This window comes from Clostridium sp. C2-6-12, assembly GCF_009928485.1.
GTDB lineage: Bacteria > Bacillota > Clostridia > Clostridiales > Clostridiaceae > Clostridium.
On record NZ_JAABNP010000036.1, the window covers coordinates 1 to 57,671 of the forward strand.

The 57,671-nt window shown below is 27.4% G+C and carries 62 protein-coding genes and 1 pseudogene (1 of these 63 running past the window's edge); 58 read left to right on the plus strand and 5 right to left on the minus strand.

The window, feature by feature from the left end; all coding sequences use genetic code 11:
• Positions 1-335: 335 nt before the first annotated feature.
• The 7 genes from GXK56_RS22380 to GXK56_RS22410 all read left to right on the plus strand — a co-directional run bounded on the left by GXK56_RS22380 (position 336) and on the right by GXK56_RS22410 (position 10,217).
• On the plus strand, positions 336-1,493 hold the full coding sequence (locus GXK56_RS22380; RefSeq protein WP_160691616.1) for an ATP-binding protein: 1,158 nt from the start codon (positions 336-338) through the stop codon (positions 1,491-1,493).
• Between the two features lie 13 nt (positions 1,494-1,506).
• Positions 1,507-2,682 (plus strand): hypothetical protein, encoded by a 1,176-nt coding sequence (locus GXK56_RS22385; protein ID WP_160691618.1) that lies wholly within the window; start codon positions 1,507-1,509, stop codon positions 2,680-2,682.
• Entirely contained in the window at positions 2,645-2,848 is a 204-nt protein-coding gene (locus tag GXK56_RS22390; protein ID WP_160691620.1) for a hypothetical protein, read from the plus strand. The genes GXK56_RS22385 and GXK56_RS22390 overlap by 38 nt, the downstream gene beginning before the upstream one ends.
• A 279-nt stretch (positions 2,849-3,127) precedes the next feature.
• Positions 3,128-4,015: a diguanylate cyclase gene (locus tag GXK56_RS22395; RefSeq protein WP_160691622.1), complete on the plus strand. Its 888-nt coding sequence runs from the start codon at positions 3,128-3,130 to the stop codon at positions 4,013-4,015.
• Positions 4,016-4,349: 334 nt separating this feature from the next.
• On the plus strand, positions 4,350-8,252 hold the full coding sequence (locus tag GXK56_RS22400; RefSeq protein ID WP_160691624.1) for an Ig-like domain-containing protein: 3,903 nt from the start codon (positions 4,350-4,352) through the stop codon (positions 8,250-8,252).
• Between the two features lie 486 nt (positions 8,253-8,738).
• A complete protein-coding gene (locus GXK56_RS22405; RefSeq protein WP_160691626.1) occupies positions 8,739-9,176 on the plus strand; it encodes a helix-turn-helix transcriptional regulator in 438 nt (145 codons plus the stop codon).
• A gap of 60 nt (positions 9,177-9,236) precedes the next feature.
• Positions 9,237-10,217 (plus strand): DUF4268 domain-containing protein, encoded by a 981-nt coding sequence (locus GXK56_RS22410; RefSeq protein WP_160691628.1) that lies wholly within the window; start codon positions 9,237-9,239, stop codon positions 10,215-10,217.
• Positions 10,218-10,244: 27 nt separating this feature from the next.
• Here the strand turns inward: GXK56_RS22410 and GXK56_RS22415 are convergent, their stop codons facing one another.
• On the minus strand, positions 10,245-10,577 hold the full coding sequence (locus GXK56_RS22415) for a helix-turn-helix transcriptional regulator (RefSeq protein ID WP_160691630.1): 333 nt from the start codon (positions 10,575-10,577) through the stop codon (positions 10,245-10,247).
• Positions 10,578-10,800: 223 nt separating this feature from the next.
• Between GXK56_RS22415 and GXK56_RS28340 the strand changes: the two are divergent.
• The 3 genes and pseudogenes from GXK56_RS28340 to GXK56_RS22430 all read left to right on the plus strand — a co-directional run.
• Positions 10,801-11,031 (plus strand): annotated as a pseudogene (locus GXK56_RS28340) (hypothetical protein); the annotation flags it as partial.
• Between the two features lie 632 nt (positions 11,032-11,663).
• On the plus strand, positions 11,664-11,891 hold the full coding sequence (locus GXK56_RS22425; RefSeq protein ID WP_160691634.1) for a hypothetical protein: 228 nt from the start codon (positions 11,664-11,666) through the stop codon (positions 11,889-11,891).
• A gap of 60 nt (positions 11,892-11,951) precedes the next feature.
• Entirely contained in the window at positions 11,952-12,338 is a 387-nt protein-coding gene (locus tag GXK56_RS22430; RefSeq protein ID WP_160691636.1) for a hypothetical protein, read from the plus strand.
• Positions 12,339-12,827: 489 nt separating this feature from the next.
• On the opposite strand, the gene GXK56_RS22435 is transcribed toward GXK56_RS22430, so the two are convergent.
• Positions 12,828-13,118 carry a hypothetical protein gene (locus GXK56_RS22435; protein ID WP_160691638.1) on the minus strand — a complete coding sequence of 97 codons (291 nt, stop codon included), beginning with the start codon at positions 13,116-13,118 and terminating at the stop codon, positions 12,828-12,830.
• Between the two features lie 274 nt (positions 13,119-13,392).
• On the opposite strand from GXK56_RS22435, the gene GXK56_RS22440 reads away from it, so the two are divergent.
• The 20 genes from GXK56_RS22440 to GXK56_RS22535 all read left to right on the plus strand — a co-directional run bounded on the left by GXK56_RS22440 (position 13,393) and on the right by GXK56_RS22535 (position 31,417).
• Positions 13,393-13,626 (plus strand): hypothetical protein, encoded by a 234-nt coding sequence (locus GXK56_RS22440; RefSeq protein ID WP_160691640.1) that lies wholly within the window; start codon positions 13,393-13,395, stop codon positions 13,624-13,626.
• A 697-nt stretch (positions 13,627-14,323) separates the two neighbouring features.
• Positions 14,324-15,235, plus strand: coding sequence for a DUF3991 and TOPRIM domain-containing protein (locus tag GXK56_RS22445; RefSeq protein WP_160691642.1), 912 nt, complete (start codon positions 14,324-14,326; stop codon positions 15,233-15,235).
• 725 nt (positions 15,236-15,960) lie between these two features.
• Positions 15,961-17,220 carry a hypothetical protein gene (locus GXK56_RS22450; RefSeq protein WP_160691644.1) on the plus strand — a complete coding sequence of 420 codons (1,260 nt, stop codon included), beginning with the start codon at positions 15,961-15,963 and terminating at the stop codon, positions 17,218-17,220.
• 177 nt (positions 17,221-17,397) lie between these two features.
• Positions 17,398-18,066: a hypothetical protein gene (locus GXK56_RS22455; protein WP_160691645.1), complete on the plus strand. Its 669-nt coding sequence runs from the start codon at positions 17,398-17,400 to the stop codon at positions 18,064-18,066.
• A gap of 14 nt (positions 18,067-18,080) precedes the next feature.
• Positions 18,081-20,273, plus strand: a complete 2,193-nt coding sequence (locus GXK56_RS22460) for an AAA family ATPase (RefSeq protein WP_160691647.1) — start codon at positions 18,081-18,083, stop codon at positions 20,271-20,273.
• 46 nt (positions 20,274-20,319) lie between these two features.
• Positions 20,320-21,111 carry a four helix bundle protein gene (locus GXK56_RS22465; protein ID WP_160691649.1) on the plus strand — a complete coding sequence of 264 codons (792 nt, stop codon included), beginning with the start codon at positions 20,320-20,322 and terminating at the stop codon, positions 21,109-21,111.
• Positions 21,112-21,580: 469 nt separating this feature from the next.
• Positions 21,581-22,165 carry a hypothetical protein gene (locus GXK56_RS22470; protein ID WP_160691651.1) on the plus strand — a complete coding sequence of 195 codons (585 nt, stop codon included), beginning with the start codon at positions 21,581-21,583 and terminating at the stop codon, positions 22,163-22,165.
• A 137-nt stretch (positions 22,166-22,302) separates the two neighbouring features.
• The gene (locus GXK56_RS22475) at positions 22,303-22,596 is read left to right on the plus strand and encodes a hypothetical protein (RefSeq protein ID WP_160691653.1); all 294 of its coding nucleotides are present in this window, start codon (positions 22,303-22,305) and stop codon (positions 22,594-22,596) included.
• A 93-nt stretch (positions 22,597-22,689) separates the two neighbouring features.
• Complete coding sequence (locus GXK56_RS22480) at positions 22,690-23,565, plus strand: hypothetical protein (RefSeq protein WP_160691655.1); 876 nt, start codon at positions 22,690-22,692, stop codon at positions 23,563-23,565.
• 15 nt (positions 23,566-23,580) lie between these two features.
• Positions 23,581-23,772 (plus strand): hypothetical protein, encoded by a 192-nt coding sequence (locus GXK56_RS22485; RefSeq protein ID WP_160691657.1) that lies wholly within the window; start codon positions 23,581-23,583, stop codon positions 23,770-23,772.
• A 132-nt stretch (positions 23,773-23,904) separates the two neighbouring features.
• On the plus strand, positions 23,905-24,177 hold the full coding sequence (locus tag GXK56_RS22490) for a hypothetical protein (protein ID WP_160691659.1): 273 nt from the start codon (positions 23,905-23,907) through the stop codon (positions 24,175-24,177).
• Between the two features lie 157 nt (positions 24,178-24,334).
• Positions 24,335-24,619, plus strand: coding sequence for a hypothetical protein (locus tag GXK56_RS22495; RefSeq protein WP_160691661.1), 285 nt, complete (start codon positions 24,335-24,337; stop codon positions 24,617-24,619).
• A 94-nt stretch (positions 24,620-24,713) separates the two neighbouring features.
• Positions 24,714-25,385 (plus strand): hypothetical protein, encoded by a 672-nt coding sequence (locus GXK56_RS22500; RefSeq protein ID WP_160691663.1) that lies wholly within the window; start codon positions 24,714-24,716, stop codon positions 25,383-25,385.
• A gap of 308 nt (positions 25,386-25,693) precedes the next feature.
• Positions 25,694-27,472, plus strand: coding sequence for a CFI-box-CTERM domain-containing protein (locus GXK56_RS22505; RefSeq protein ID WP_160691665.1), 1,779 nt, complete (start codon positions 25,694-25,696; stop codon positions 27,470-27,472).
• A gap of 51 nt (positions 27,473-27,523) precedes the next feature.
• Positions 27,524-28,357 (plus strand): abortive infection family protein, encoded by an 834-nt coding sequence (locus GXK56_RS22510; RefSeq protein ID WP_160691667.1) that lies wholly within the window; start codon positions 27,524-27,526, stop codon positions 28,355-28,357.
• Between the two features lie 61 nt (positions 28,358-28,418).
• Positions 28,419-29,375, plus strand: a complete 957-nt coding sequence (locus tag GXK56_RS22515) for a hypothetical protein (RefSeq protein WP_160691669.1) — start codon at positions 28,419-28,421, stop codon at positions 29,373-29,375.
• Positions 29,376-29,405: 30 nt separating this feature from the next.
• A complete protein-coding gene (locus GXK56_RS22520; RefSeq protein WP_160691671.1) occupies positions 29,406-29,984 on the plus strand; it encodes a hypothetical protein in 579 nt (192 codons plus the stop codon).
• 277 nt (positions 29,985-30,261) lie between these two features.
• A complete protein-coding gene (locus GXK56_RS22525; protein ID WP_160691673.1) occupies positions 30,262-30,771 on the plus strand; it encodes an HTH domain-containing protein in 510 nt (169 codons plus the stop codon).
• An 89-nt stretch (positions 30,772-30,860) separates the two neighbouring features.
• Positions 30,861-31,142: a hypothetical protein gene (locus GXK56_RS22530; protein WP_160691675.1), complete on the plus strand. Its 282-nt coding sequence runs from the start codon at positions 30,861-30,863 to the stop codon at positions 31,140-31,142.
• A 161-nt stretch (positions 31,143-31,303) separates the two neighbouring features.
• Positions 31,304-31,417, plus strand: coding sequence for a DUF45 domain-containing protein (locus tag GXK56_RS22535; protein ID WP_160691677.1), 114 nt, complete (start codon positions 31,304-31,306; stop codon positions 31,415-31,417).
• Positions 31,418-31,440: 23 nt separating this feature from the next.
• On the opposite strand, the gene GXK56_RS22540 is transcribed toward GXK56_RS22535, so the two are convergent.
• Positions 31,441-31,578: a hypothetical protein gene (locus GXK56_RS22540; protein WP_160691679.1), complete on the minus strand. Its 138-nt coding sequence runs from the start codon at positions 31,576-31,578 to the stop codon at positions 31,441-31,443.
• A 238-nt stretch (positions 31,579-31,816) separates the two neighbouring features.
• Here GXK56_RS22540 and GXK56_RS22545 point away from each other — a divergent pair, with 238 nt between their 5' ends.
• From GXK56_RS22545 to GXK56_RS22555, 3 genes are all read left to right on the plus strand, one after another.
• The gene (locus GXK56_RS22545; protein WP_160691681.1) at positions 31,817-32,488 is read left to right on the plus strand and encodes a hypothetical protein; all 672 of its coding nucleotides are present in this window, start codon (positions 31,817-31,819) and stop codon (positions 32,486-32,488) included.
• Positions 32,489-32,587: 99 nt separating this feature from the next.
• Positions 32,588-33,586, plus strand: a complete 999-nt coding sequence (locus tag GXK56_RS22550) for a PD-(D/E)XK nuclease family protein (RefSeq protein ID WP_160691682.1) — start codon at positions 32,588-32,590, stop codon at positions 33,584-33,586.
• Positions 33,587-33,629: 43 nt separating this feature from the next.
• Positions 33,630-33,968, plus strand: coding sequence for a hypothetical protein (locus GXK56_RS22555; RefSeq protein ID WP_160691683.1), 339 nt, complete (start codon positions 33,630-33,632; stop codon positions 33,966-33,968).
• Positions 33,969-34,033: 65 nt separating this feature from the next.
• Here GXK56_RS22555 and GXK56_RS22560 read toward each other — a convergent pair whose 3' ends face one another.
• Positions 34,034-34,324 carry a hypothetical protein gene (locus tag GXK56_RS22560; protein ID WP_160691684.1) on the minus strand — a complete coding sequence of 97 codons (291 nt, stop codon included), beginning with the start codon at positions 34,322-34,324 and terminating at the stop codon, positions 34,034-34,036.
• Positions 34,314-35,294: a ParM/StbA family protein gene (locus tag GXK56_RS22565; RefSeq protein WP_160691685.1), complete on the minus strand. Its 981-nt coding sequence runs from the start codon at positions 35,292-35,294 to the stop codon at positions 34,314-34,316. The genes GXK56_RS22560 and GXK56_RS22565 overlap by 11 nt, the downstream gene beginning before the upstream one ends.
• 331 nt (positions 35,295-35,625) lie before the next feature.
• On the opposite strand from GXK56_RS22565, the gene GXK56_RS22570 reads away from it, so the two are divergent.
• From GXK56_RS22570 to GXK56_RS22680, 25 genes are all read left to right on the plus strand, one after another.
• Positions 35,626-35,970, plus strand: a complete 345-nt coding sequence (locus GXK56_RS22570) for a hypothetical protein (RefSeq protein ID WP_207710283.1) — start codon at positions 35,626-35,628, stop codon at positions 35,968-35,970.
• A complete protein-coding gene (locus GXK56_RS22575; protein ID WP_160691687.1) occupies positions 35,963-36,316 on the plus strand; it encodes a hypothetical protein in 354 nt (117 codons plus the stop codon). Before GXK56_RS22570 ends, GXK56_RS22575 begins: the two co-directional genes overlap by 8 nt.
• Before the next feature lie 474 nt (positions 36,317-36,790).
• Positions 36,791-37,327, plus strand: coding sequence for a hypothetical protein (locus tag GXK56_RS22580; RefSeq protein WP_160691688.1), 537 nt, complete (start codon positions 36,791-36,793; stop codon positions 37,325-37,327).
• A 45-nt stretch (positions 37,328-37,372) separates the two neighbouring features.
• Entirely contained in the window at positions 37,373-37,504 is a 132-nt protein-coding gene (locus GXK56_RS28640; RefSeq protein WP_279283262.1) for a hypothetical protein, read from the plus strand.
• Between the two features lie 96 nt (positions 37,505-37,600).
• Positions 37,601-37,897: a hypothetical protein gene (locus tag GXK56_RS22585; protein ID WP_160691689.1), complete on the plus strand. Its 297-nt coding sequence runs from the start codon at positions 37,601-37,603 to the stop codon at positions 37,895-37,897.
• Positions 37,898-38,158: 261 nt separating this feature from the next.
• Positions 38,159-38,386, plus strand: a complete 228-nt coding sequence (locus GXK56_RS22590; protein ID WP_160691690.1) for a hypothetical protein — start codon at positions 38,159-38,161, stop codon at positions 38,384-38,386.
• 22 nt (positions 38,387-38,408) lie between these two features.
• A complete protein-coding gene (locus GXK56_RS22595) occupies positions 38,409-38,600 on the plus strand; it encodes a hypothetical protein (protein WP_160691692.1) in 192 nt (63 codons plus the stop codon).
• A 149-nt stretch (positions 38,601-38,749) separates the two neighbouring features.
• Complete coding sequence (locus GXK56_RS22600; protein ID WP_207710284.1) at positions 38,750-38,998, plus strand: hypothetical protein; 249 nt, start codon at positions 38,750-38,752, stop codon at positions 38,996-38,998.
• Between the two features lie 118 nt (positions 38,999-39,116).
• Positions 39,117-39,857 (plus strand): hypothetical protein, encoded by a 741-nt coding sequence (locus GXK56_RS22605; protein WP_160691696.1) that lies wholly within the window; start codon positions 39,117-39,119, stop codon positions 39,855-39,857.
• An 86-nt stretch (positions 39,858-39,943) separates the two neighbouring features.
• Positions 39,944-40,534: an AAA family ATPase gene (locus GXK56_RS22610; RefSeq protein WP_160691697.1), complete on the plus strand. Its 591-nt coding sequence runs from the start codon at positions 39,944-39,946 to the stop codon at positions 40,532-40,534.
• A gap of 340 nt (positions 40,535-40,874) precedes the next feature.
• Positions 40,875-41,402, plus strand: coding sequence for a hypothetical protein (locus GXK56_RS22615; protein ID WP_160691698.1), 528 nt, complete (start codon positions 40,875-40,877; stop codon positions 41,400-41,402).
• Positions 41,403-41,642: 240 nt separating this feature from the next.
• Entirely contained in the window at positions 41,643-41,969 is a 327-nt protein-coding gene (locus GXK56_RS22620; RefSeq protein WP_160691699.1) for a hypothetical protein, read from the plus strand.
• 115 nt (positions 41,970-42,084) lie between these two features.
• Positions 42,085-42,258: a hypothetical protein gene (locus GXK56_RS27875; RefSeq protein ID WP_202127930.1), complete on the plus strand. Its 174-nt coding sequence runs from the start codon at positions 42,085-42,087 to the stop codon at positions 42,256-42,258.
• Between the two features lie 49 nt (positions 42,259-42,307).
• Positions 42,308-43,006 carry a CPBP family intramembrane glutamic endopeptidase gene (locus GXK56_RS22625; protein ID WP_160691700.1) on the plus strand — a complete coding sequence of 233 codons (699 nt, stop codon included), beginning with the start codon at positions 42,308-42,310 and terminating at the stop codon, positions 43,004-43,006.
• Between the two features lie 674 nt (positions 43,007-43,680).
• Positions 43,681-44,283 carry a lecithin retinol acyltransferase family protein gene (locus tag GXK56_RS22630; RefSeq protein WP_160691701.1) on the plus strand — a complete coding sequence of 201 codons (603 nt, stop codon included), beginning with the start codon at positions 43,681-43,683 and terminating at the stop codon, positions 44,281-44,283.
• 104 nt (positions 44,284-44,387) lie between these two features.
• Entirely contained in the window at positions 44,388-44,987 is a 600-nt protein-coding gene (locus GXK56_RS22635; protein ID WP_160691702.1) for a hypothetical protein, read from the plus strand.
• Positions 44,988-45,335: 348 nt separating this feature from the next.
• Positions 45,336-45,902 carry a tyrosine-type recombinase/integrase gene (locus GXK56_RS22640; RefSeq protein WP_160691703.1) on the plus strand — a complete coding sequence of 189 codons (567 nt, stop codon included), beginning with the start codon at positions 45,336-45,338 and terminating at the stop codon, positions 45,900-45,902.
• A gap of 18 nt (positions 45,903-45,920) precedes the next feature.
• Entirely contained in the window at positions 45,921-47,291 is a 1,371-nt protein-coding gene (locus GXK56_RS22645; protein ID WP_160691704.1) for a HEPN domain-containing protein, read from the plus strand.
• A gap of 143 nt (positions 47,292-47,434) precedes the next feature.
• Entirely contained in the window at positions 47,435-48,214 is a 780-nt protein-coding gene (locus tag GXK56_RS22650) for a TnsA endonuclease C-terminal domain-containing protein (RefSeq protein WP_160691706.1), read from the plus strand.
• Positions 48,204-50,348, plus strand: a complete 2,145-nt coding sequence (locus GXK56_RS22655) for a Mu transposase C-terminal domain-containing protein (RefSeq protein WP_160691708.1) — start codon at positions 48,204-48,206, stop codon at positions 50,346-50,348. The genes GXK56_RS22650 and GXK56_RS22655 overlap by 11 nt, the downstream gene beginning before the upstream one ends.
• Positions 50,341-51,972, plus strand: a complete 1,632-nt coding sequence (locus GXK56_RS22660; RefSeq protein ID WP_160691710.1) for an ATP-binding protein — start codon at positions 50,341-50,343, stop codon at positions 51,970-51,972. The genes GXK56_RS22655 and GXK56_RS22660 overlap by 8 nt, the downstream gene beginning before the upstream one ends.
• 2 nt (positions 51,973-51,974) lie before the next feature.
• Positions 51,975-53,426, plus strand: a complete 1,452-nt coding sequence (locus tag GXK56_RS22665; protein ID WP_160691712.1) for a TnsD family Tn7-like transposition protein — start codon at positions 51,975-51,977, stop codon at positions 53,424-53,426.
• A 91-nt stretch (positions 53,427-53,517) separates the two neighbouring features.
• A complete protein-coding gene (locus GXK56_RS22670; protein WP_160691714.1) occupies positions 53,518-55,101 on the plus strand; it encodes a hypothetical protein in 1,584 nt (527 codons plus the stop codon).
• On the plus strand, positions 55,067-55,588 hold the full coding sequence (locus tag GXK56_RS22675; RefSeq protein WP_160691716.1) for a hypothetical protein: 522 nt from the start codon (positions 55,067-55,069) through the stop codon (positions 55,586-55,588). The genes GXK56_RS22670 and GXK56_RS22675 overlap by 35 nt, the downstream gene beginning before the upstream one ends.
• A gap of 8 nt (positions 55,589-55,596) precedes the next feature.
• Positions 55,597-57,671, plus strand: partial view of an AAA family ATPase gene (locus GXK56_RS22680; RefSeq protein ID WP_160691718.1) — the 5' portion only. The gene runs 448 nt beyond the window's last position; only the first 2,075 of its 2,523 coding nucleotides appear in the window; its start codon is at positions 55,597-55,599; its stop codon lies off the right edge, out of view.

Below are 57,671 nucleotides of genomic sequence, written 5' to 3' on the forward strand. Positions count from 1 at the left end.
GGAGAGGGTGCGGGAGTGATGGGATGGGTTTGGGGGACAATTTTATCTGCTAACATAGATAGAAAAATTCTAAAGAATTTTAAGGAGTAAGAGTAGAGGTTTAAAAATGTAGAGTATATCGGACATGGAGGTTTTTCAATATTCTTTATGAGTTTATACACTATAGTAGAGATATTTCTAAATAGAGATAATTGGTGATGATAAGTAAAATTAATGTAGCGGAAATATGAGAAATTATAGAAAAAATGATAAAATAAAAATATAGAATTTATTAATTTTGATAAAATGCAAGTGATTTATGAAATTTGTTTGTAATGAGAGGTTCGTGATTAAAGATGAAAGATAAAAGAAAGTTTGAATTAGAAATAAAGAAATTAATAGAACAGAAGTATGAGGGGGATTATTGGGATTTTAAGCAAGAATGGCATAAAGATAATGAAAGGCTTCTACATGATATTATTTGCTTTGCAAATACAGCCCATGATAAAGATTGCTATTTGATAATTGGTGTATCTGATACAGGAGAAATAATTGGAGTGAATGACGAGAATAGAAAGAAGCAAGCTGATATACTTGATTTGCTTTCAAATACGGTTTTTGCAGTAGATAACATTCCAGAAGTTGAGTTAAATACAATTGAAATTGAAGATAGAGAAATAGATGTCATAACTATATTTAATTCTTATAATGTTCCTTATTACTTAAAAAGTAAGAGTAGAAGGTACAATAATATAAAAGAGGGTTACATATATACAAGAGTTGGTGATAAAAATACTCCAATAAGCCAAAATGCAGGTATACAGCAAATAGAAATGCTTTGGAAGAAGAGGCTCGGATTAACACAACCACCACTATTTCAAATAGTAAATAGATTGGAAAATAAATTAGAGTGGGTACAAAATGAAGATACTCGTTACAATATTTATAGACCTGAATTTAAATTAGTAGAAGAGTATGATGAAGAAGATTATGATAGAAGAAAAGGTGAATTCTATGTTTACTCTCAATATAACTCGAATTTCATGTATAAAAATCTAAAAATAATGTACAATGAGACTATTTTAAAGGAATTTCAATTAGTAGTTTTAGATAGTGGAAGATATACAACACCTGTCCCTCAATGGGGATATGTAGGATATGATAAGTTTGGTGTAAATCATAAGTTTACATACAAATATTTTTTGAAAGACAGTATTGATTACAAATTACAGGAGTTTTTCTTAGATATACAGGATAGTGAAGAGGTATATGCTAAGAAAAGATTAGATAAAGTGATATTATATTATGAAAATGAAGAAGAGAGAGCAGGATTTGAATACTTCATAGAGGGCAATCAAGAAAAGATAGATTATTATATAAGTGAAGCGGATAAGGAATACTTTGAAATAGATACTAATAATAAGTTAGAGATTAAAGAATGTAGGCGTAGACTATCAATAGGATTAGCGTTAAATAGAGCATTGTGTGAATTTAGAAATAGACTAATTAAATAATGGGGTGGAATTAATGATAACTATAGATTATGAAGTTTCAGAAAACATACTTAGAAAAATTAACAAAAATATATACTTAATAATTGAACTTTTTAATGAAAGCTGTGAAGGCTTAGACTATGAAACTTTTTTAGTTGAAATATTTCCAGAATTCTTGTGTAGAAAGAATCAAGAGAAGTGTATAGAAATTTTAAAAGAATTGGAGGAATATACAAGAGATAACTATTATCATAATTTAAAGCCTATTCAAGAATATGCTTTATTTAATTTATTAGGATGGTGGTTAGAAGTTACTGATTGTGATTTTGAAGAAACAATTGATGATAAAGATATAAAATCATTAGATGATAGATATATTGCAAATAATATTAATAACATAGATGTATATAAAGGATTTATGTTTGAAGATTGGGATTTTTTAGACGACTCGTTATCTGATTATATTGAGTTATGTAAAAAGAACCCAGAGTTTGTTGAAAAGTTTTTTCATATAGATTTAGAGGAATACCTTGAATTAATGCCAGATGATATAAAAGAAGAATATTTTAATGCTAAAAATAAATTGAAAATTAATTTAAATAAAGAGGATAATATAGAAGAATTAATTGTAAAATTAATCTATAATGCTACAAAATATAAAGAAAATGATCCAAGAAGATTAATGAATACATCTGAGACGCAATTAAGTGATGATGTAACAGCTATCATAAAGGAGAAATTACATGATAATGGAATAATTGTTACGAGAGAAATGCCAAGCGGATTTGCCAAAAAAGGAATAGGGGAATGTGATTTTTACATATATACGTATAACGATAATATATTTAAAGTTGTTGCTATTGGTGAGAATAAGGAATGGGGGAGCTTTGAAAATCAATTTAAACAATTATTAGGCTATATGAATTCAGATACTATGTTTGGTTTTACAATATTATTTAATAAGAACGTTAATTTGGTAACTGCACTTAAAAAACGTAAGCAAATATTAGAAGAGTTATATGTTGAGATAGATGGTGTGAAAAATTTTGAGGTGGTCGGAGAAATAGAAGAAGTTGAAGGCATGTCAAATGTTTTAAGGACATTGCATAAAAATCCTGAAAAAGAGAACTCATATTTTAGAATTTATCATTTTGTTGTTAATGCAAAACTTGATGAAAGACAAGAAAGTGCTTTGCAAGCAAGAAAGTAAACTATTTTTAATAGGAAGAGAATGTGTAGACGGAGCATTGTTTAGATGGAATATGATTATAATAGAGGCAAAAAGACCTGTATATATCATTAAAGATAAAATAAAGATGGTTGTAGCACATAATGTATTCGATTTTTATCAAATAAGAAGTATATTCTATTTTTGAGCATGATTGAAATATAAATTTGGTTTTATATTCCTTCATGCCTTTTTAGGTGTTTTTTTATCTTGTAAAGCGACTTATCATATACAAGATGGAAAAATCATTTTTACTATTTGATCTATCAATGAAAAGTATTGTAATATTTACAGTAATGGTAATAAATGCTATAATATTCTCGATAATTATGGAATTATTTGTCTTTGTAAAAACAATTAGCGCTTACATAGAGTTTTTCAGCAAGGTCTAATAAAGAACAAATTATAAATTTGGAGGAATAATATAATGTGCGACAATAACTTTAAAGTAGAAGAGCCTATACGTATTATATTGAATAAAAACAATAGAATTGAAAATAGTAGTATAGATGAAAAAATTGCATATGGTTATCTAAAAAATTTAAGTATATTTAAGCAAAGTTTTGATGATAAAAGCATTAAATATATTTTAAAGAATTATTTTGTAACTATTGATAAAATTGCTCTGAATAATGAAGACTATAGTGTTATTACAATTAATTCTTTATGTGATTGTAAGAAGTGTCATTTAGCCCTAATAGATAAGGCAACAGGATTATACAATAGGAATTATTTAGAGCAGGTTATTCAAGAATCAAAAGATAATGACAAGTTGAGAGTAATGTCAATTTTGATGATTGATATAGATAATTTAAAATCTATCAATGATAAAAATGGACATTTAGAGGGAGATAGGGCAATTAAATTAGTTAGCCAAGCAATAACAAGAAGTATTAGAAAGCATGATATTGCGATAAGGTATGGTGGCGATGAATTTGTAATTATATTATTTGATGAAGATATTGTAGGTGTAAATAGAATAGAAGACAGAATAAGAAAAGAAATGAAAAATAATAGTCCAAGCGTAAGTGTTAGTATAGGGATTGCCGATACTAAGAATTTTATAGATGTGAAGGAATTAATTAAGATGGCAGATGAAAAGCTATATCAAGAGAAAGATAAAAAGAAATTATTGAAGCAGATAGAGACGCCTAAATTGAATTATATAAAGCAGGAAATTGAAAAATTAAGAGAAGAATTAAATAGTAATATTATTGAAAATTTACATGATATAAATAATAAGGAAACATTAGAATTGAGCCAAAAATTAGATGATTTAATTTCATCATATCTTAATAATATTAGTTATATTTGACGGATGAAGACTAAAGAATAAATACAATCAGCAACACAAACCCTACTATAGGAATTTATAGATTAACTACTTTTAATTTTGACTAACAGAAATGTTAGTCTATTTTTATCTATTTTTTGAAGTATATAGAAGTGTTTTGATATTAAACACAATATGCTTAAAGCATAAAAAATACTTGCAATAAGCATATGTCTAAATTAAAATATATTTATATTAATGTAAAAAACATTAAAAAGTACCATATAATTAGCAATATCGTAAAAGGGGTTAGATTATGGCTAATTGAGGAAAAAGTATTTTTGGGCGTAAATATGAATGCAGGAGAGAATTACGGATGAAGAGAAAATTTTTAGCAACTTTATTAACGACAACGGCAATAATTGCCAATGTACAATCGGTAGCTTATGCTACAACAACTACAGTTTCAACTGAGGCAGATTTAAGAACTGCTCTATTAAATGCAATGAATAACAGAGAAGTAAATTTTGATATTCATTACGTTGGAACAGATACATCAATAATGACCAACCTAAAAGATATTACATCACAAGTAGGTAATAATACAGATGAATATTTACAGTTGTCATACAGTAGTGCTTTTCCAACCATTACTGGTACAGCAACAGATTTTGTTGCAAGTTACAAGGCAGATTATTTATCAACAAAGACTGAGGAAGATTATGTTGATTCTAAGGTACATGACATAGTATCAAGAATTATAAAGCCAGGAATGAGTGATAACCAAAAGATACAAGTTATTCATCAATACATATTAGACAATGTAGTATATGACTATTCTTTAAGTAAGAGAACAGCATATGAAGCATTAGCTAATGGAAAAGCTGTATGTTCAGGTTATGCAGGCTTATTCTATAAAATGGCTACAGAAGCAGGTTTTCCTTGTCACATAGTTTCAGGAACTAAAAAAGGTGATGGTCATAGTTGGAACTTGGTTAAGGTTGAAGGTAATTGGGTTCATGTTGACACAACTACTGATGATATTAGCTCATACAACCAAATTGTGCTTGGAGAAAGTGATGATACACTTAGAAGTTATGGTTATGAATGGGTAAATACTGTTTGGACACGTTTCACAATGCCATTAGCTCCTAATTACATGAATAGAGATAGTATGACAACACTTGCTACTGACGCTGTTGTTACCGCTGAAAATTCAAGAGTTCAAGCTGATGTTGATTATGCAACAACTTTAGTAAATTCTATAGACGTATTGGTTGGTAAAGCTGATGAAGACTTACAAACTGAATTAAAGAACAGGTTAGCTACTCTACAAAGTTCTATGGATACTGGATTAGATAGTGCTGACGCTATTAAAAAGGCTACTGACTCAGTTGCTATAGCAGAAGCTTCTAAACTGCAAGCTGATGTTAATAGTGCAAGAACTTTAGTCAATGCTTTATTAGGTAAAACTGATAGAGATAGCTTAACATTAAGATTAAATGCAGTTCAAAAAGCTATTGATGACAAGTTAACTTTAGCTACAAAAGCTGTACAAGCGGTAGAAGCACTTAATTTAAATTTAGATACAAGTAGTAATAAGGCTTATCGCGATGATGTACAAGCTAAGATAGACATAGCTGACCCTATGGTAAACATTTTAGAAAGTAGTACAGATAAAGATTATTTAATAAAAAGATTAAAAACAGTAAAAGACAAGTTAAATAATCTAAATAACTTATCTAATGCTACTGAGGCTGTGACCAAAGTTGAAACGTCTAAAACACAAGCTGATTTAGATAGTGCTAAATTATTAGTTCAAAAATTCATTAATGAAATTGGTACAACTGATATATTTAATGAATATGGAACATATAAAACTGACCTATCAAACAGATTGACTGCCGTAGAAAATTCAATAGGTGGGGGAGCAACTACTTCTACTGAGGCTACAAAGGCTGTAGAAAAAGCAGAACTTTCACATCTTCAAGGAGATGTAGATAATGCTAAAACATTAGTAAACGCATTAACTGATGGAACTGATAAAACTGCTCTATTAAGTAGATTATCTACCGTACAAGGTATCATTGATACAAACAAAGCATTAGATGACGCTACAAAGTCAGTATTAAAGGCAGAAAATTCAAAAGTTCAAGCTGATGTTGATAGTGCTAAATTATTAGTACAAGCGTTAGCTGATGGAGTTGACAAAACAACATTATTAGGTAGATTAGATACAGTACAAAGCATTATTGATAGTGCTACAAAACCTGTAACTGATATTAAAGTATCAGGTATAACTATTAATGGAGATAGTAGTATTAGTGCTAAAAATGGAACAACTCAATTAAATGCTAATATAGCTCCTGTTAATGCAAGTAACAAGGACATTGAATGGACTTCAAGCAATGATAGTATTGCTACTGTAAGCGTTTCTGGATTGGTTACAGCTAAAGCTGATGGTGATGTAACAATTACTGCAAAAGCTAAAGATGGAAGTAATATCACAGGAATTAAGAGTATTTCTATTAGTGGACAAACTGCTACAACACCTGTAACTGATGTTAAGGTGTCAGGAATAAGTATTACTGGAAGCGGTACTATTATTAACAAAGGTGGAACAGTAAAATTAACTGCAACATCTACTCCAGATAATGCTACTGATAAATCAGTAACATGGACTTCAAGTAATACAGGTATAGCAACAGTAGATAATGCAGGAACAGTAACAGCAATAGCTGATGGAAATGTAACAATTATTGCTACAGCTAAAGATGGAAGTAAGATTACAGGAACTAAAACAATTACTATTTCAGGTCAAACAATTACAACACCTGTAACTGATGTTAAGGTATCAGGTATAAGTATTACTGGAAGTAATGTTATTAGTAGTAAGGGAGGTATAACTCAATTAACCGCAATAGCTACTCCAACTAATGCGAATAATAAAAATGTTACATGGAGTTCAAGTAATTCAAGTGTTGCAACTGTAAGTTCAACTGGTGTAGTTACAGCTAAAACAGATGGCTCTATAACAATAATTGCTACTGCAACAGATGGAAGTGGAATTGTAGGAACTAAGACAATTACTGTTTCAGGACAAACTACAACAACTACTCCTGTAAATAATGATATTAAGGTTACTAACGTTACTGTAATGGGTAATGGAAATATTGACGTTAAAGATGGAACTATAACACTTACAGCGTATATTAGTCCAATTAATGCTACCAATAATTCTGTTACATGGAGTTCAAGTGACCCAAGTATAGCTAATGTTGATAATCGTGGAATAGTCACTGCAAAGTCAAATGGTTCTGTAACAATTACTGCTACAGCAAATGATGGCAGTGGGTTTAAAGGTAGTAAATTACTTGTAATTTCAGGACAAAACAGTTCAAATAACAATAATAACAACACTGGTAATACTGACAACACAAATACAGGTAATAACAATAATAATAATAATAATACAAGTAACTCAACATTGAAATCTGTTAGCATTTCTGGTACAGAAGAAGTTGGAGAAAAATTAAAAGCTAAGATAAAGTATGATGGCAATAAGCCAGATGTCGAATATCAATGGCAAAAATCTAATTCAAAGAATGGTGAATATGTTGATATTTCTGGTGCAACAGAAGATACTTATAGGGTGAAAACTTATGATGATAATAAATATTTAAGAGTAGTAGTTAAGGTTACTAATGATGGTGATAAGCATACTTTTTATGATACTACAGGTAGAATAAAGAAGCATGTTTACATGAACGATGACACATCAAAAAATGATACATCTACATCAGAAAATAATAACAGTGTAAACCCTTCGACAGTTAATACTGCTCCTGTTAATAATTCGTCATATTATAATAATGTCCCTGTTAATAATTCTTCATATTATAATAATTCACCTGTTAATACTTCGTCATACAACAGTGGTCCAGAAAAATCAAAGCCTTCAATGCCAGGAAGTAGCACTGCTTTCACAGGAAATGGTTCATTTGTTAATCCATCTGGAAGACCTGTGAGTGGTTGGATAGGTTCATCTGGGAATTGGTACTATTTAGATAGTGATGGAGTTGCAAAGACGGGTTGGGTAAATGACCAAGGAAATTGGTATTATTTAGACCCTAATGTTGGATATTCACGTGCAACAATGAAAACTGGTTGGATAAAAGACAATGGGAAATGGTACTATTTAAATTCATCAGGAGCTATGTTGGCTAATACAACCGTAGATGGATATGTATTAGGTAATGATGGTTCTTGGATAGGATAAGAATTAGAGGCTAAGGAGCGATAATCCTTAGCTTTTTATTTTGAATTAACATAAGAAGATAAAAATTTTTTGATAATAAGTTAAAAACAGCTACAGATAAATCTATAGCTGTTTTAAATGTAAAATTATGTGAAGTTTTGGTAGGACATTCACAAATATTTATAGAAAAGGCGTTGGTCTTTTTGGCAATTTATTTATGTATTTATTATATCAAGATTGGTTTTGAATTGTAAATAATACAATAGTCAACAATTTCATAACTATAGGGAATGTTAGTGATTAACAGCAAAAGAGACCTCCGAAGAGGTCTCTTTTGCTGTTAATCTAACCTGATAAGATTGGACTAAACTTGAATTTTATAGTTCCATAATACCACCAATTTTAATATTATGTCAATTATAAAATTACTGACAAATGCATATAAGATAGAAACCAATATAAAAAAGGAGCTATTAAGATTAGCGAAGTGAATAAGGAGGAAAGTACATGAATGAGAAGGTTAAAATAGGAGATGTGCTAAAGAAATATAGGGAAGAAAAGGGTGTGAGTTTAGCTGTTGTAGAGGCGGAGACAGGAGTTTCTCGTAGTTATATAAATCGTCTTGAACGGTCTTCAAGAAGCAATCCTACATTGGAAAGTGTTTCCAGGTTAGTTAAGTATTTTGGTATCCCATTTTCTACTTTAGAAGAAATATGTGGGTGTTCAACAGATGAAGAGGATAGTATACAAAATTTGGATTATCTATTGCTCAATGAGAAGTATATGTTTGCTAATATAATTGCAGATATTAATTTAAAAATTGCCTTACGAGATTTTGTTACGGAATTAGAAAATTATTGTACTGTAGCTAATATTACAAGACAGGAAGAAACTAAATTATTAGATTTAGCGGATGTTCTTAGGGGAAATCTGCTTGGAATGTAAAAATTAATGTTAGAAAAAGAATCAGCTTAGGCTGATTCTTTTTTAGAAAGGTGTGGTTTCGTGGCAATAAATGGAAGCAATAAAGAGTTTCTCTTTGCAACATTTCTAAAGCTAAATAAAGAAATAATTGAAGGAGAGCTTGGAGTGAAGATAGATTACCTACATTTAGAAAAGACTTTCAAATCCAGGCGAGTCGATATGAATGGGGCAATTAATGGGAATAAAGAGAGGTTATTGATTGAATTGCAAACAGATACAAATAGCTATCAAGTCCATTTTAGACAGGTTCAAGAATTAATTGCTATTGCGAATGAAGATGAAGAGACTGTGATTGTCTACTGTTCGCTTGGTGCAAAAGAGGATATGATTACAGAGCTTATGCAAACTGTTGTATTTTATTCAGAAAAGAATATAAGGCTTATTTTTCTAAAAATCAACTCAGATGTTATTCCAATATTGCAAGAAATAAATATTATTGATAAAACATTGCAAATACGAGAATTACAGCGGTTAAAAGATATTGATAAAATATTCATAGATAAAAAATCTATAGAAATTAGCAACAATATATCAACAAATCTAATAAAAGAAGAGCAAGAAATTATAAGCTATGAGGAAGAATTACTGCTTAGCATTTTGAAACGACTAAGAATTGATTCTAAGGAGATTTCTGTAAATATACACAGATACAAAAATTTAAGTGGAAAGAACTTTGGAATTGGGGGGAATTATTCAGGAATAACGTACAAGGTGTTAATTAATAAGAAAAATAAAGTAGGGGTAGAGCTTTCTTTTGATAATGAAGGAAAAACGATATACTACAAATTGTTAAGAAATAAAGAAATGATAAATGATGAATTTGATTATAACTTAAAATGGGATAAAAATTTTGAAAAAATAGGTATTTATTATCCTATAGCACTATTTTATACAGAAAGACAAATGATGATAAACAGGATTTGTAGGGATACAAAGAGGCTTATTATCGGATTTAACAAACATTTAAAGAAGGTAGTAGAAGAGTTAAAAATCAATACTTAGGATTTAAACCAGACATAGTTGTCTGGTTTATTTTTTGAGATTAGGTAAAACTGTTTTAAAAATCTCATCAATCACCTTTAATTGTCGTTTAGAAGCATTATTTATATCATCAATTAAATTGTCTTTATTTACATCTATACTGTCATCTCCAAAAACTATATAATCAAGACTGATATTCATTTTCTTAGCTATCTTTACTAAGGTTTCCAAAGATGGGAGCCTCTCGCTTCTTTCGATTTGCGTGTAAAACGATGTAGATATATTTATGGCTTCTGCGAATTCATCACGAGTTAAACCCAAAAATTCCCTGTTCTTTCTAATTCTGTCTCCTAAATATTTCCTGTCAATTGTATAATCCATTAAAACCACCTCGCATATATTAACTTTACAGTTAATACATAGGTGATAGAATACGCTTAAAGCGTAAAAAAAGATTGCTTAAAGAACATGTGTAAGCTAAAATATAGATATAATAATATAAAAAGGGAAAATAAGGTGAAATATGAAGAAGAAATTATTAACATTATTATTAGGTCTTGTTTTATCAACTAACTTTATTATTCAAGCTAATGCTTCATCAGCTAAAGGGTGGGTGCAATCTTCAACAGGAGCGTGGAGCTATACCAAAACAGATGGTACTAAAGCTACTGGTTGGTTGAAGGATGGAATAGACTGGTATTATTTCTGGTCTAATGGTGAAATGGCTACTGGTTGGGTTCAAGGTAACGGAACTTGGTATTACTTAGCTTCCAATGGAGCTATGGCTACTAATACTGTAGTTGATGGATGTTATTTAGACGCTAATGGTGCATGGACTTCAAGACCAAGTGGAAACATATATACTGGTGCTGAAATTAAGGATAAAGTACGTACTTTAGGATTTCTTGACGAAAATGGAGGAATGACACTTAATCCAAATGGCGTAAGTGGTTCTGACCAAACTGATTATATGTGTTTTAACGTATTATCTGGAAAGAATGACATGAGTATAGGAATTTTATGTACTAATTCAGAAGTAGAGCAAAAAGTTCCAGTTATACTAAATTGGATATTGCCAACACAAGGAAACTATTTAAATTCTGTATTGTCAGATAGTAACTTGAAATCTCAAACTCTTGAATTAGATGGAAGAACAGTAACAATAAATTCACAACAAAGGTTCTTAAGTGTTGCTTTCGGACCAATAAAATAGGAGAGTAGGATTAAGGTTCAAGCTGTAGAGCTTGGAGAATAGGTTCAAGGATAAGGAGCTAAGGCTCTTGATTTTGAACCTTAAATTCTATTTGTAAGGAGAGTTTAAATGGACTTAAGAAAGTGCTAAAAAGACTTAATTATTATATTGCTAACTAAATTGCAATTAGGAATAAAATGTTGTAAATGATAATTGTCCAGTGAGCCCCAAAGGCATTTAAAAAGGCTATTTCTTGATAAGGAGGTGAAGTTTAAATGGGTTATAAAGAATCCGTAAAGATATGGAATGATGGAGAAAAACAGGAATTGCTTAACGATTTCTATGCTGAATTTACATACAATTCCAATAAGATTGAGAATCCAGATACCATGAGGAGTGATGTTCAACATATTTTTAAGCCAGAAACTGTCACAAGATTTAGAGTTAATGACATTATAATTAAGCTTTGGAAGACTTTAATGAAACGCAGGAAGACTTTTTGAGAAGACAATTATATAAAATATGAAATAAATGGTATATTTTAAGAAAGGGGGGGAGAATAAATGGATATAAAACTTGAACAGCAAGATATATGTGAATTTATGAGAAATTTCTATGACTGGCTAATAAAGATTGCAAGAAAAGACTACGACGAACTTAAGTTTAAGAAATATGAAGATTTTTATGAATATTATGAGCAGGTAGAAAGAGTATTTATAGAAAAGAAGCAAGATGTAAGCGATAATGTTAATCTAACTCTTTTAAATAGGGATTCAACCGAAAGATTAAAGGTTATTATATATATAACGAAGCAAGAATATAAGGTCATATCAGATTTAGACCCAGAAGAAAAAGATTTTAGATACTTTAACGCTTTGCTTGGATGGTATTCAGCTATAGTGGCAGAAATAGATATGTGTATTGATAGCTTATTAAACAAACAGACATAGATTAAGAAAAAATAAAAGATAGGGATGATATTTTTGGATAATAATATAATTTGTGAAATTGAATATGGCAAAAAAACAGTGATTTGAATGTTATCAGATTGCTGTTTTTTTTCGTCTACTATTGGCAACAAGTCCATTAATAATGAGAGGAGGTGGGAAGTTATGTCAGAGATAGTTGCAACAGTAACAATAGCATTAGCGACATTGATTTCAATGACAATTATTGGAGTGTACGCTATTAAAACCATGACAAAGATAGCAAACAAAGATAATGATAAGTAGCAGATATTATTATATTTAAATTTTAGGGAGGTGAATAGAACATATAATTCATCAAATATAGTAAAAAAAATTATAGAGATAAAACAATTAATATAGAGTAATTGTTGCGGCCGCAATAAAAAATATTACATGATAAAAAAGTTAAATTGAAATTTGCAGGTTTATAATGCCTTAGTACATAATTATAGGCATTATAAATACCCATAATTAAGCAAGAAATGATACTTCCGTACTGTAAAAAGTATTATTTTTTATTTCTATGTATATGCAAAAGCAGTTGCCAATAGAAGTTGTTGAGGTTAGTAATATATATTTTTCATTAAAATTAGTAGTTGTACTATGGATTTTAAGACCAAGCGTAGGCATAATTGCATTAGCTTCAAATATGATTTCTTCTGTAAGTAAATTACACCTCTGTTTATCTAAGTTTTCTATAGTTAAATTTTGTAGTTTTTTATTAAGTTTATCCTGTATTAAGTATAAAGTGTCGCTTATCATTTGTTTCTCCTTTGATGCTATGTTATGTTTGTTTATACTTAAATTATATTTAAAAATCAATAATTTGATAATGCTTTAAGTGTTCTATAAAGCTTTAGTATAACAATATAGTAAATATAAAATATTTTGTTGCAGATAGTCAATTTTATAGAAACAAACGTTTGGATGTTATAGAATATTAGTATTAGTTAGATAAGGGTAATAGATGAAATTTATTTAATAGTGTATTAACTATAGAAAAATTTATATATTTAAATAGGGAGGAGAAGTAATTATGGAGATGGAGAAATTAATATATGATGAATTGAGGAATATTAAAATTGACGCTTATATTCAAAACGAAATATTAAAAAGGGAACTGGAAGAGAAAGCAAAAGAGGAAGCAGTTTTTGCGATTATGTCAGAGCAAGTGAGAATTGCATGTAGGCTTATAGGTTTGTTGGAAGATAATGTTATTAGTGAAGTGACGGGAATTTCAGTATCACACTTGCAGTGTATGAAAAGTTGAATATAGAGTTGAGTGAGACTAAAATACAGGCTATGGTTTAGTAATTAATAGAGATATATTAATTAACAAACCATGGCTTTTTATATTAGAAAAATAATAAATATTTATATGTATAAATATTAAAACGCAGAGTATAAAAATAAATTGTCAGAATATTCACAACTACTCTCGAAACATAATCCTATATATACTAAGAAAGTTTGATAGTCGTGGCCATAATAAAAAAGATTGTTCTTACGAACAAACATATACCAGTAAAGTATTTGCAGTTGGTCTGGTATATATGCGTTATATTGGGAAACTATAGATATTTTTTGAATAGTAATCATAAAGTACATAAATATAAAGATGAATGAATTTTAATAATTATACAGAGTATATGAGAAAGGAATAAGTTGATTAATATTATTGTGGCTATTAATATGGAGTAGTCACAATTTATTACAAGAGATTTACAAACACAGATGAATTTATAGCATAGGTTGTCAATGTAGAAACATAAAATAGCAATAATTGTGCATAGGAGTAACTATAGTATGATGATATAACCATTGGTGTATTAAATACAGACAAGGGTTGTAACATAAGTCAAAAGCTTATTTGATTATACTCGAACCTGATAGAACCTCGAAACCATTTAAACCTTTATTGGTAATTGGTAATATATAAAAAATACAAATGATAAAGGAGAAACGATATGAGTTTACGAGAAAAAGCTAAAAGGGTTGATTTGAAAACATTCATAGAAAGGCAGGGGTATACATTTATTATGGAAAGTAAAAACCATTACCGATGTATACAAGATAATACTTTGACGGTAACTTATAAATATAAAGATCCTATATATTTTTGGTTTAGTAGAGACCAAGAGGGAGACATTATTACATGGGTTAGAGAAAATATAACCAATAATGACTACAAAGAAGCGATTAAGTATTTAGCAGATGAATGTGAGGATATAGCTTACTATATTCCACAGCTTAAAGAGAAAAGTGAAAATGTTCATATAGATATTAAATATTCAGATAATACTAAAAGGGTTTACGCATATTTGGTTAAGACAAGAGGCATTGACTCAAAAATTGTAAATGAACTTATAGGAAATGGAAGCATAAGTGAAGATGATAAACATAATGTTGTTTTTCACCACAAGGACAGTAGTGGCAAAATAAAAGGTGCTGATCTAACAGGAACAAATACATATAAGCGATTCAAAGGAACAGTAAGGAATTCTAACGAAAATTATGGATTTACAATCAAAGTTGGAACTGAACCACAAGGTATACTGATCTTTGAGGCCGCAATTGATTTGTTGTCATATTTTCAGTTGAATAAAGGCAATTTAGAAAACTGCTTGCTATTATCTATCGGTGGTTGCGAAAAAATTAAAATGATTAAAAACTATTTAGATACTTACACGGGGATTGATACCATTATTGTATCATCAGACAATGATGTAGCAGGTAGTCATTGTGTAAGCAATATTAAATCCATGTACTCAGCGTATCAGGTTATAGATAATAGAGAAGAGCTTATAAAATTAGATGTTAAAGACTTCAATGAACTTTTGCTAAAGAAGAAGCAAATAGCAAATGGAAAAAATAAATAATAGAATAATTAACAAACGCCCATGCTTATTAAAAGAAAGTAATGGGTTTTTATTCTTATAGCGTAATAGGTATTTGCATTAAATAAATTGGAATATGTTTTGCTTGAATATAAACTTATTCTGGTATTTAAAGACTATAAGAATTTATTATAAGTGGACAAAAATACATTAATAAGTGTAAGCAGGTATATATTAAAGTGAACTTAAGTAAAAAGCTAAAGCGCATAAATTATTTATAAGGTATAAAAGTGCTTTTGCTTAAATGAATTTCTTTTTTATTCCCATTTGCATTTTTGCATTTAATTTAGAAGTCCTAATCTTAATAAAACTCCAATTAGAGATGTGAAGAATTATTAATATTTCAACCTTATATTTGGAGTATGAAATAATTTTAAATTATAAATAAATCGTAGGAGATTAATAATAAAAAGCCAATTAACATTGGAACTACTTATGTAGTTCTTAATCAACTTATACTTTAGTTATTACTTAATTTAAGTATTACTCGAACAGTATAGAACCTCTAAAGTATAGATACATTTCTCTCATAATTTTATAATCAAATTAATTCAACTCATAAATCAATATTAGTGTGAAGAATATGCTTACGCATATGGTAGTTTCAATTTAAAGATATTGAGATTTAGTTGTTAAAAGATTTGAAAACTATTTATGTTATTAGTTCGACCCCTGCAAATGAGAAATTGTAAAATGGAGGAAATCCTATGATTACTAAGGATAAGATGATAAGTTTAAGTGGAGAAAAAGATTATGCAGTAGATATAAATGATACTGAATTATTAGAGGAAGCTAACAGTAAACTTTATAATATTAAAAAGCAATATATTGATAGGGTAAAGACAGTTGTTGCAAACACAAACCAATACAAGATGTATTTAATTAAGAATTTAGAATATATAAAATCACAATTGGTACTTAATATTAATGTGAAAACTACAGAGGAAGCAGTTAAAGTTTTAAAGGAAAAAGTTGATATGAGGTTACTGTTTGGAATTGATAACCAATATACAGAAGTCTTTGAATCAGAACTGTTCTTTAAGGAAGCATATTATGAAGGTATAGAAGATACACAAGAAGAAGCAGAAATTTCTATGTCAAATATTATCAATAAGAAGGATGGATTTATAAAGATTAATTATTCCATAGAAGAAAATAAAGGATTAGGAATGTGGATGTACCGATTATCTATTTATTCAGCAAAATTGTTAGGATATATTGCAAAAGATAGTGATACTGGAAGGCAAAGCTATTTTCTAAAGAGCAATTCTGATTTAGATGATCACAGCTATGACATGTACTTTGACATTATTGAGATATATGAAATTTGTAATAAATGTGAAAATCAATATTCGGCAATTAAGCAGTTATGTGAACTATTAAACATTCAAATTGAATATGAAATAGAGCAATCACATAAATATGAGAGTAACTTAAAGATATTACAGGAAACCTGCCTATTAGAACAGAGTTATCCAGTATTACATGATTGCCTGAAATATCACTCAGAGTTATTAGAAATAGTAAATATAGAAGGCAAAAAGTATATTAACTATTCGTCTAATAGTTATAAGGGAGAGAATATTTTCACATTTTCTAATGAATTTATTGGCAATAAAGCTGTAAGTATAGGACAAAAAGATAATAAGATTAAATATGGCAAAGGTACAGTGAATCCAAAGCTAACGCTTTTCTGCTTATTTGGATTATTATATAAAATTCCATTTCAAGAACTACCTAAGAATCACAGGCATAAGACTTTTGGATATAACAGAAAAGAGAATTATTATATAGTTCCTCAATATACAGAATCGGTTTTGCTTGAAGCCCAAAACAGGGTCAGAAAACTTAAAGAAGCTAAAGTAAAGCCTACTAAGTTTACTGGGGAGAAATGTAAAGTTATATTTGGTGAGGAAATATATAAAAGTGTCTTTGGGAATTATTACAAGGTAGAGGAAATAGGATAAAGATATGAGATTAAAGGATAAATTTAGAGGGACTTCATAAGAAGTCCTATTTCTTTTGGGTTGAATTGACCTAAAGGGGCTTAATTACTACGATTAGATAGTACAACCTTATTCGACCGTTTAACTATATAAAAGATATTACATTTTCTGTATTATATCTACAAGGAGTTGATGCCAATGATGAAAACAATTGAAGAGTTAGTTGAAAATATGAACGATAGAATATACAGAATACATATTGATGTGTTAATGAAAAATCTAAATAAATATAAAGCACAGAAGGATTTGCTTACGCATATATTTATGGAAGCCTATGGGATAGAGTTCAAGGATGAAGATAATTATTTAGCATTAAGGCAGTACATAGGAAGTATGGAAAAAGAGTTAGATGGAATAGCAGATATAATCAAGAGACTTAAACATAGGATAACTATTGATGGATTAGGTAAGAGTTTTGAGTCAACTGGCAGAGAAATATTTAAGATTACTCAAAAATATGTAACTGCTGTAAAAAAGTATGAAGCCTATATGAATTTATATAAACAATTAGAATTGCGGGAGAGCTTGGAAAATGAAATAACTATGGTGAAAAGGGTAATATTCGCAGTATCTAATTCAGATAAAAAAGCTATATGTATTGAAAATCCAACATTCAATGCTTTTAGTATTGAAGAGATAAAAGAACTTTTTGGGTTCTGGAATTATGTGAAATATGATGATGTTGATAGTGTGATCAGATTTGTAAACAAGAATGAAGCAGTATTTCAGAGAGGATATTCTTCAAACTACTTTGTTAAAGGAAATGTAGTCTACTACACAATTTATCCATCAGAGCTAAATGCATAGAGGAGATTGAAGAAATGATTAAACAAAAGATAAGATTTACAGTAATAGGAATTAAATATGAAAATGAAGCAAGAGATATTTGCAGAGCTGTTGTTAGAATTAAAGAAGAGAACAATAGAAGCATTGATATTGTTTATAACTACGTCAATCTGGTTATAAACCAAGAATATGAAGCTTTGGTTATTTTAGAAGTTAAAGCGAAAGAGTTTAGAGTTAAGGAAATCAAGGAAGTAGATAATATAGGCACTTTTGTAAAAGAGGATCTTGTTAATGACAAGAAAATCACTAAAGAGGACTATGAAAATATTGCTAAAGCATTTGAAGAGCAGTCTTTAGAAATGTTAGGCAATAAGGGAATATTGGTTGATTCAATTGGATTTGATGAAGAGAAAGCAGAATATATTTCTAAGAAAGTTAAAGCGTACATGGAGATATTAGGGATAAAGGAATATTTAAGTGCTAATAATATTAAAGCTTCATTAGCAGAGAAGATATATGAAAGTTTAGGTGAAAATTCTATTGAAACAATAAATAGAACTCCTTACATATTGCTTGATTTTCAAGTTAATCTAAAGACAGTAGATAAGTTAGCCAAAAGTTTAGGGGTTAATTATAACAGCGAAGCAAGAGCGAAATGTGGAATCTTAGAGTATCTGAAATATAATGCTGATCACAATGGTCATGTGTTTACGTCTAAAGAGGAACTGATAGAAAATCTAAGTGAGTATATGAACAAATTTGGAGGATATTCTGGCAAACGTAATATAGAAAAAGAGTTAATTGCTAAGGCTATTAATGATTTGGAATATGATAAGGAAATTAAAACATATTGCAATGCAGATAACATTGAATGTACATATCTTAGTGAATTATATGATTGTGAAACAGGAATAGCAGAAATTATTTCAAGAAAGATAATTAATAAAACAGCGGTAAGTAAAGAAATATTGAGAAAAACTGAGGAGTTTATAAAAATTTACTCGCAATCGAATCATGAGCCGACTAAAGACCAAATTAAAGCTATAAAAAATGCTGTTGTAGACAATATATCAATATTAAGCGGATTTCCAGGTACGGGTAAGACGAGTACATTAACAGCAATTGTAAGTTGTATAAAGCATATATATGAGGAAGAAAAGATTGAGGTAGTAGCATTTACTGGTAGAGCTGTTAGCAGGATTAATGAAATACTTCCAGAAGGTTTAGAAGCTAAAACTATTCATAGGCTACTTGGAATAGGCAAAAGTGGACAAATTCCAGAAAAAGTTTTAGATATTGATTATCTAATAATGGATGAAAGTACATTAATAAGTATGCCGTTAATGTATGCTGTTTTTAGTAGATTAAAGGAAGATACAAAAATTCTACTTGTAGGAGACCAAAATCAAATTGCTTCTGGAATAGGACAAGTATTTTCAGATATATCGAATAGTTCTGAAATTAAAGGTGAACATTTAACAAAGATATTAAGGCAGGATGGAAATTCGGTTACATTAAATAATATTAAAAAGATGTCTGAATATACTGGATTCTCAGATAAGAGTGGCTTAAAGTGCAAGAAAGGTGAATTTGAATTTGTGGAAATAGATAGAGATAGTGACATTCAGAATAAAATTGAAGATGAAGTAAGTAAGTTGATTAAGGAAGGTTATACCTTAAATGATATACAGATACTTAGCTCTATCAAGAGTGGAAAAGGTGGCACTTATATATTAAATAAAACCATTCAAGAGAAATTTAATCCAAACCCTAAAAGAGCAATATATAATTTGGTCGCAGGAGATAGGGTAATGCAAAATGTTAATCAGTATAACCGCACTATTTTTAATGGGGAGACAGGTATCATTATTAGGAATGAAGATGATGGAAATGCAAAACGAGTTATAGCCAGATTCAATTCTAATAAGGTTGTTGAATATATAGACGGAGATATATCTGAATTAGAAGCATGTTACGCTATGACGATCCACAAAAGCCAAGGAAGCCAGTTTCCTATCGTTATAATTCCTATATTAAAAGAATATAAAAGTATTCTAAACGCTAATCTATTATATACTGGTTGTTCAAGGGCAGAGAAACGTGTAATTCTAATTGGAAACAAGGAAACCTTTGATACAGCAATAAAGAATCCACAGTCAATTAAGAATTCAAATTTGAATGAGATGATAGAAGTTAGGATTAAGGAGAACCTTGATAAAATTGCATAGATAGGAATTAAAAAGAAAGTACATAGAACAAAAGAGGAGAAAATAAATGAATAAATATGACAAAATCTATTTTGAGGATTTTAGGAAAAAGTTTGCCTATGAAAAGGCTCTGGATTTAATTAAGAACGTGAATACAGTGATTGGAGTATGTGATACCAAAGAGAAGGCACATTTACTAAAAAGCACAACCAAAGTGGCTACAGAAATTGCATTAGCAATTAGTAGTATTCTTTCAGACCAAAGAAGAGACTTTCATTACAAAGTTTCTATAGGACAGGCATATAGTCTGTTAAAGTTATTGGAAGAATTGCAATCAGAAGATTTTAATGACTGTACTGGAATAATTGAGGAAATTATAAAGTTATTGAGAACATACAGAAAACAATTAAGAACAAAGGAGAATACACAAATGAAGAAAGTTGAAGTTGGAGATAAGTTAGATATAAGCAAAATACAGGAAATGGTTGATGGATTAAATGATAGTAGAACATTAAAAGCTTATCAGAAAATGCTTGAATTTTACACAAGATTATATTCTGTATTGAAAAAACTCCCCTTTTATGAGCAGTATTCGGTTTTTTCTCAAACGCAGAGAGCGGCCGAGAGTATTATTGCTAATTTGTCAGAAGGTAATGCCAGAGGACAGTTGGGATATAAACTTGTTGAAGCGAACTTTTACTCTGTATCTTTTGGGTCAGCAGTTGAGGTTCAAACATGGTTGGATATAATGAAAATTAAGAAATATATTTCAGAAGAGGAACATAGACTTTTGGATTTAATGCTTGAAGAAATTAAAAAATTAATTATAGTGTATATTAAGAAAGTTGCTGTGGCATAGAGTAAGTAGGGATTTTACCTACTTTTTTTACTGCAGGGAGTACATCATTATCAGCATTTCTATATTGAAGTTTAAAAGATAACGACAAGAAATTAAGATAAATCAAGGCTTGGAAAGTGATTTTTTGATTTTTTGCGGTATAAATATTACAAGTACACAACAGTAATAAATTTTGATATGAAGTTATCTATTAAACAACAATAAATCTTATGTTTTTTGATGAATTGTTAAAAAATAAAGCGTATAATAAAATGATGTTAAAAAATATGTAAAATAATAATAAATTAATAAAATTGTTAATGGTATTTAAATTTAAAATATGCTTGAAATTGATAAGGCAACAGCATAAAAGTGTTTTAGAGAATATGTTTAAAACGACATGATTTCCTGTGGTTTATGAAAAGTGTATCGTATTGACAAAATGTAATGAAAATGTTATTATTTTATTGTAAAGGAAGTGAAGTAAATAGTGAAAAATGATAAAATAGAAGATATAGATAATAGTATTAACTTATCCTTCGGTAAGATAATACAAAGGGAACGCATAAAGTTGGGCAAGTCTTTAAAGGATGTAGAGAAAGACCTAAGTAAAAAAGAAATAGTGATAAAAGACGGAAAAGAAGTAGAGGAAGAAAAAGCACAGATTACAGCGTCTTACTTAAACAGAATAGAAAATGAAGGAAGAAATAACCTATCTCTATATATGATATATTTACTTATGAAAGAGTTCAGCCTCGATGTCTATGAAGTATTTAAAAGTTTTGGGTATGAAGATGTTTTGCCTCAAAACAATAAGTTTGAGAGTATTGAGAGAATGATCAGGATTAATGATTTTGAAGCGCCCGTTAGGTTAGGAAATAAGGAATACAATAAACCATTAACATCTCTGGAAACTGACATATTAATCAATATTGTAAAAAATGTTTTTGAATTTGGAACAACAGATGAAGAAAATACAATGTATGTGCTGAAAAAAATATTGAGTGAGTTAGATGAATATAGAAAAAGTAGGAGAAAGTTAGCGGATAGTTTAATTGATGATACAACTAAATAGGTTGTGTCATTTTTTATAGATACTGTGTTGACTATATGCAATGGGAAGGAATTTCTTTAAATTATAGTTGACAAAAATATGAACGACCACTATAATTAAGATACACCAGTCAACGAAAAGCATAAGACGTTGACTAAATGATAATTAATAAAGGAGATAATATGAAAAATAATAATGTAAAAATGAATGAAATTATAAATAAAATAGGGATTGAAAAATTGAAAAAACTTTCTGTGATGTTGAGTAAGGTAGGAATACACAATTTACCTGCAACAAATGAAGTAACTAAAGAATATGTAATATTATTGAAATGTAGTGATTGTGGAGAAGTTTATTGCTTAGAATCATACGACTACAACGAAATAATGTCATTAAATCTTAAAGAAGAAGTATACAATTTAATCACTAAGGAAGAGATACAGGTGCATTAGGAATTAAGGCAATAAATTAATAACTAAAACTATGAAATTGTGGTGGATGGGTTGGTAAAGAATAATACGAAAGAGAAAATGGAGGAACTAATAATGGATAAAATAAAAAAAGTAATAATAAAATATCTTTTGAGTGAAGAAGGAAGAAAAAACAGCATACTTTTAGGTGGAAATGGACGAGAAGTTCAAGAAATTGAAGTTGAAGTTTCTGAGAGAATTTTAAAGATTGCTAATGTTGATACTGATGGAAATGTAGAATTAAATATTGGATTCAAAAAATCATCATCTGGTAAATCGTTAGAAGACATAATTGTAGATTATGAAGCAATAAGCGATGAATACGGAAAATATTTGATGGAAAAAACAGAAAAAAAACACTTTGACAAAATATCAGAACTTAATGAACTTTTAAATTGGGAAGAAAATAGAAGAGAGAAGTTAAAGATTTTAGAAGTAGAATATAAATTATATAGAAATGAAAGAAAGAAGAAAATGCAGGAAGTAAACATAAGAAGAGAAGAAGAATGCAGGATTCGGGAACAAGAACAACGTGAGTATAATGAAAAAAGAAAATTGAAAGAGCAAAAAATAAAGGAAGAGCAAGAAGAAAAGCTTAAAGCTTATGTAGATGAAAGAAGTAATTGGATAAATGAATATGGAAGCCAATATCTAAAGAATATTGTCAAATTAGGATATGATGTAGATTCTAAATATGCAATTGAGAGAGCTAATAAAGAAATGCCTAATTTTGAAGTAGATATAGATGATAATTCAGCATGGGGAGAGCAAGATAATCCAAGTGAAAAAGCTGTTGAAGAGGTAATTGAGCTAATAGAGAATGGATATAAGGCAGAAGTAGTATGGCTTACAAGTCCAGTTAATCCAGATGATGAAGATGACTTTGAAGAATGTGAAGCTATAGGCATAAGAGAATATTTAGGTAATTATTACTTAGTTAAACCTATATAGATAGGAAATGGTTAATTGGTAAGTATGTTCTGCGGAAATGAGAGTTTTAAAGAGCCAGATGATTTAAATATAACATCAAAGGAAGAATTAACAGAATGGTTGGAATTTTGGCAAAATCATGCACTGGTATGTGATGAAGAAATAATTGATGTTAATACTATTAAAAACTATTGCCCATATAAGAACTTATACATTGCTATAGCCTAAACCAAGTTAATATATGGACAAACATTGAGGAGCATTTGCAGTGTTCCTCAGTAAAAAAAATAAAATCAATGTAATTATAGTTTAAAAGAAATAAAAATTCAATAACTAATGTTAGTCAAGGAGAGAGTTACTATGACAGTTATAGATAAAAAAGTATATGAAAGTAAAAATAAAAATGGAAGAAGAATATTACTTGAAGTTAATGGATATAAGTTAGTAGATTCAAATGAAATTATAGAAATAGAGGCTTTAAAGCAACATTTCTTGATTGACCACAATAATGATAAGGTATATAGCATGTGCTTAGAAGAAGCATATGAATTGTTAGCAGTATATGTTTGTAATGATACAACAAATAAGGGATTAATGGAACTAATTAAAGAGAATATAGAATTTGGATTTTAATATAAATAAAATTAAATTCAAGATAGTGAAGGGACTATGCTAAAGTGCTTTGAAAGTATAGCAAACATTATTGTTTTTCTTGAACAAGGAACTATTAAAGAGTGCATAATGAGAAAAATGGATTAATACTTAATGAATATAAGAAGGAGATGTATATATGAAGAGGATTACTGAATTAAATGAAAGAATAAAATTAAAGGAAGATTTGGCTTGTGAGAAGCTTAAACATATTTCAAGTCTATTAAAATACCAATATTCAATAAACAATACATATGAAATTAATAAGAATGAATATTCTATCATAATTGAGGAGGAAGAAGTTTTTGTTAATCATACTTACGATATTGATAAGTTGTTAAAAATTGATGTTGATATGGAGACACGAATAATAAGAGGAGCATTTTGTATGTGCATTGCAAGAATAATAAGTGGAATTGTTTAAATAAACAATATTTGCAAATAATACATGATTGTGTTACTTTGCTGACACATAAGTATCAGCAAAGTAATTATATAGAATTAAGGAGAAGTAGGTTATGAAGAAATATAATGATATAAGACAAATAATAAAAATAGACAAAAAAAATGGTTTTTTAGAAGTTATGAATAGTTCTTTTGGAATTGGTAAAGTTCAAATAAATTTCAGGGAATATGATGAAAATAAGGAAAAAGGAAATAGACTTACTAAAGAAATTGACTTATTTATGGATATTGGGAAATTCTTTGTATTTACTAATGATGTGCTAAACGGGAGAGTTGCAAAATTAGCAGATATTGAGAGAAACAGAGCAAAACAAGAAAGTGATAAATTAGGGAAAACTGTATATCCAAAAGAGCTTGATATATATACAGATATGGGGGGATTAAATGCTGAAAATTTAAAGAAATCGGACGCAAAAAGAAAAGCCAAGGGTCTAAAATCTCTCACAGAAATGTATGCTATTCCAGAGGGGAAAGCTTTATCAAGACAGTTAAAAATTGTTCCAGGTATTAAAGCACCATTTGTATTAAAGGCAGAAGTAGGGAGTGGAGAGGAAAGCGATACAGGTTTGATAATACCTAAGTATGGAAATAAGCCAGAACAAGTAATTATAATACCTATGCAGGTAGATGATTTGAAACGGTTTGTACTTATTGTTAATGCACACATTAATGCTTTTCTAACATCCACTTATATACAATCTGTAGACAACTACAAAATAATATAGAATATATGATGTATAGTAGTGTTTTATGGTGAAGAGAAATAATTGCTAAGAAGAAAAGCTTTATAAATAAAATTTTATTTATAGAGCTTTTGTTTTTCTAAGTTTAAATATTGCTATGTTTATCCATGATATACAAAATTGTGGTAAAATATATAAATAAGTAAAAAATGTTCTACATAAAACATATATCTTGATAGAATTAAAGATTATAGAGAAGTCGTTATTAGGTAATTATAATCAAAATAGAACTATATTATTAGTAATAAAAGAAATAAATATATTATGATTTGAAAATAATGGAGGAGACTATGGATTACATAAATATTTCATATAAAAAAGTTGATAGCCAAGGTAAAAGTAAAGTTAAATATAGCGTTGAAGATAGAGAGCTTTTTGCAGAAGAAACAGCTATACATTATTACAATGAAGCAGGATATAAGGGAATATGGAGCGAAAATGGTTATTGGTGGTTTTTATTAGGTTTGCTTTTCTGGGATGTAATTTTTGCTAAAGTAAATGGAGCTGTAATAATTAATGCAGATAAGTTTGGAGAAAGAATATATGTGGGGTCACCACAATATGATGAAATGTTTAAAATTTTTATTGAAACTAATGGTATGCCAGCAGATTATTTTACACCAGATTTTTATAGAAATCGAGAAGCTTTAATAAATAATAGAATAAAGGAATTAAAATGTTCTGATATTCAAAAAGAATTAGAGAAATCGTATAAGAAAAATTATGGCAAATATTTTAGAATGATTGAGAATTGGAATAAGTTTTCATTAAATGAACTTAAAATCGTTTTCAATATGCTAACAACGGAAAAAGTATTAAATATATTGGAAAGGATTATTAAGAATATTACTGAAAATAGAGCAGGATTGCCAGATCTTATTGTATATAATGATAAGGAATTTTTTTTGTCAGAAGTAAAAAGTGAAAAAGATAAATTATCTGAGCAACAAAAAGAATGGATTAGTTTTCTTAATTCATTGGATATAAAGGTTCAACTTTGTTTAATTAATCATACAGATAAACAAATTGCTAATATGAAAAAGAAAGAGAATGGCAATAAAAAATTCATAACTATATCATTTGGAAATTCAACAAGTAAGAAGAGAAATGACGCAATAGAGTTTATACAAAAGCAACCAACATTTTCTACTAAAGGTGATGGTAAAGAACAGATATATGAAGCGATATTTGATGTTAATGATATTGAGAATTTATATAAGATGTTAGATTTTACAAGTGGTTGGAAAAGTCAAAGAATAGAGATAGATGGCAAGGTAGTTAAATCAACAGAATTAAGAAATGCTTTATGGTGTTTTAGAGAAAAGAATAATATAAATGCTCCAAGTGATTATTGTAAAATGGGACTATATGATAATGAAAAAAACACTTATGGATGTAAAAATGTAACTATTAATACCGAGAGATGGGTTGAGCATGGTTATATTAGTACCGATTCAGGTGATTGGATTTTTGATAAATCAGATTTAAACAATATAAAGACTGAGACTATTGAAAAATTAAGTTATTGCCCTTTGTTTGACAAAACAAAATTAGAAAAAGCATTTGAAAAACTTCCAGATATAATAAATCCAGTTAAAGATAAGGAATGGGGCTATGTATCAAGTGATTATAATACTTGGATGTATTATGATGGAGAATGGATTGGAAGCTGGGGAAATACAAATTTTCCTGGAATATCATCTATGATAGGTATTCAAAAAATAAATAAAAAAGAATTAAATGAGGCAATAAAATATTCTAAAAATACACTACAGGATAATAAGATTTCGCTTGAATTTAAACCTACTATTCAACAAAATAGAAAATCAGGTTGTTTTATTGCGACTGTTGTATATAAAAGTTATGAATCGCCAGAAGTACAGTTGTTAAGAAAATATCGAGATAAAGAATTAAATAGGTGTTTTTCAGGTAGAATTTTTATAAGTATCTATTATAAAATTAGCCCTTTAATAGCGAGTATCTTAAAGAAAAATAATAAGTTAAGTAACTTGGCAAAGTATTTTCTTGATATATTTGTGAAAAGAATATCTGATAAATATGAGAATTAAATATTTTATAAATTAATTTACTAATTAATAAGAATTAAAGAGGGATGTTATATGGCTGATTTAACAAGTGTTGATAAGATAAAACTTGAAAGACTCTTAGAAATGGGAGGCGGGTATGTTTTAGATTTTAGCAATAATTCATTTCAAGATTTTGTGAATTCAAATGTAAATAGAGACATATATAATGATTGTTATAGTGATATGGGAAACTCAAAAGCTAATAGGCTTAAGTCATTTTGGAAAAATGAAACCAATTATTTGGTAAGTAAGTTAATCAGAGCATTATTGGATTATTGGAAAGAAATTAAGGAAATGAATGATGAAGGATTAAATGATAAAGAAAAGAGATTATTTCAAGAAGGATATGAAATTGCAGATAAATTAATTAAAAATGACGTAAAAGAGCATATAGACGTGATTTTAAGTAATGACTTTATAGACGAAGATTTTGAATTACTATCTAAAAACATTAGAGATACTATAGAAAATAATGAACCAGAATTAGCATTGGATAGACTTCATACTTATTCTGTGAAATATATAAGAAATATTTGTGACAAACACGGTATTACATATAATAAGAATGAGCCACTAAATAGCTGTTATGGAAAGTATATAAAATTTCTAAAAGATAAAGAATTGATAGAGACAGAAATGACAGAAACAATCTTAAAATTTTCAATTTCATTGCTTGATAAGTTTAATTATGTAAGAAACAATAAAAGTTTTGCACATGATAATTCAATATTAAACTATGATGAAAGTATGTTAGTTTTTAGAAATATAACAAGTATAATAGGTTTTATTAAAGCGATTGAAGAAAAAATGTTTAAAAGAGAAGACAACATTGATATTGATGATAATTGTAGAGATATGCCATTTTAAATATCAGATAGTATAATATATAATTAAATAAGATAATAAATGTAAGAATAGAGGATATTATATGGGAAATGATGTTTTGAGTTTAAGTGAAAAACAAGTTCAGGAGTTAATTGCAGATTATCCTTGGCTTTTAAATATAGATTATGAAATAGTCTCAGGATTAAAAAATAAAGGTATGGAGTATATACTTTCGGATAATAAAAGAGCAGATCTTATATTAAGAGATAGAATGACTGGTAGACCTATAATTATTGAATTTAAAGCAGTACCCTTTTATAGAGAAAATATAGGACAAATATTAGAGTATAAAGCAAGAATTATTAGTGAATCTACAAATGAAAATTCAGTATTAAAAGATATTTTTGCTGATAAAATTTATTCACCGATAATGATACTTGTAGTGCCAAATTGCTCTGCCGAAGCAAGACTTGCTTGTAATTTATCTGGAATAGAAATTTACGAATATAACAAAATTGTTAAAGAAATTTTGATACCTGAAAAGAAGAGAAATTTAGAAGATTTTAAAAAGGATTTTGATATTAAAGATATACCATTCAATATAGATAGGGATGAATTGGTAAAGAGAGTTTACAATGATATAAAAGAGGTTTTATGCAAAGAAAATTTACTTGACGGATGGATTGAATATAAGAAACCATCTGGTGAGTATTTTCCAACATTAAACCATTTATTTGTTAATAAATGGTTATTCTCGAATAATGCTGTATCTATAGGAATTTGTGAATCTATTTTTGATGAAGAACATACAAATTTTGTGGCTATAGAGTATTATTCGGCTAATGAAAAATTATTGATAAAGTTTATTGAAAAGTATAGAGAATTGAATTTAATGCCTCAAAATAATGATGATAATATCAAAAGCGAAAGCTATGAAGAATTTTATTGGACATTTTTAGTAGATAAAAAAGAATTCTTTAATAACACAAAAGAAATGATTAAAACTTATATCAAAAATTATGAAAATATAATGAAAAACCATTTGAAATTATATGAATAAATAAGTGGCTGAATTAAGGAGAAATTTTATATGAAGAAAAAGGTAATAATAAATTTTGCTCAAAAAATTTTGTCAGTACATTTAAAATATATATTTATTAATGAAAATAAATTCATAATAGAAAAGGCGCATAAATACAGTATAAATAATCAACATGGAAATTTGGCTGAGACTAACTTTTTCGGTAAGGAATTAGAGTTTACAATAAAAAGAGACAGATTAAGCATACCAATTTCTATTCAATTGTATAAAAATGGTGCAGGGTATTACAGAGTATTTGTTTATAATAATATTGGTATGCTGACATCAGTTAATTTAAGTACAGGATATTCAGATGAAGAGATAGACTTAGAGATACAACTTAAACTTTCCAGTAGAGACATGACTAAAGATGACAGACAAAGATATAGAGATATGTTAGTAGCTGATGTTGAAAGAGAAGGTGTTGAAATAAGAAAGCTAAACACAGTATACTTCGGCAAATATAATGTTGAAAATAATTATTTTATTGATACAACCCCAGAAAAATTCTTGGAGCAGTTGATTAAAGTTGCAATTATTAAAGGCCATTATATGAAAAATAAGGGATATGAGCTAAAAATGCTTTAAGTATAAAATTTAATTACAAAGAGTTTATTATGAAAGTAAAGTTTTTGTGAAAAGAGGATTATTGATGGATGTAGCAGACTCAACAAGAACTACAATAAATAAAGAACCATCTTATAACTTGAAAAGGAGAATATTGTTATGTGAAAACTCTCCTATTAGACTATTATTTATAAAATGTAAATTGCACGAATTAAAGTCATGGGTATCCGTCCTTTAGAGATGTAATAGTATTTAAGTACGAAAAATAAACTATAAGTATTATAAAAGGAGATTATAGATGGAGATTAATTCAATTAAGACTATCGTTTCTACAAACTTCAATCAAACTGAAGATGTTATAAGAAAAGATATAGAAAATTTGCTCGAAAATTATAAAATTGAACTCAAATCTTTGAGTAAGATGATAGGAGTCGATTATGTTTGGTTGAAAGATTATATGGATGGAAAAAATAAATTATATGATTTCTTTAATAATATAGTAAATTCTGGTGAGAATAATGAAGAGAGTTTGAAAAGTTCTAATATTCCAAACCCTCCGCATTTATGCAACATGATTTTCATGTTATCTGAAGGGATAAAAAGGGTAAATGAAGATGAGCGAGTTAAAGCAGTAATAAATTTGCTAATATGTGAGTTTGATATTAGCTATGAAACCTTGGCTATATATTCAGGAATTGAACTAACTGATTTGCTAAGTTTTATGAATGATACTAATTCTGTTTCCTGTGAGAAAAAATATAAGTTAGCAGTGGCAAGTCTATTTTTGCATTATTTATTTAAACATTAGCCAAATTAATTCACTGTTACCATAAGAGACGTAATAGTTAATTATGGCGAAGAGACATAATATACATAAATAAAAGGAGGGGGATTTTGATGTTAAAGCACTGTAAAAAGTATATTATATTTATGGCTTGTATTAGTTGTGTTGCTTTACTATCTATTGAGTTGGCTAACAGAGATTTTAGTAATATTAAAGATAAGTCCAGTAGAATAATAATTAAATCCACTGAAATGGGAGATATTCCAGATATTAAAGAGCTTACAAATGATGAAAGAACAAGGGTGACAATACCAGCAACTAATGATAACGCCCCAGTACAATCACTGCCTGTACCTAATACTAATGTACCTATAGTAATTAGCCCTTTATCATAAGAGAAACTTATTAATATAATTATATAATTAATGACAATTTTCCCAAAAGGTATCACAATAATCTCTTTAGTGTTATTATAATCTAATAATTAAATAAAAGCATGAATGTTACTTGATTAGCGATGTATTATGGATAAATCAAATGGTCTTGATTATAGTATATGTATCAAAAAGACCACTCAAAAGAGTTCTGGGAATTTGTAGCTTATGTACTTACAGATTATGAAATGAGAAAAGAATGGCTAAAAAATTATGGAGTTAGAATGGATTTATAGCAGGGGCATTAAACCCCTGCTCTTTACAAATTATCTTCATTTTTAGATTCTATTTCTTTAATATTATATTTATTATTTATATAATTCAGTATTATTGGAACGGCCTCTACTGCTACTGTTTTTGATAAATCAAGACCTAATTCTTTAAATTTTTTATTCATTTTTATTACTTCTTTTCTTTAATTAACTTATAAGTAAATTATACAAAGTATTTTATTTTGGTATGAGTGGCAAAATGCCTACTATGATTTTTATGGAGAAAGATACATGGAAAGAAATATTTTTAAAATATTAAACAATAAAACTAAGGTATGCAATTATTTATGTCAGATTAAAGAATATTTTGGTCTCACATATATCCAAATAATTAATCAAAAAAATGAAAAGTGAGAGTGTAGTATGGAATATTTAATCAAATTTGGAGCGAAGGAAAATGTAGAAAAGTTACAATCAGGTGATATATTTATGCAACCAATGAAATATTATAGGGAATTAGAAGAGAAGTATAAGAAAAAGGGACAAGGAGATAAATATGAAGGAAAATTACATATGACTTGTCCAGGAGGAATTATAAGTTTAGAAGAAACACATCAATCTAAAGTATTAAGCTGTTCTATAAGTTATTCTGAGTATGAAAGAAATTTGGTAGGATGTTTTTATAATGTAGATGAAGAAAGATTAAAAGCTAAAAATTCAAATGACATAACACCTGATATAATTGATTTCAATGATAAGGAAAAACAAGAATTTGCAAATTGGGGAGATACTGCATTAGTAATTTATAAACCACAATTTATTAAACGCCTTGAAATGAAGCTTAAAGAATATAACATTAAATGTGTGACCAATAAAGTTAAATATTATAATCCTAAAAATCCAGATCAGAATTGCATAAATGATTACCAAAATTATTATGATTCAATGTTATTTTGGAAAGATGATTATTTTATTAATCAAAATGAATTTAGAATAATATTATCTAAAAAATCAATTGAAGGAGAAACAGTAATAAATATAGGAGATATTAGTGATATTAGTAGGTGTTATAATAAGGAAATTATTCTTAATTAAGAGGCTATTAATATTATGAAGATTACATTAGTATTTAAGAACTGTTATATAGACATTGAAATTTTAACTTTAACATAATATCAGTAGTAGGAGACGAATATGAATATTTTTAATGTACTTAGTCAAGGAAAAGGTAGTATAAATGAGGAGAATATGAGTGCAATGTTAGCTTTTTTGCTTTCAGATAGTCAAACTCATGGTTTAGGTAATGTTTTTCTAAAAAGATTTTTAATGCTTATATCAGAAAAATCAAGTAATATTGTAGATTTTAATAATTTAATAAATGATAAAAATATAAAAATAGATGTATTATTAGAGTCACCATATCAAATTGGTAATGGGAGAAAAAGAATAATAGATATTGAGCTTAGGGTATACATAAAACAATTTACCCAGAATATTAATGAAAATGAATTTAAGGAAGTTAAGAGGATTTGTATTGAAAATAAAGTTAAACATCAATCTGTTGATGTTACACAATTCAAGGAAGAGTTTGAAGGGATTAAGAATGATGTCCAAGATGATGAAAATATAGAAATACTAATGATATTTTTGACACCAGGATTTGCCACTGAAAAATATGAAAAAGAATATAATGAATTAAATCAAGAATTACTTGGACCGAACAAGAAAGTCTGGATAAATTGGTATAATGAAAATGATAATTGTATAAGTAAAATTATTACTGATTTATTAAAGGATGAAGCTAATGCAGAAATTGATCCTATTAATGAATATATAAGACATACACTAAAAGCATTTGTAAGACACATAATAGAAACTACAACTGTAACTATGACGAAGAAATTGGGTAGTAAGGATGAGAGTGAAGATAACATAAGAGAATCAATTGAAATTAATATTGATAATGCTAATTATGTTATTGAAATGTATGAGAGTGGTACTATAAGGGTATTTAATCTTGAAAACCAAGAATATGAGGTTGCTAAGCCTTTGCTAAGAAAAATAATTGAAGTGAAAAATTTAAATGTTAATTTGGATTTAGGAACAGGAAATAATAAAAATACAAGACAACTTGGAAAGGATGTTATATCAGAATTAAAAAAACTTGAAATATATTATAATGTAATGAGTTAACGTTGTTGCGGCCGCGCTGTTAATAACATGGAGGCGTATTAATTTGAAGATAACTGAATTTATTGAAAGCGAAATTTATAAGGACTTAGATTATAAGGTTCAAGAATTACTAAAAGATTTAATTGAAAAATTAGGAGATATAGATTATGAGATAATAAAAAGAAATGAACCTGTTTTAGTTTTTAAAGTTAGAGAGATGTATCAAGCAAATCCAAAATCTAAGGATAACATTGCAACAATAAGATTGAAGCAAGGATATATTACTGTAGGGCCATATAAAAATAATGATGAAAACATAGTATGTTGCAAACATAAAGAAGACATAAATGATAAGTTAATACAGGAAATTAAAAATATCTATAGTGAGAAGATGGGCAATTAAGATATTTCTATAAATTTAAAAGATGGACAAGGCGTGGATTAAGCATGTCCATCTTTTAATATTGCTTAAAATATATTCTTTATAAGAGATTTATCATTGTTACTTAATGAGTTTAGGATATTCTGACTTGTAGTGGTTTGTGAATTACTGTCAAATGAATAATTATTTTCTTTAAGCACTTTCTTTATAATCTCTTCAATTTTAGCCTCTAATTCTGCATTTGAAGTATTTTTATTATTCTTTTCAGCTTTCACCAGTTGACATATGTAAAGACTTATATTAGGTTTAGTTTTTAGAAATTCATAAACATCATTATAATGTTCACAAAAGCTGATGGACAGCTTTTTAGTCTTCATGTTTAGCCTCTAAAATATTCAAGTAGGATAAGCAATTTGCGAACTGGTCTTCGATTATCGCAAGTGGATATTGAGAAAGAATATAATCTTTCAAAAGGACTGAACCGCCACCACAGAAGACGATGTTACTATTGTTGAATGTCAAACCTCTGCTTCTACCGTAGTTAAAGATTTCATTTACATGCTTACTAATGATATTCTCTATTATTGTCTTACTATCAGCCTTTTTTATTCCTGAAACATAGAGAAAACCATCGTTTGAAAATATTTCTTCTACATCATCATCATTTACAATAGTCCCATAGACTTCTGTTAATTTCTCAGCTATTTTAGCCCTTAAAATATTAATGCCTAAGTTTGAAATATTCATGCTGTAAAGCTCTGGTACTAATCTATTAAATGTGCAGTAATTTACGTTTAAAGACCCTACATCTATAACTGTTACCTTCTTGTCTCTAAAATCATTTATTCTATTACCACAATATATCGGTCCCATAGCTTCTGGTAGAACAACTAAAGAAGCTATTCTAAAAGCATATGCTGTACCATTAACGTTCAATGATATGATTTCGCTATTGTTCTGGATAAATGACTGGTATGAAGTTTTTGAATTACCGTTTTTATATAAATTTAACGGAGTATTTACAGCTAAATGGATTTTAGGCAATCCCATTTTCATTGCGTCAGTAGCTTGTATTATTTTGCATATTGCTAAGTAAATGCTTAACTGATGATCTATGGTATGTTTGGAAATCTGGAAGTTGCAGGAATTCTCTGATACCATATCACCAATTAGATAAGATTTTCCTTGGAATTCGATCAAGTGGGTATTACTTGATAAAGTTATATCTAAATTTGAAACTTCCTGTACTTTTGTTCTAAAGAGAACTTTTTCTATTTTTTCTCCATTTTTTGTAAGCACTTTAGTGTAGCTTTTACCTGTGTCAACGCTTATCATTATTTCTTTCATCTTTTGTTACTCCTCTGTTTGTTTTAAGTATTTTTGTATCATATACAGTAGCAATGCAAATTATTACGAATTGTTACGAAATTTTCTTACTAAATAGGTTTGACTAATAGGAAGAATTGCGAATAGGTAGCATGTATATATGTTGCATATAGTAAATAACAGATATAGAACGTTGCATATCTTGGACACCGCTGTTTCACTATATTTGTTATAATTTAGTTAGGGAGAAAAGTTGATAATTAAGTAAATTCTTATAAAGTTATAAAGTAAACATTATACATAATAGGTATAAGTTTGAAAGTATAAGGTTTAAGATATTTGATGGAATGAGATGAATAAAATGAGTAGAGCTGATACAATGAACCAGAAAATAAGGAAGAATATTAATGAGTTATTCAAAAAATCTGAAATATTAGCGAAAACTTATCCAGGCAATATGGTATTTGATTATATTGAAAGTAAATGCCATCGAATTGTTCTACACCACGATCCAATTTATACAATAGATTTTGATAATGAAATAGAGATGTTAAAAGAAGTTATAAAATCAAATCCAAATAATGAAGCTATTAAATCTTATTACTATTGTGTGGTCAAAACAAATGAGATGATTAAGACAAAATATAAGAATAACATATCTAAACAAAAGCATGGAGGAAAAGGAGGAGTTGATTAATTATGGAGTTTGTAACGTTGGAGATGTAATAAAACAAATAGGGCTTTATAAAAAAGAAATTTTAAAATCTTGTAAAAACATAGATACTAATAATGAAGTTGATGAAATATTTAAAAGGTATTTTGAAAAAACTATGAAATCTTTGGTGGATTTATGGCTAAACGAATTAAGTGATAGAATTGAAACTAAAACCAATCTGTATGTAGATGTTAAACCATTTTTTAAGAAATTAAATCTTAATGAGAATGAATTTGAAAACATGATAAAATCACATAATGCTGAACTTATAAAAATAATAAATGTAAAGGATATTCTTAGTAATCAAAACATGTTAGAGAATACCTAATATTAGAATTAAGTAGCAGGAGGAAAGATACATAAATTGATTTAAATATAGATATGTAAAGGATTATGAGGTTTTAAGAGAGCGTTTTGAGAAAACCACAAGTTTAGAGGAAATGATAAGCAGGATTAAGAGTGAATAGGATTAATGAAAATAATATTTAGAAAGGTGTTGTATTTAAATGAAGAAATTGAGTGATTTAGTGCCATAAGAAGTATGTAAGGAAATTAATTTAGGTATTTGGGACGAACATACTCCATATGAAAATAAGTTAGAACTGTGGAATGGTATTCCTTTAGGGGAAGATGGGATACAAAGAGATAAATTAGCTATTTGTCTTATATATAGTATGGGACTTAAACATTTATTAGAGATATTACCAGGTGAATCAAAAAGTGAATTATTTAAACTTCTTAAAGAAGAGTAAATTTAAATATTTTAAGAACTATAGAATGATAATAGAAAGGAAGATGATAAATGGGACAATACATACAAGCGGGAATATGTCATAGAATTAAGGTAAGCAAGATAGAAATGGAACAGAACCGAGTTAACTTTGAGGAACTTAAAGAAGGTTTTGCAAAAGAAGTATTATTGGAGTTATATGATGTTGAAGAATTTGAAAGTGCATATATATTTTCATTAAGAAATGATGTATTAGAAAATGGAGATTTGGTTAAGTTTTTAGTTGAACAATATGAACTTTTAAATATATCTAAAGATAGAACTGATAAAATTATTGATAGCCTTAAAGGATTAAATAAAGCTGATGATATAATTGAACTTGCAGAGAAGAAGAGGTTTGAAAACTTCCAGTGCATTAGTGTTTATGATAATATATATTGTACCATGCGGGAACGTAGGGTAATGGTTGAATATGAAATGATGATTTTTATGTTGGAAGGTAAGATTATGATGGAGAGTTATAGGCGTTTTCTTAGATATTTAGAAAATTTGATTGTAAAAAGTAGCTCATATGGATTAGCAGGAGCTGTTAAGGTGGTTATAGGGTGATGTTAGGAATAATGAAGAAGAAAAAAGGGTTAAGGTATTATCAATATGGCTATTAAAAAGGATATTAATAAGAAGATAATTAATGCAGTCCCTAAAAAAGTTACTAAAATAGATTTGAAATCCAAGATACATAAAGAATTAGAGAGCTTGGTTAAAATAATTGAAAAATCTAAATAGTTGTATAAAAATAATATTTTTAAGTTTTGATATTATTATATGGAGAAGTAAGGTTTATTTTATATTCCTTAATACTAATTCAGGAGTGATGAAGTAATGGATGAATTTACAAAGCAGATTGTTGATTTAATTAATAATGAAGTGGAGAAAAGGGCTGAGAAAATAGTTAGTGAAAGGCTTAATGGCATAGTAAAGAGTTTGGCAAATAAGCTTAGTATAGAGGATATATCATGGGCTACAGAATTATCAATATCAGAAGTTAGAGCAATTTTGCAGGAAACGGTGGAGAAACAAAATAATATTTTAAAGCTTTGCGGAAAAAGTGATGAATTGGAAACGATAGAAAGCTACTTTAGATTAGGTAAAGAGAAGTCAGATAATAAAATAGATTGATATAAATAAGATAAGCTCTGGAAATAATCCAGAGTTTATTATTTTAGACAGAAATAGTTAATGGTAAATATAGAGTTTATTTTAAATAAATGGTATTATAATAAGTGTTATAAATTAAATTTTTTTGTATGGAATACATCGGAAAATGATATTTTACTAATAAAATAAATTAATTTCGTATTAACAAATCCATTAATATATAAAATATTAATTTTTATACATAACTCGATATAAAAGAAAATTATTTTGAGGTGATAAAAAATGAAAAGGAATAAAATATTTCATACAATATATCTTCTAACTTTATTTTTGTCATTTGTTTTAACTTTTTATATAGGATTTGAAATTATAAAGCTAAAACATACTATATTTAATTATATTATTTTAGTAATTGCAAGTGGATGTTTAGAATCATTAGGTATTAATATTTATAAGAGCAAAAGAAAAATGATTAAAGATGGCAAAGATTTTCGATGGATAAAACTATAAGGATAATTGTAGGAGGATATGTATGATTCATATTAAAGTTAAGGTTTGCAGAATAATACTGGTGATTTGTATTATAATTCCAATTTTGATTTTATTATTTGAAATAATATGTAGAAATAATTATAAAGCTATTTCATATTCTATAACACCTATCATTATAAGTGGTAGTGGACTAATTTTAAGTTATTCTTCATCAAAGAATAAAAATAAATAGATATATTTTTACAATATATATTTTATTTTAATAGTAATTAATTGCTAATCAAATTGAATTAGAGTAAAAATAAGGAGAAGAAATTTTTTGAGAAAATCAATAATGTTTATGATAAGTTTAAATTAAAGACCAAGAAAATAAAAATTTTTGTGGGAACTTTTTTAGTAGTTATTACAGGGGTGATAAGTATTAGAATTTATTCATATTCTAACCAATACGAAATTTTATTTTCTAATCTTAATGACTCAAATTTACAAACTGTAGTTGATACTTTAAAAGCTGAAAAGGTAGATATGAAAATAGATGAAAGTACAAATACAGTTACAGTTCCCAAAAATCAAGTAAATAACTTAAGATTAAACTTAGCTCCTAATTTAATTCAAGAAGTAAATGATTAATCAAGTAGCAGATTGACATATCATACTATTTATAGTAAATTGGTGATATTTTTGTTATGTAATGTTCTTAAGAGGCTTAATATTAAATTATGGTGAAGTTATAGGAGAGTTAAAGTTAATGAGAAAAATAAGAGATGTATTTTATTTAAATGCAGATTTTAATGAAAAATATTTTCTGTATTATGGAATGGAATTTAAAGAATTTATTAAACATAATCCAATGATTATAGAAAATATTTTGGTGACCGAAGGAAATTATATTACTAATAATTTTAATAGAAGTTGGTTCTTGGAGACTGCCAATGGGAAAAATGATATTTTTGAGTTATCAAAAGAAGATATTTATGGGTTAGGTAACTTCCATTGGATAGACTATAATGATGAAATGAACTTAAATAACTGCACTCCTGAAGAGAAGGCAGAAGTATTATATTTATCACATTTTTGTAAGCCCTTGAATTCGCCATTTTTTAGCAGAATAAATAATAGTTTTGTTTATCTGGCTCATGATGATGGATGGTTTTGTAAATTGTATTGCAAAGATATGTCAGTGTTTAAAGATATAATTGCAAATAAAATTATAGATAGTTTTTCTACCAATAAAAGAAGAAAAATATATTCTATGCCTGATGACATAAAAAATGAAATACTTGAATTAACTAAGAAAGGACTTTTAATAGACTTTTCTAATATATGCAAAGATAATAAATGTATTAGTTTAAATTATTATGCTATTGGTCATTATGAAAATATGGATGAAATGTATAATAATCTTGAGCGAAACATGAGCCGAGCAGATATTAAGGGAACAATTGAACATAAAAACAAATCATGGGAAATATATACTTGGTATAAATAACCTAAAAGTTTAATTGGTATTATTTTTAAGAGTCGTAATAGTAAATTACGTAGTACCAATTAGTTACATTGACGGAGGTGCAAATTGTGGAAAAGGGTAAAATTATTTTTCTAAATGGAGTTTCAAGTGTAGGAAAGACAACGTTGTCAAAAATGTTACAATTACGATTAACTGAACCTTATCATTGGCTTAATGTTGATACATTTATTAAATTTACGGATATGAATCATAACCCTGCGACCTATTTTCAAGAAGGTAAAGATCCAGTATCATTATATCCTCATATTATTAAACTTTATTCAGACTTAGGTGTTAACGTGATTGCTGATGCCTCTTTTATGAAATGGAAGGGGCATCCTACTTTATTTTTAGCAATGGAGACAATGGAAAAATGTATTGAAATGTTGCACGAATACCCGATATTGTATGTTCATGTAACTTGCCCTTTAGAAGAACTGAGTCGCAGACATAAAGAAAGAGGTGACAGGGGACGTGAACTTAATATCGAACAGAGTGAATATCTGCTTGTGGGAGAAAGTCATGGTATATATGATATAACTGTTGATACATTCCAAAACACTAAAGAAGAATGTGCTGATAAAATTATTGAATTATTGGAAGAACCGCAGAAACATACAGCATTTAAAACTCTCTGGTCGCAACGCCAAGACGGTTAGAAAATAAGCATAATCGTAAGTTGTTTTACTTAACAATATTCTTAAGGTGTGACAATCAGAAAATTTAATTTTTGCATTGTAAATAATCATATAAAACAGTTAAAGGTGGATTATTATGTTTAATGGTAAAATACAAATTGTTTAGATAATATAAACGAGAATTTCTGTAGTATTGCTATAAATAAATAAATATATTTAATGTAAAATTGATTACTGGCAATAAAAATTTAAATGCACAAGGATTCTATGAGCATTTAGGATTATAAAACGTAATAGTATTTTATGATGAACTAAAATAAGTTAAATAGAAATATATTTTGAAGAATTTTAAGGGGAAAATATGAAGATAAATGATGAACAAATAATAAGCCATAATATAACCTATAATGTGTATTTATGTTTTAATCATGCTGATGAAAAATTTAATTGTGCTTCTAATATAATTGTATGGAAATCTCTTATCCAATTAATAGTTCATAAAGCAAAATTTGTTGAATTTTCTTGTATAGAAGATGAAAAAGATTTAATTGAAGAAATATATTCAAATATAAAAGAAGCAAAAGAGATTTATAATTGGAGAAAATCTGCTGAAGAATTAAATATTAGTCATGATATTGCACATCAGATTGCCATAAGAGGAGAAATGGTACCTAATACGGCTAAATTAATATTAAATGATTGCTTAGTAGACGAAAATAGAATTAAGTGGTTTTATATTAATTTGCTAAAAGAGGATGATGATTGTTCCGTTATTTTCGCTGTAAACCATAATTGTAGTGAGTATTATCTTAATTATGTTACAGAAGAAGAACTTATTTATATTAATAAAATAGCAGAAGATAATAATTTATTTATTCGTATAGATTAATTATTTAAAATTGAAATTTATTAATATTGTGATTAGACGTATTTTTCAGAACATATGTAGTAATAAAGATTTTGTATTTGCTACATTATTGTAAATAAATGTGTAATAAGTTTTGCTTATATAATAGGAGGTTAGGGCAAATGAAATCGGTATTTGAAAATATAAGTAATTATGACGAAAACTATAATTAATTAATTAATTAATTAATTAATTAATTAATTAATTAAGGAGGAGATTCAAGTGATAAAACAAATTTTTTCTTATTTACCTATATTGATTGGAATATCATTAATATTATTAGGTTTTACAGGTTGGAATAAGCAAAAAATATTGTTACTTGTTAAAATAAATATCAGGGAAGAAGAGTTAAAAGCATGTTCAGAATCTATTGGGAAAACTTATATTATGTTTGGAATTTCTTTTCTTATATTAATGACAATAGGATTAGCAGATAATGATGTTTATAATTTCACTGCATTTATAATATCAATTTTAGTAATGATTATAGGTACAATAAAAAATATTAAAACTCACAAGAAATATAAGATGGGAAGATGGAGTAAATAAACTTATATAAATTTATTATAATGTTTATGCACAACATTAACAGTGCATGTATTAGAAAAAATAAATAAGAGACTAAAATATCAAAGTATTCAATGAAAGTTGGAGGAATATTTATATGCAAATAAATTGGATTGGATTAATTTTTACTATAATTAATATTGTTTTATATTTGGCAATATTAATTGGAATATTCAAAGGAATAAAAGAAATAAAGAATTTTATAAGTAGAAATAAGGAACTGAATAAAAAGATAGATATTATTATTAATAAATTAGAGAATAAAGAATAAAATTTAGAGCGACAATATTCTTTATAAAATATAGCTTTAGGGGACTAATATGAATATAGTTAAGAAGACGATATTTCCAGATGATATATTTGAGGATTTAGAGAAGAAAGATTTAATAATAGCAGTATTATTTTTTCTCATTCTTTTCACAACCACTTTTGTACTTTTATATATAGTTAAGGTTTCACCATTATTTTCATTAATGAAAGAAGAAACAAACAAAAGATGCCACTTATTATATGGTTTAATTATGGATTTACCTGGATTATTAGGAGTATTATTGATTTTAAAATATAGAAAACAACACATATCTACAATAGGTATTAGAAAGAAAGGCATAAAATCTTCTATATTTATAGGTATTTTATTGCTTTTAATAGTATCCATAAATTTCATTAAAAATAATGGAGCGATTGATCAACTTGTATACAAAACTTTGTTTTATATAGTTTTTGTTGGATTTTATGAAGAAATAATTTTTAGAGGATTTTTATGGCCAAGATTTGTAGTAGGCTTAGGTAAATGGTGGGGAACTATTGTTAGTGGAATACTTTTTGGAGCAATGCACATACCAATTGATATAGTATTTAATAATAAAACATTTTATGATACTGTTGTGCTTGGCAATACTTCAAGTATTAATCTTGGAGGAGGAGTAATAGTAGCCTTAATGTTTATATACATTTATACTCGAAATAACAATATTATATTGCCTTCATTTGTGCATGGTATATTAGATATGCTATAAGGAACAATACATATTTTTTTATAAATTGTTAGGAATATATTAAGTGAAGTGATACCGTAGTATTCAAAATTGAATTTACGGTATTTTTCATTATAAAGTATAAATTTCTTAATATAGAATTAAAGCGTTTTTTATTTGACTATGTTCAACAGCAACATAATTAGTAATATGTCGTGGTTAAGAGCAGTTTTATTATGGGACCAGTAGTAAATTTATTCATAAGTGAAACATAAATACATGGAAAGACCAATAATAAGAACAACATAATTAAATTAGAGATTAAAAATGTGTCAATATTCCTTTTTAAAGCTATTTATGATATAATTTACAATAATTCAAATTGTTTGCCCAGGTCGTAGGTTCGATTCCTTCACTCCCTACGCTTAACATCATAAGTATTTGCGCTATTAAGCAAATTTGTGAGGCTACAATTAAAGTTACTATTGGTAATTTGTTTGGAGCTTACAAGGAAAAATGCGGAAGGATGTGGTGTGTTATGAATATTATATTCACAACTATAGCTCTATGCGGTGTTTGCGGGGAGTTAGCTCAATGGTAGAGCATGTGATAAAGTAAGTCAGCATAGAGCCGAAATCAAAAAGTTTAGCACCTTTATGGTGCTTTTGTGTTATATACGGTCAATTAATTAAGAGATATTTAGGAGGTATGAATATATGTGGTTAAATGATTTATTAGATAATGCAAAAAATGATATTCAAAAGAAGAAAAATAAGATTAAAGAAAAATGTTATGAAATTTCAGATGATTTTGGTGAAGCTGTTGATAATGTTGAGAATTTAACACATACTGTAAATAATGCAATTAAGGCTAATACGATTGAAGGTAATTTGCATAAAATTAAAGATAGAGCTTCAGTTGGGTATATAGCAAAACAATTAATAAATTTACCTTATGAACATAACTTGACTGATGAAGAAATAGAATATTATGATAGTCTTTATGAAACAGGAGAACATTTATATGTATACAGAAGTTTGTATACACATCACGGTTTGTATTTTGGAAGTGGATATGTAATTCACTATTCAGAAGCGCCAGATAAAAAGTCTATATTTTCCCCTAACAAGGGAGTTATAAAAATAGATACAATACCAAAATTTTCAGATGGTTGTAGTATAAAGATAGAAAAATCGCCTAAAGTATATTCAAATGACATTATTATAGAAAGAGCCTTAGATAGATTAGGAGAAAACAAGTATAAGGTCATTATAAATAACTGTGAACATTTTGTAAGATGGTGTAGAGGTGGCATATAATTATTTTGCATTAATAATTTCGTAATATTAACATGGTTGAGCTATTTATATTATAAAGGTGGATTAATTAGTTCATATTATTAATATAAAATATGGAGGATAAAATGAATATAAAGACATTAAAATGGTATGGTCCATATAAATTTGATAAGAATACATATGCAGAAGAATTAAATCGAAAACATGAATTTAGTAAACCAGGGGTATATATATGGACATATGAAATTAAGGAAATTCAATATGTACATTATATTGGAATGGTAAAAGGAAAAGAAAACATAAGAACAATAAAAGAAAGATTGAATGATCACTTTAAAGAATTAGTAAAAGGGAACTCTTGGATTTATGATTTTAGTTGTATTCAAAGGCTTGTATGTAAAATGAATGATGACAAAATAGATTATTTTAATACAAAAGAATTTAAGGATTATAGAAATAAAAGCAAAGAAGAATTGGGAAGTGAATATTTTGAAAAATTAAATTTTTTTATATGTCCTTTGGAAAATGATTTAAGTGATATATCAAATATAGAGAAATATTTAATTTCAAAGGTTGTTGTTGAAGAAGGATTATCTGGAAAAGTATTCTTAATAAATAGTACCTATAATAATTGTAATAGTGCTAAAAAATATTTTAATGAAGCCACTAACAGGTATGTTTGTAGATTTCCTGAAAACATTTTGGTTGATAGTTTAAATTGTTGATTTAGTGGAGATATAATTTAAGTATTGAAAGATAAATGGCTAAGTGAATTGTACAATTAGATATAGATTATATTTTGGCTATATAATGTTGACTATCTTCAACGCTTCATCTATTGAATAATTAAATTTTAAAATGTTATAATTTACATATAGCTATTAGCAGAATAATGCAGATAACTTTTAAAGTGTCTGCATTATTTATTAGGGATTCCCAATCTGACAAAAAGACATTTTGTCAGATTTCAAATGGCTAATTTAAAGGTTTTCAGAGTTTTGAATAAAAAATTAAACTTTGAATCTGACATAATTATAGAATAACTAACATTGTGTAAGATAAGGGGTGAAGTAGTGAATACCGTAAATCCAATTAGAGATAAAAAACAATTAGAAGCAATGAAGAGTTTTTTGAAAGGAAGAGATACCAGAGATTATTTAATGTTTATGGTAGGGATTTCCAGTGCGTTAAGAATTTCTGATATTCTAAGACTGAAGACAAAAGACATTTGGACAGGGAAGAAACCACAAGAATTTATAATGCTTAATGAAAAGAAAACAGGTAAAGCTAAAAGATTTCCAATAACTAAAAATTTGAATAAAGCTATAATTCAATTTATGAAGGAATATGATTTAGAGCAAGAAGATTATGTATTTCAATCAAGAAAAGGAAATAAAAAACCAATTACGCGTAGTCATGCGGCCTATATAATAAGCAATGCGGCCGACTATGTTGGAATTAAAGAACCTATCTCAACGCACTCTATGAGAAAGTCATGGGGTTATTGGGCATACAGGTCAGGTGTCTCATTAGCATTAATAATGGAAGCTCTCAATCATAGTAGTATAGCAAATTGTAGGAAGTATTTGGGGATTACTCAGGATGATTTAGATGATGTTTATTTGTCTTTAAATTTATAAATTAAGGGGGAAGAAAATTTGGAAAATACGAAAGAATATATAGGATTTTGGTATTTGCCTGATAACAGAGAAAATAAAATCTATGGAACTTTGAATATAGATGAAGATAATAAATTAAAATTAAACTTATGTGGAGTATTTGGTGAATTAAAAGAGCAATTTAATTATGAAAAGCTTAAAGTAATAAATGGTTTTACAAAAGAAGGGGAAAAGATTACTTTATTAAATAGTAATATTGCAGATTTTAAATTTAAAATGCCTGGAATACCAAGTAAGAATTATATGCCTCAGTATATGATAATTGGAGAACATTTTAATAGTATTGATGAAATTAAAATTAATTCAGTTAGTTCGAGATATACAGATTTAAGTAAATGGATTAGTATTGCTCCATTTGAGAGGGATGTACAAGATGAAGAAAAAGAATTTGTCTTAAGGTACAAATTACCAGAGCAAAGAACATATAAATTAAATGATAAAACAGTAAAAATAAGTTTCAATGCGACTATGGATGGAGACTTATTAAAAGAGTGTACAATTTATCAAAATACATTAATAAATTTTGGAGAGTTGAAAGAAAAGACACTTGATTTAACTTTAGATTTAATTAATGATTTTTCAGAATTTTTAACTCTATGTATTGGTGAAAAAATTAGTTCATATGATATTCAAGCAATAACTGAAAAAGGTAATAAAATTAAAATAATTTGGAATGGTATGTTATTAAAAGAAGATTCAGAAAAAACATTATATAGCATATTAGTTCCATATCCGTTTATTCAAGATAAGTTTCAGGAATGTTTAGAAAATTGGTATAAAAAAAATAGACAATTAAAACCTATAATAAATTATGTGGTAGAAGCTTATGAAAAGGTATTTTATATACCAATGTCATTTATGAAAATAATACAAGCATTTGAAGCTTTTTCGAGAAGAATGAGGAATAATTGTAAGGTAGATTCAAAAGAACATCAAAATAGAATTGATTATATTATAAATAGAATTGACAATGAGGATTATAAAAAGTGGTTAGAAGATAAGTTAAGATATTCTAATGAGCCAAATCTAAATAGCAGAATTAAGGATTTATTTACAGAATTAGATTTTATATTAAATATGACTGCAAAGGAGAAAAAAAGTATTGCAAATAAGATAACACTTACAAGAAATTATTTTACTCATTTTGATGAAAATAATAAAGATAATGCAATGAGTACAAATCAAATATTTTTTATAACCAATTATTTGTTATTAGGGTTAAGAGTTTTAATAATGATGGAATTAGGATTAGAGAGAGAATTTATAAAAGCTCAAATAGATAATGTCGGTGAGTTATGGTTTTTAAACAATTTGAAAAAAGAATTTAAATTAAATATTAATGAGAATTAAGTAGAGTAGTAAATAATATTTATAGTTATGAAAAATTGAATAAATAGATTTTATAAAAGGTATTGATTTTAGAACCATTAAAAAAAAGAGTTATGGTTGCCTAAAGTCAATACCTTTTTTAGATGGAAATGGGGTAAAGTAAGATGAATTATTCAAATAATTTATATAAAAGTAATAATAAAGAATATGTCCCAGGAATAAAGATACAAGATTTTGCACCAAAAGGTCGTGTATCTCGGATAAAAGGAAAAACAACAAATAGAGTACATCATCTTTTAAGTGATTTAGAAACAAATGTGTTCTATTTAATGGATTTTGAAGAAAAAATAACAGATATAAAAGAACATTATCCATTATTAGACTTGCATGAAGTAGTAGATGATTTATCTGATATTAAATTAGAGAAATTTAAAAATAAAAAGACTGGTGAGGAGTATACTTTTACAACAACATTTGTAATTACGTTAAAAGGAAATGGTGAAGAAAACTATGTAGCTTTATCTGTTAGAAATGAAACTGAACTATACCGAGATTTACTTTTAGAAAAGCTCGAAGTTGAAAGGCGATATTGGGGTAAGAAGGAGATTAGGTGGTCTATTATTACTAATAAAGATATTCCTATGACTAAGGTTAATAACATTAAATGGCTCTATTTAGGAGATGTAGACATTAAATATGAAGATGAAGCTTATATTAAGGAAGTTATAGCAAATAAAATTACTTACAATAAATGTGCTATGAAAGAAATATTAGATAATGTTGATAGAGAACTATCTTTATCTATAGGTACAGCTTTGGTTATGTTTAAAAGAATGATAATTTCTAATGAAATTATTGTAGATTTATATTCGCCTATTAATATTGAAATTTCAGCAGAAAAATTTACTGTTAATTATCAAGGAGTGAGGAAAAATGTGCTGTAGCTTAATGGTAAATAGTTTAATAAAGATAGGTCAAGGTGAAAAAGAAATAGAAAGAGTTTTATGGATTTCAAAGGATATTGATGTAGCTTTTCTGATAAATATTTTTGATAATTCTTGGCCGCATGAAGCTAAATTATCTGAACTAATTTTACTTATAGATGAAAAGAAGGCTCAATCTATTACAAATGAGGTACATTATAGATTGGTTATTGAAAGCGAGCTAAGTGAAAAGAATAGGAATAAACGTGATAAAGCTTTTAATGCAGTCATGGAATTTTATAAGTATATAGGTGAACCAGATATATTTATAACACATGAACGTAATAAGTTTATTAATAAAGTTATAAAAGAATGTGGTATTAGTAGAAGAACTATTGAAGATTATATAAAAAGGTACTGGAAGCGAGGTGGAAATCCCAACGTATTATTACCTGATACCCATAGATGTGGAGGAAAAAATAAATCTAAGGTATCAAGTGATGTAAAAAGAGGAAGACCCAGGTTAAATGATGTGAACAGTGGAATTAATATTGATGAAAACATTAAAAAGATTTTTAAAACGTCTATTAATAAATTTTATAATAACCAAAAGAAAAATTCATTAGTAACTGCGTATCATCTAATGCTGAAAGACTATTTTACAGAAAAAGTTATAAATGAAAAAGGAAAAAAAGAATTAGTTTTAAAGAATAAAGATTCAATACCATCTTTAAATCAATTTAGATATTGGTTTAATAAAGAAAGAGATATAAAGAAAGAAGTTTCGAGCAGATATGGAGCAAGGATATTTTATCAAAAACATAGAGCTGTACTCCATTCAGTTAATGATTTGGTAATCGGACCAGGGATGGAATATCAAATAGACGCAACAGTTGGTGATGTGTATTTAATTTCCAGATTTAATAAGGAATGGCTAATTGGCCGTCCAGTAATATATATTGTAATTGATACTTATTCCCGATTGGTGACAGGAGTGAATGTAACATTAGAAGGACCTTCATGGGTTGGAGCTATGGGAGCTTTGGCAAATGCCATGACTAATAAGGTTCAATTTTGCAAAGAATATGATATTGAAATAAATAACAGTGAATGGTCGGCTGAATATATACCTTTTTCTATAATAGGGGATAGAGGAGAAATAGCAGGTTTTAACGCAGATTATTTAGTGAAAAACCTTAATATTAAAGTTTCCAATACACCGCCCTATTTCCCCCAATGGAAACCTATCGTAGAACAGCAATTCCGCCTTATAAATTTGCAGGTTCGGCCATTGTCCCCAGGAGCGATAAATCCAGATTTCCGATTACGTGGTGCAAAAGATTATCGCTACGACAGTGTGCTAAATATTAAGCAATTTACTAAGATTGTTATACTATCAATTCTATACCATAACAATAATAATGTTTTGAAAGGTTATAGAAGAGAAAAGGGAATGATAGAAGATGAAATTGAACCAATACCAATAAATATATGGAACTGGGGAATAAAAAATAAAAGTGGTATGTTAAGAACTGCACCAGAAGAACTGATTAAACTAAGTCTCATGCCAAGAGATAATGCTACAGTTACAGAAAATGGAATACGCTTTAAGGGCATTTTTTATAGTTCCGTGACAGCAATAAAGAATAGAATTTTCGAGGTAGCTCGTTCAAAGGGGAAGTTTAAGATAAATATAGCATATGATCCTCGAAATCTCAACGATATTTATTGGATAGATAAAACTGGAACAAAATATGAGAAGTGTTTTCTATTAAAAAAGGACTATAGATATTTAGATAAGACTATTGAAGAAATTGAATACCTTAGACAAAAAGAACTACTAATGGTGAAAAATATTGAAAGAGATGAAGTAGAAAAAAGAATAAATTTAATGGATGAAATAGAGAAAGTCGTAAAAGAAGCAACTGAGGAAGCGAAGGGAGTAAAATTAAATGGCTCCAATGTCAAAGGAATAAGAGTTAATAGAGAGGCTGAGAAAATTATAAATAGAAATGAAGAAGCTTTTATTATTGGTGATGATGAAATGACAAACACAGGAAAGATTATAGAATATCCACCAATATCAGATTTTGAAGAAGACGATGATATGTCATTGCTAAGGAAAAAGCAAAAGGGGGAAAAGAATAATGAATAATAACTATGCAGTAGAGGCTAATTATAAGGAACAATTAATAGAAGAATATAAAGGAAATCCTTTTATAGAGGCTCTTCCAGATATATTTGATAAGGCGGATGTTATAAATAAAATTGCATTTTATCCAAAATTTGATGTAAGGGAAAGAGAATATGAAGCTCATATACGTCTGCACCTAATTCAGAGATTGTTTACTTATTTCCAACCTTTACCAATACATTTGGAGCTTGAAAGTAGAATGTCGAGAATTATAAGAATGGGATATGCAATGAGAAATCCGCTTACTCCTAAATATGTTGTGGATTTAAACAAAGGATATAAGGATATACTAAATGAACAAATTACTTTAGGTAATGGAGAGAATTATGTAACAACTTCAAGTGGATTTTCGCTTATAGGAGTTATTGGTATGGGAAAATCTACCATGTTATCAAAGCTGTTAAACACTATGCCACAAGTGATTTTACATTCAAATTATAGAGGTAAACCCTTTTGTATGACTCAATTAACTTATTTGAAGCTTGATTGTCCATTTGATGGGTCACTTAAAGCACTTTGTTTGGAATATTTTTCATGTGTAGATCGAATATTATCAACAAATTACTTTGAAAAATATAGTATGGCAAGACTTTCAGCTAATGCAATGCTTCCGATAATAAATCAAATATCAAGAAATATTGGATTGGGGCTACTTGTAGTTGATGAAATACAAAATTTAAGTTTAGCTAAAAGCGGTGGCTCTGAAAAGATGTTAAACTACTTCGTTTCTATGATTAATCTTTCAATCCCAGTTATTTTGGTTGGGACTCCTAAAGCAATGCCAATTTTACAAGGTGAATTTAGGCAAGCGAGAAGGGGACAAGGAGATTTTGTGTGGGATAGATTAAAAAAGGACAAGCAATGGGATTTATTAATTGAAGGATTATGGGATTATCAGTGGGTTAGAAATCCACAGCCATTAACAAAAGAAATAAGTGATGTTTTGTTCGATGAATGTCAGGGCATAATAGATATTTGCATTAAGCTATTTTTTATGGCTCAGGTAAGAGCTATATCTTCAAAGCAAGAGATTATTACGCCTAAATTAATAAGAAAAGTAGCAGATGAAAACTTGAAATTAGTTAGACCTATGCTACAATCATTAAAAAATGGAGGGAAAGGTTTATCTTTATATAATGATATTATGGTTTTAGATATATCAAATTTCATAAATAATGAACAGAACCAGATTAATCTAAACAGTACAATTGAGCAATTTAAAAAGGTTAGAGAAGAAAAAAATAATATGCAGAGTTTCGATTTAAAAAAAGAAGTGATAATTAGGCTTTTGGATTTAGGGTTCAAGGAAGAGGAAATCAATATTTATTTGGATGAAGTCATAAGTTTAGGAGAAACAGATATAAATAAAATTACACGAACAATGTTAGGTTTTCTTATGAAAACAGGTAATAACGGTAGTATAGTGAAAAAGAAAACTAAGAAAAGCAAAATCGAGCCTAAAAATATAAATGACATAAGATATATAGCTAAAAAGTGTAAAGAAGAAGAAAAATCTATTTATGATGGATTAAAAAATAACAATTATATTAAAGCGTTCGATAGTTTAATAATGGAGGTTGTTTAAATATGGTTACATTCTTCCCTATGCCATATCCAGGTGAAACATTATATAGTATGATTGCACGTTATCATATTTGGAGTGGAAATTTAAATTCTAAAGCTACATTAAAAGATTTATTTAATACAACATCAGTGACAGCAGGTAGGGAACTACCTGCTAATATTAATTTATTGGTAAATAATTTGCCACATAAATGTACACTTACAGTTGATGAAATTATTAAAAAGCATACATTGTACAAGTATTATACTGCATTTTTACCGAGTGAAAGAGCTAATTATATATATGACTTAATGGCGGGAGAAAATGGTTCTTTTATATTTACAGCGTTAGGTATGTGTAACAATAATATGAAAATAGATTCATCTTTGAAGTATTGTAATCAATGTGTTGAAAGCGATAGAAATAACTTTGGAGAGGCATTTTTTCATATAGAACACCAAGTACCAGGTGTTTTAATGTGTCAAAAACATTATTCTGAACTTCATATATCTAATAAATCAACTCAAATAAAGAATAGGCAGGAATATTTAAATTTAGAGTTTAGTATAAGTGATAAAGATACCGTAGTAGCTTTTTTTAATAAAAATATTATAGAACATCAGAAGAGATTTATTGAAAATATTGATAGCATTATAAATGGTAATTTTAGATTCAAGGAAATGAATTTCTTTAGAGAGCATTATTTAAAAGAATTAATAAAGAAAGGGATTGCTGAAAATAGAATGAAAATTTATCAGCAAGATTTACTAAGAGACTTCAAAAATTATTATGGAGATCATTATTTAACACTTTTAGGATGTAATTTTGATATTGATAATAAATACAATTGGGTGACTACTATTACGAGGAAACATAGAAAGAGCTTTCATCCAATTCAACATTTATTAATGATAGAATACCTAAATATTGATATTGAAGATTTATTTAATTCAGAATACATGGAAGTTAGAAAGAAAATTTATAAAAATAAAACTAATGAAGAAAAAACAAGTTATAGAGAAAAATGGTCAAAGGTAAGAAAGGATTATCCTAATAGAAATACAAGTTTTATTAGGAAATTAAATAAGGCTACGTATATATGGTTAAACAAATATGATAAGAAATGGTTAACTGAAAATTCACCTGTAAAAAAGACTTGTGGACATAGCAAAAAGATTGATTGGACAAAGAGAGATGAAGAAGTATTACAGGAGATTAAAGAAGTTGTAGAGGCTATATATAATAGTAAGGAAAAACCAGAAAGAGTTACTGTTGGAGCTATTGGACGGAAGATAGGGAAAGTTTATTTATTGCAGAAATACTTAGATAAAATGCCTAATACTAAGGTGTATTTACAAGAAGAAGTTGAATCAGTTAAGGAATATCAAGATAGACGAGTTAAATGGGTAAGAGAAAATGTAACTACTAATGGAGAAAGTGAATGGATTGTGATGAAAGAAGCAGGAATAAGGTAATCTTAATTATGGCTAATAATACAAAATTTACATAATAGTATAAAAAATGCTATAATGTTGATTATAGTATTTTAAGTATAGGAGAAATATGATGAATATTGATGATGGTATAAAAACAGTAGATGAATTAGAAATAAAAAGAAAAGCTGACTACTCAATTTGGGGGTATTTATATCAATTTGACTTAACATTATGCGATATGTTGTGCCATGATACGAAATATAATTTATTTGATGATGTGATTAAAGATAGTGAAGCTACTTATCAGATAGAAGTAATAGAGGATTATATTAAAACCTATTCCATTTTAAAAGAAGAATTTATTAGAATTGCACAAGTTAAATATTCATCAACAACAAGTAAGTTTGATTATTGGGATGTAGTTGTGGATTTGTATTATGATTATCTTTATTTAGACAATTTAATTGATGGTAATATAAACATAAAATGTGGTCTTTTTTTCAATTTAGAAAGTAAAATTGAATTTACTAAAGATGAAATTATTAAAAATACTAAAAATGAAATAAGTGAGTTTATTTCTGTATCTTTGAAAGAAGTAGCAGTAGAAGAAACTAATAATAAAGAAAACCATAATAAACGTGTTAAAGAAGTATTTGAAAAATATCATACAAGTGATAAATTAAATGAATTTATGAGTAATAGTTTAATTATAAAATGGAAAGAAAGCAAAATAGATTTAATAAAAGATATAAAAGAAAAGTTAAACAGTTTATTCAATGATGAATTTGAAATTTATTCGGCCCAAAATAAGAAGGATGTTCTATATGCTTTGGCAATTAATTTTATTATAAATGAGTGGCAAAATAAAAAGAAAAGAGAGAATATTGTAAAAATTAAAAGAAATGATTTGATAAAGTATATAAAAGAAGTTTCTTTTAATGAAGAGCTTATTATTTCAAGTCTACTCAATAATAACATTAGAAATGCTATTGAAGAAACAATAGAAGAAATTAAATGGAATTTAAGTGATGAAGGATTAGAAGAAGAAAAAATAAATAAATTACTAAATGATAGTTATTATAAATATTCAGATAAGTTATACGAACAACTACAAGTGATTTTAAAAGACAAAAATAATAGATATAAATTGATTAACACAATATCGTTAAAAGAAAATAAAAGTAAAGAAGAGTATAATAAACTTAATTCAATTGAGGAATATGGGTATTTTTCAACTAAACAATTGTATTTAAAGTCATATATTAAAAGATTATTAAAATTTATCAATAATAATATTAATAATAGTATTTGTAACTTTGATAACATTAATATTATGTTGAATTTAGAAAATGAAATGGTTTTGTTTGAACATCCATCTGAAAAAAGAGAATGTATTTTATTACCTAAAACATATGATAACCCTAAATTTGAACATGGCAAGATTTTAGGAAGAATAAAGGATTCAAATATAAAACCTAAAGTATGGTATTTTGATAAAATAGATGTCCCTAAAACAACATATGATTTAAATATATCAAAACCAGGTGATGATGAAAGCGTATATATTAAGCACCCATATAATGACCATTATTATATAGAGTGCATGAAATGTCTTAATGAAAATATGCCATTTGACAATACTAATGTTAATTGTATATTTGGGGAGAGGTGTATTATAAATGGAGAAGATAAGAATAGAAAATCTATTGATTAGCTATGGGTTCGATAAAAGAAAATTGGAAATTGGACAAGATACAGTAGTGCTTGATGAAGTATTTTTAAAAGATGATAAAGAAGCTTATATACTATTTGAAGGTATGATAAATGAAGAATCAATAAACGAATATCATAAGAAAATTCTTTGGTTTCAAAATTGGAGCGATAGTGACATTTTAAGATATAATATAAACCTTCTAATTTTATATAAATCTTCAAAAGTTGATATAGATGAAGTTAGTAAATATATATTTAAATTTGAAAGAGATTCTCATATCTGTAGAAAAATTTTCCTTAATTTGGATGATGAGAAGTGTATTGATTTGCTACCGTTTAATAAGATTAATTTAACAACAAGTCAAGTAAATTCAAGTAGTTTAAAGAAAGAACTTACAAAGGTTTTAAAAACAGATGATATTTATAATGAACTTATGAAAGAAGATTTTGACTTGGAATTAATAAAAAAAGAATTATTAAGTAAGTAGGTGCTTTTATGAATAATTTATATATTAAGAAGGTTTATATAAAAAACTTTAGAGGATATGAAGGGGAAAAAGAGTTTAATTTTACAAATAACGATAAACCAAACAATCTAATTTTATTATCGGGTGCAAATGGGTATGGAAAGACTTCTTTATTAGACGCTATAGAATGGTGTTTAACTGGGAATGTGAGAAGAGTTTATGATGATTATAAAGAGAGATGTCCGAATACAAAAGAGCAAAAAATTCAAGATTCAGATAAAGGGCTAATTAAAAATATAAACAGTACAGATAATGAAATTATAGTAAAACTAAGTATAATCTATAAAGAAAAAGAAGTAAATTTGGAAAGAACATTTTGTGTAATTGATAGAGAAGTTGATGGAATAAATCTTAATTCTATTCCTAACATTGTAAGTGATGATGAAAAGATTAAAGCAGAATTAATATTATCCTTAACTGATATAGTAGAAAGTTTCTATGATAATTTTATATGCTCATATGATAAAAATATAGAACTTTATTCAAAAGGAAGAGAAGAAATATATGAAGTATTTTCATGTTTATACACAGAATTTAAAGAAGCTAATATTATTAAAAGTAGATTAAATACTATTAAGAGTACCTTGTCAGAAGAAAAAGAAAATTTAGGAAAAGAAATCAAAAAGATTGCTATTGAAAAAGATAAATATGAAAAGTTAAGTAAGGGAATGGAGGGGATTAACTTTGACCTAAGAGAAGAATACCCGATGAATAAAATATTTGAGCAAGAGGTTATTACACCTTATGAATTTATTGATAATACAAATGTTGATTCTAAAGAAAGTTTAAATAACCAGATAGCAATTTTGCAGAGTATATATTATACAAAAGTTAAAGATAATACAGAAAAATTAAACTTGAAACTAAAGTTTGAATATAATTTAATATTATTAAAACAATTAGAAGACGAGTATAATTTGAAAAGAGATATAATTGAAAAATTAAAAGAGATAAATGTTAATGAAATTAAGACTGAAAAAGATAAAGCAGAAAAACTTTATAATAAAATAAAAAGGTCACTATCAATAGATAATATAGCCCCGATTTTAAATGAAATAATTAATGAAAATACGATTAGAGAATATATAAATAAAAATAATATAGAAATTCTAACTGAATATAAAAAAAATATACAAAGTAATTTAGAGAAAAAAAGTTTATATAATGATAAAATGTCATTGTATGATACAAATAGCCCTGTTATGCTTGTTATGAGGCATATAGTAGATAATGTTGAAACATTAAAAGAATATCGAAAGAAAAATGATAAATGTCCTATATGCGGTAGTGAAGAATTTAAAAATAGTGAATTAGGGGCTATTGCTAAGACTTTTTTAGGGAAGAAGGATATAGAAAGGCAAAAGGTTTCAAAGCAAATTAAAGATATTGAGACAGAAAACAATAGTACATTTAAAAAAATTAGTGAGTTATTAACATTAAAATTTCAAGAGTTAATTAAATTTTATGATGATATTTTGGAGAAAAATAAAGAGTTAGATAATATATATAATATATGTACGTTACTAAATATAAATATAGGTGATATTAATAAGGAGAAAATGTTAATACAAAAATTATTTTATGAGCAAGAAATTACAGGTTTGAAAATTGACAATTCTTGTGAGGAACAAACGGTAAACAGTTTAGAAATGCTTGACTTACCTTCTATAGAGAAATTTAAAGAAAGCTTGAAGATATATTCTACACTTAATGTAGATGAAAAAATAAAATTATTAACTAAGATTATTCAAGAATTTGAAAATCAAAATATAAAGTTAGAAAATATATTAGAAGTAAATATTGAATCAGAGAATTTGAAGAATATAGAAAGTAAACTTAATATATGTAAATTTATCAATTCTATAATTAATAAAAATGAAGTATATCAGCAAATTGTTGAATTTAAAAAAAGTGAAAAAGACAAACAAGAAGAAATTGTGAAAATAGAAACGCAAGTAATTCAATTAAACAGTATTATTAAAAAAGTTAATAAAACAATTAAAGATAATGAAAAGAAAGAGATTGAGAGAATAGCAGAGCCATT

Excerpts from the sequence above, each read along its gene's own strand:
- GXK56_RS22455 (WP_160691645.1), top strand. The coding sequence starts at position 17,398 with ATGATGAAAACAATTGAAGAGTTAGTTGAAAATATGAACGATAGAATA.
- GXK56_RS22385 (WP_160691618.1), top strand. The coding sequence starts at position 1,507 with ATGATAACTATAGATTATGAAGTTTCAGAAAACATACTTAGAAAAATT.
- GXK56_RS22565 (WP_160691685.1), bottom strand. The coding sequence starts at position 35,294 with ATGAAAGAAATAATGATAAGCGTTGACACAGGTAAAAGCTACACTAAA.
- GXK56_RS22380 (WP_160691616.1), top strand. The coding sequence starts at position 336 with ATGAAAGATAAAAGAAAGTTTGAATTAGAAATAAAGAAATTAATAGAA.
- GXK56_RS22510 (WP_160691667.1), top strand. The coding sequence starts at position 27,524 with ATGGCTGATTTAACAAGTGTTGATAAGATAAAACTTGAAAGACTCTTA.
- GXK56_RS22665 (WP_160691712.1), top strand. The coding sequence starts at position 51,975 with ATGGTTACATTCTTCCCTATGCCATATCCAGGTGAAACATTATATAGT.
- GXK56_RS22675 (WP_160691716.1), top strand. The coding sequence starts at position 55,067 with ATGGAGAAGATAAGAATAGAAAATCTATTGATTAGCTATGGGTTCGAT.
- GXK56_RS22405 (WP_160691626.1), top strand. The coding sequence starts at position 8,739 with ATGAATGAGAAGGTTAAAATAGGAGATGTGCTAAAGAAATATAGGGAA.
- GXK56_RS22435 (WP_160691638.1), bottom strand. The coding sequence starts at position 13,118 with ATGATAAGCGACACTTTATACTTAATACAGGATAAACTTAATAAAAAA.
- GXK56_RS27875 (WP_202127930.1), top strand. The coding sequence starts at position 42,085 with ATGCAAATAAATTGGATTGGATTAATTTTTACTATAATTAATATTGTT.
- GXK56_RS22520 (WP_160691671.1), top strand. The coding sequence starts at position 29,406 with ATGAAGAAAAAGGTAATAATAAATTTTGCTCAAAAAATTTTGTCAGTA.
- GXK56_RS22550 (WP_160691682.1), top strand. The coding sequence starts at position 32,588 with ATGAATATTTTTAATGTACTTAGTCAAGGAAAAGGTAGTATAAATGAG.
- GXK56_RS22475 (WP_160691653.1), top strand. The coding sequence starts at position 22,303 with ATGATAATTAATAAAGGAGATAATATGAAAAATAATAATGTAAAAATG.
- GXK56_RS22480 (WP_160691655.1), top strand. The coding sequence starts at position 22,690 with ATGGATAAAATAAAAAAAGTAATAATAAAATATCTTTTGAGTGAAGAA.
- GXK56_RS22625 (WP_160691700.1), top strand. The coding sequence starts at position 42,308 with ATGAATATAGTTAAGAAGACGATATTTCCAGATGATATATTTGAGGAT.
- GXK56_RS22445 (WP_160691642.1), top strand. The coding sequence starts at position 14,324 with ATGAGTTTACGAGAAAAAGCTAAAAGGGTTGATTTGAAAACATTCATA.
- GXK56_RS22525 (WP_160691673.1), top strand. The coding sequence starts at position 30,262 with ATGGAGATTAATTCAATTAAGACTATCGTTTCTACAAACTTCAATCAA.
- GXK56_RS22465 (WP_160691649.1), top strand. The coding sequence starts at position 20,320 with ATGAATAAATATGACAAAATCTATTTTGAGGATTTTAGGAAAAAGTTT.
- GXK56_RS22505 (WP_160691665.1), top strand. The coding sequence starts at position 25,694 with ATGGATTACATAAATATTTCATATAAAAAAGTTGATAGCCAAGGTAAA.
- GXK56_RS28640 (WP_279283262.1), top strand. The coding sequence starts at position 37,373 with ATGGCTATTAAAAAGGATATTAATAAGAAGATAATTAATGCAGTCCCT.
- GXK56_RS22400 (WP_160691624.1), top strand. The coding sequence starts at position 4,350 with ATGAAGAGAAAATTTTTAGCAACTTTATTAACGACAACGGCAATAATT.
- GXK56_RS22440 (WP_160691640.1), top strand. The coding sequence starts at position 13,393 with ATGGAGATGGAGAAATTAATATATGATGAATTGAGGAATATTAAAATT.
- GXK56_RS22490 (WP_160691659.1), top strand. The coding sequence starts at position 23,905 with ATGACAGTTATAGATAAAAAAGTATATGAAAGTAAAAATAAAAATGGA.
- GXK56_RS22390 (WP_160691620.1), top strand. The coding sequence starts at position 2,645 with ATGAAAGACAAGAAAGTGCTTTGCAAGCAAGAAAGTAAACTATTTTTA.
- GXK56_RS22535 (WP_160691677.1), top strand. The coding sequence starts at position 31,304 with ATGTATCAAAAAGACCACTCAAAAGAGTTCTGGGAATTTGTAGCTTAT.
- GXK56_RS22415 (WP_160691630.1), bottom strand. The coding sequence starts at position 10,577 with ATGGATTATACAATTGACAGGAAATATTTAGGAGACAGAATTAGAAAG.
- GXK56_RS22590 (WP_160691690.1), top strand. The coding sequence starts at position 38,159 with ATGAAAAGGAATAAAATATTTCATACAATATATCTTCTAACTTTATTT.
- GXK56_RS22395 (WP_160691622.1), top strand. The coding sequence starts at position 3,128 with ATGTGCGACAATAACTTTAAAGTAGAAGAGCCTATACGTATTATATTG.
- GXK56_RS22660 (WP_160691710.1), top strand. The coding sequence starts at position 50,341 with ATGAATAATAACTATGCAGTAGAGGCTAATTATAAGGAACAATTAATA.
- GXK56_RS22460 (WP_160691647.1), top strand. The coding sequence starts at position 18,081 with ATGATTAAACAAAAGATAAGATTTACAGTAATAGGAATTAAATATGAA.
- GXK56_RS22630 (WP_160691701.1), top strand. The coding sequence starts at position 43,681 with ATGTGGTTAAATGATTTATTAGATAATGCAAAAAATGATATTCAAAAG.
- GXK56_RS22650 (WP_160691706.1), top strand. The coding sequence starts at position 47,435 with ATGAATTATTCAAATAATTTATATAAAAGTAATAATAAAGAATATGTC.
- GXK56_RS22655 (WP_160691708.1), top strand. The coding sequence starts at position 48,204 with ATGTGCTGTAGCTTAATGGTAAATAGTTTAATAAAGATAGGTCAAGGT.
- GXK56_RS22570 (WP_207710283.1), top strand. The coding sequence starts at position 35,626 with ATGAATAAAATGAGTAGAGCTGATACAATGAACCAGAAAATAAGGAAG.
- GXK56_RS22580 (WP_160691688.1), top strand. The coding sequence starts at position 36,791 with ATGGGACAATACATACAAGCGGGAATATGTCATAGAATTAAGGTAAGC.
- GXK56_RS22560 (WP_160691684.1), bottom strand. The coding sequence starts at position 34,324 with ATGAAGACTAAAAAGCTGTCCATCAGCTTTTGTGAACATTATAATGAT.
- GXK56_RS22495 (WP_160691661.1), top strand. The coding sequence starts at position 24,335 with ATGAAGAGGATTACTGAATTAAATGAAAGAATAAAATTAAAGGAAGAT.
- GXK56_RS22515 (WP_160691669.1), top strand. The coding sequence starts at position 28,419 with ATGGGAAATGATGTTTTGAGTTTAAGTGAAAAACAAGTTCAGGAGTTA.
- GXK56_RS22450 (WP_160691644.1), top strand. The coding sequence starts at position 15,961 with ATGATTACTAAGGATAAGATGATAAGTTTAAGTGGAGAAAAAGATTAT.
- GXK56_RS22615 (WP_160691698.1), top strand. The coding sequence starts at position 40,875 with ATGAAGATAAATGATGAACAAATAATAAGCCATAATATAACCTATAAT.
- GXK56_RS22500 (WP_160691663.1), top strand. The coding sequence starts at position 24,714 with ATGAAGAAATATAATGATATAAGACAAATAATAAAAATAGACAAAAAA.
- GXK56_RS22635 (WP_160691702.1), top strand. The coding sequence starts at position 44,388 with ATGAATATAAAGACATTAAAATGGTATGGTCCATATAAATTTGATAAG.
- GXK56_RS22670 (WP_160691714.1), top strand. The coding sequence starts at position 53,518 with ATGAATATTGATGATGGTATAAAAACAGTAGATGAATTAGAAATAAAA.
- GXK56_RS22545 (WP_160691681.1), top strand. The coding sequence starts at position 31,817 with ATGGAATATTTAATCAAATTTGGAGCGAAGGAAAATGTAGAAAAGTTA.
- GXK56_RS22530 (WP_160691675.1), top strand. The coding sequence starts at position 30,861 with ATGTTAAAGCACTGTAAAAAGTATATTATATTTATGGCTTGTATTAGT.
- GXK56_RS22595 (WP_160691692.1), top strand. The coding sequence starts at position 38,409 with ATGATTCATATTAAAGTTAAGGTTTGCAGAATAATACTGGTGATTTGT.
- GXK56_RS22425 (WP_160691634.1), top strand. The coding sequence starts at position 11,664 with ATGGGTTATAAAGAATCCGTAAAGATATGGAATGATGGAGAAAAACAG.
- GXK56_RS22540 (WP_160691679.1), bottom strand. The coding sequence starts at position 31,578 with ATGAATAAAAAATTTAAAGAATTAGGTCTTGATTTATCAAAAACAGTA.
- GXK56_RS22585 (WP_160691689.1), top strand. The coding sequence starts at position 37,601 with ATGGATGAATTTACAAAGCAGATTGTTGATTTAATTAATAATGAAGTG.
- GXK56_RS22430 (WP_160691636.1), top strand. The coding sequence starts at position 11,952 with ATGGATATAAAACTTGAACAGCAAGATATATGTGAATTTATGAGAAAT.
- GXK56_RS22605 (WP_160691696.1), top strand. The coding sequence starts at position 39,117 with ATGAGAAAAATAAGAGATGTATTTTATTTAAATGCAGATTTTAATGAA.